The organism is Gammaproteobacteria bacterium (assembly GCA_013817245.1).
Lineage (GTDB): Bacteria > Pseudomonadota > Gammaproteobacteria > HTCC5015 > HTCC5015 > JACDDA01.
Genome location: JACDDA010000006.1, coordinates 1 through 57,671, shown reverse-complemented (window position 1 = coordinate 57,671; position 57,671 = coordinate 1). Strand labels below are relative to the sequence as shown.

At 43.4% G+C, this 57,671-nt stretch carries 52 protein-coding genes (1 of these 52 running past the window's edge); 20 read left to right on the top strand and 32 right to left on the bottom strand.

The window, feature by feature from the left end:
• The 10 genes from H0W44_08530 to H0W44_08485 form a co-directional block, all read right to left on the bottom strand.
• Positions 1-349 carry the 5' portion of a TatD family hydrolase gene (locus tag H0W44_08530; GenBank protein ID MBA3582478.1) on the bottom strand. Its footprint begins 437 nt before the window's first position, so only the first 349 of its 786 coding nucleotides appear in the window; its start codon is at positions 347-349; its stop codon lies beyond the left edge, outside the window.
• Between the two features lie 47 nt (positions 350-396).
• Entirely contained in the window at positions 397-783 is a 387-nt protein-coding gene (locus tag H0W44_08525; protein MBA3582477.1) for a CBS domain-containing protein, read from the bottom strand.
• Complete coding sequence (gene nqrM, locus H0W44_08520; protein MBA3582476.1) at positions 783-1,019, bottom strand: (Na+)-NQR maturation NqrM; 237 nt, start codon at positions 1,017-1,019, stop codon at positions 783-785. The genes H0W44_08525 and nqrM overlap by 1 nt, the downstream gene beginning before the upstream one ends.
• Before the next feature lie 29 nt (positions 1,020-1,048).
• On the bottom strand, positions 1,049-2,065 hold the full coding sequence (locus tag H0W44_08515) for an FAD:protein FMN transferase (protein MBA3582475.1): 1,017 nt from the start codon (positions 2,063-2,065) through the stop codon (positions 1,049-1,051).
• A 61-nt stretch (positions 2,066-2,126) separates the two neighbouring features.
• On the bottom strand, positions 2,127-3,347 hold the full coding sequence (locus H0W44_08510; protein ID MBA3582474.1) for an NADH:ubiquinone reductase (Na(+)-transporting) subunit F: 1,221 nt from the start codon (positions 3,345-3,347) through the stop codon (positions 2,127-2,129).
• Positions 3,348-3,395: 48 nt separating this feature from the next.
• Entirely contained in the window at positions 3,396-4,004 is a 609-nt protein-coding gene (gene nqrE / locus H0W44_08505) for an NADH:ubiquinone reductase (Na(+)-transporting) subunit E (GenBank protein ID MBA3582473.1), read from the bottom strand.
• Positions 4,005-4,667: an NADH:ubiquinone reductase (Na(+)-transporting) subunit D gene (locus H0W44_08500; GenBank protein MBA3582472.1), complete on the bottom strand. Its 663-nt coding sequence runs from the start codon at positions 4,665-4,667 to the stop codon at positions 4,005-4,007.
• Positions 4,664-5,488 (bottom strand): Na(+)-translocating NADH-quinone reductase subunit C, encoded by an 825-nt coding sequence (locus H0W44_08495; GenBank protein ID MBA3582471.1) that lies wholly within the window; start codon positions 5,486-5,488, stop codon positions 4,664-4,666. The genes H0W44_08500 and H0W44_08495 overlap by 4 nt, the downstream gene beginning before the upstream one ends.
• 21 nt (positions 5,489-5,509) lie before the next feature.
• Positions 5,510-6,781, bottom strand: a complete 1,272-nt coding sequence (locus H0W44_08490; protein MBA3582470.1) for an NADH:ubiquinone reductase (Na(+)-transporting) subunit B — start codon at positions 6,779-6,781, stop codon at positions 5,510-5,512.
• Between the two features lie 9 nt (positions 6,782-6,790).
• Positions 6,791-8,149 carry a Na(+)-translocating NADH-quinone reductase subunit A gene (locus tag H0W44_08485; protein MBA3582469.1) on the bottom strand — a complete coding sequence of 453 codons (1,359 nt, stop codon included), beginning with the start codon at positions 8,147-8,149 and terminating at the stop codon, positions 6,791-6,793.
• A 247-nt stretch (positions 8,150-8,396) separates the two neighbouring features.
• Here H0W44_08485 and H0W44_08480 point away from each other — a divergent pair, with 247 nt between their 5' ends.
• Together H0W44_08480 and H0W44_08475 are read left to right on the top strand one after the other, a co-directional pair.
• The gene (locus H0W44_08480) at positions 8,397-8,594 is read left to right on the top strand and encodes a DUF465 domain-containing protein (protein MBA3582468.1); all 198 of its coding nucleotides are present in this window, start codon (positions 8,397-8,399) and stop codon (positions 8,592-8,594) included.
• Positions 8,595-8,606: 12 nt separating this feature from the next.
• Positions 8,607-9,173 (top strand): DUF2889 domain-containing protein, encoded by a 567-nt coding sequence (locus H0W44_08475; protein ID MBA3582467.1) that lies wholly within the window; start codon positions 8,607-8,609, stop codon positions 9,171-9,173.
• Between the two features lie 17 nt (positions 9,174-9,190).
• On the opposite strand, the gene H0W44_08470 is transcribed toward H0W44_08475, so the two are convergent.
• Genes H0W44_08470 through H0W44_08445 form a run of 6 tightly spaced genes read right to left on the bottom strand, consistent with a single transcriptional unit; the run spans position 9,191 to position 16,266 of the window.
• Positions 9,191-10,957 (bottom strand): protein BatD, encoded by a 1,767-nt coding sequence (locus tag H0W44_08470; GenBank protein MBA3582466.1) that lies wholly within the window; start codon positions 10,955-10,957, stop codon positions 9,191-9,193.
• A complete protein-coding gene (locus tag H0W44_08465; GenBank protein ID MBA3582465.1) occupies positions 10,951-12,843 on the bottom strand; it encodes a VWA domain-containing protein in 1,893 nt (630 codons plus the stop codon). Before H0W44_08465 ends, H0W44_08470 begins: the two co-directional genes overlap by 7 nt.
• Before the next feature lie 8 nt (positions 12,844-12,851).
• Complete coding sequence (locus H0W44_08460) at positions 12,852-13,841, bottom strand: VWA domain-containing protein (GenBank protein MBA3582464.1); 990 nt, start codon at positions 13,839-13,841, stop codon at positions 12,852-12,854.
• Positions 13,828-14,358, bottom strand: coding sequence for a DUF4381 domain-containing protein (locus H0W44_08455; protein ID MBA3582463.1), 531 nt, complete (start codon positions 14,356-14,358; stop codon positions 13,828-13,830). The genes H0W44_08460 and H0W44_08455 overlap by 14 nt, the downstream gene beginning before the upstream one ends.
• A complete protein-coding gene (locus H0W44_08450) occupies positions 14,358-15,269 on the bottom strand; it encodes a DUF58 domain-containing protein (GenBank protein ID MBA3582462.1) in 912 nt (303 codons plus the stop codon). Before H0W44_08450 ends, H0W44_08455 begins: the two co-directional genes overlap by 1 nt.
• 34 nt (positions 15,270-15,303) lie before the next feature.
• Positions 15,304-16,266: a MoxR family ATPase gene (locus H0W44_08445; protein ID MBA3582461.1), complete on the bottom strand. Its 963-nt coding sequence runs from the start codon at positions 16,264-16,266 to the stop codon at positions 15,304-15,306.
• A 296-nt stretch (positions 16,267-16,562) separates the two neighbouring features.
• Here H0W44_08445 and H0W44_08440 point away from each other — a divergent pair, with 296 nt between their 5' ends.
• From H0W44_08440 to corA, 4 genes are read left to right on the top strand one after another with little or no spacing between them, the layout of a single operon-like run.
• A complete protein-coding gene (locus H0W44_08440) occupies positions 16,563-17,501 on the top strand; it encodes an ABC transporter ATP-binding protein (GenBank protein MBA3582460.1) in 939 nt (312 codons plus the stop codon).
• The gene (locus H0W44_08435) at positions 17,498-18,271 is read left to right on the top strand and encodes an ABC transporter permease (GenBank protein MBA3582459.1); all 774 of its coding nucleotides are present in this window, start codon (positions 17,498-17,500) and stop codon (positions 18,269-18,271) included. The genes H0W44_08440 and H0W44_08435 overlap by 4 nt, the downstream gene beginning before the upstream one ends.
• A 36-nt stretch (positions 18,272-18,307) precedes the next feature.
• Entirely contained in the window at positions 18,308-19,306 is a 999-nt protein-coding gene (locus H0W44_08430) for an adenosine kinase (GenBank protein MBA3582458.1), read from the top strand.
• Between the two features lie 49 nt (positions 19,307-19,355).
• The gene (gene corA, locus H0W44_08425) at positions 19,356-20,324 is read left to right on the top strand and encodes a magnesium/cobalt transporter CorA (GenBank protein ID MBA3582457.1); all 969 of its coding nucleotides are present in this window, start codon (positions 19,356-19,358) and stop codon (positions 20,322-20,324) included.
• A gap of 781 nt (positions 20,325-21,105) precedes the next feature.
• Here the strand turns inward: corA and H0W44_08420 are convergent.
• Genes H0W44_08420 through H0W44_08410 form a run of 3 tightly spaced genes read right to left on the bottom strand, consistent with a single transcriptional unit; the run spans position 21,106 to position 25,831 of the window.
• A complete protein-coding gene (locus H0W44_08420; protein ID MBA3582456.1) occupies positions 21,106-22,611 on the bottom strand; it encodes a SpoVR family protein in 1,506 nt (501 codons plus the stop codon).
• 1 nt (position 22,612) lies between these two features.
• Complete coding sequence (locus H0W44_08415) at positions 22,613-23,884, bottom strand: YeaH/YhbH family protein (protein MBA3582455.1); 1,272 nt, start codon at positions 23,882-23,884, stop codon at positions 22,613-22,615.
• A 24-nt stretch (positions 23,885-23,908) separates the two neighbouring features.
• Positions 23,909-25,831, bottom strand: a complete 1,923-nt coding sequence (locus H0W44_08410; protein ID MBA3582454.1) for a PrkA family serine protein kinase — start codon at positions 25,829-25,831, stop codon at positions 23,909-23,911.
• Positions 25,832-26,309: 478 nt separating this feature from the next.
• On the opposite strand from H0W44_08410, the gene H0W44_08405 reads away from it, so the two are divergent.
• The 6 genes from H0W44_08405 (at position 26,310) to H0W44_08380 (ending at position 35,111) form a co-directional block, all read left to right on the top strand.
• Entirely contained in the window at positions 26,310-26,972 is a 663-nt protein-coding gene (locus H0W44_08405; protein MBA3582453.1) for an OmpA family protein, read from the top strand.
• An 89-nt stretch (positions 26,973-27,061) separates the two neighbouring features.
• On the top strand, positions 27,062-27,610 hold the full coding sequence (locus H0W44_08400; GenBank protein MBA3582452.1) for a DUF502 domain-containing protein: 549 nt from the start codon (positions 27,062-27,064) through the stop codon (positions 27,608-27,610).
• A gap of 2 nt (positions 27,611-27,612) precedes the next feature.
• Positions 27,613-28,974 carry an NAD-dependent succinate-semialdehyde dehydrogenase gene (locus tag H0W44_08395; GenBank protein ID MBA3582451.1) on the top strand — a complete coding sequence of 454 codons (1,362 nt, stop codon included), beginning with the start codon at positions 27,613-27,615 and terminating at the stop codon, positions 28,972-28,974.
• Positions 28,975-29,097: 123 nt separating this feature from the next.
• A complete protein-coding gene (locus H0W44_08390) occupies positions 29,098-29,823 on the top strand; it encodes a TerC family protein (protein ID MBA3582450.1) in 726 nt (241 codons plus the stop codon).
• Positions 29,824-29,901: 78 nt separating this feature from the next.
• Positions 29,902-31,647: an outer membrane protein assembly factor gene (locus H0W44_08385; GenBank protein MBA3582449.1), complete on the top strand. Its 1,746-nt coding sequence runs from the start codon at positions 29,902-29,904 to the stop codon at positions 31,645-31,647.
• Positions 31,644-35,111, top strand: coding sequence for a translocation/assembly module TamB domain-containing protein (locus H0W44_08380; protein ID MBA3582448.1), 3,468 nt, complete (start codon positions 31,644-31,646; stop codon positions 35,109-35,111). The genes H0W44_08385 and H0W44_08380 overlap by 4 nt, the downstream gene beginning before the upstream one ends.
• Before the next feature lie 2 nt (positions 35,112-35,113).
• Here the strand turns inward: H0W44_08380 and H0W44_08375 are convergent, their stop codons facing one another.
• Positions 35,114-36,160, bottom strand: coding sequence for a succinylglutamate desuccinylase/aspartoacylase family protein (locus tag H0W44_08375; GenBank protein ID MBA3582447.1), 1,047 nt, complete (start codon positions 36,158-36,160; stop codon positions 35,114-35,116).
• A gap of 5 nt (positions 36,161-36,165) precedes the next feature.
• Entirely contained in the window at positions 36,166-37,071 is a 906-nt protein-coding gene (rimK, locus tag H0W44_08370; protein ID MBA3582446.1) for a 30S ribosomal protein S6--L-glutamate ligase, read from the bottom strand.
• A 482-nt stretch (positions 37,072-37,553) separates the two neighbouring features.
• Between rimK and H0W44_08365 the strand changes: the two genes are divergently transcribed.
• Complete coding sequence (locus H0W44_08365; GenBank protein ID MBA3582445.1) at positions 37,554-37,874, top strand: hypothetical protein; 321 nt, start codon at positions 37,554-37,556, stop codon at positions 37,872-37,874.
• Between the two features lie 230 nt (positions 37,875-38,104).
• Here the strand turns inward: H0W44_08365 and H0W44_08360 are convergent, their stop codons facing one another.
• The gene (locus H0W44_08360; protein ID MBA3582444.1) at positions 38,105-38,686 is read right to left on the bottom strand and encodes an ATP-dependent zinc protease; all 582 of its coding nucleotides are present in this window, start codon (positions 38,684-38,686) and stop codon (positions 38,105-38,107) included.
• A 56-nt stretch (positions 38,687-38,742) separates the two neighbouring features.
• Between H0W44_08360 and H0W44_08355 the strand changes: the two genes are divergently transcribed.
• Together H0W44_08355 and H0W44_08350 are read left to right on the top strand one after the other, a co-directional pair.
• A complete protein-coding gene (locus tag H0W44_08355; protein ID MBA3582443.1) occupies positions 38,743-39,933 on the top strand; it encodes a hypothetical protein in 1,191 nt (396 codons plus the stop codon).
• A complete protein-coding gene (locus H0W44_08350) occupies positions 39,890-40,384 on the top strand; it encodes a response regulator (protein MBA3582442.1) in 495 nt (164 codons plus the stop codon). Before H0W44_08355 ends, H0W44_08350 begins: the two co-directional genes overlap by 44 nt.
• A gap of 9 nt (positions 40,385-40,393) precedes the next feature.
• On the opposite strand, the gene sbcB is transcribed toward H0W44_08350, so the two are convergent.
• Positions 40,394-41,860 carry an exodeoxyribonuclease I gene (sbcB, locus tag H0W44_08345; protein MBA3582441.1) on the bottom strand — a complete coding sequence of 489 codons (1,467 nt, stop codon included), beginning with the start codon at positions 41,858-41,860 and terminating at the stop codon, positions 40,394-40,396.
• Positions 41,861-41,934: 74 nt separating this feature from the next.
• Between sbcB and H0W44_08340 the strand changes: the two genes are divergently transcribed.
• Together H0W44_08340 and H0W44_08335 are read left to right on the top strand one after the other, a co-directional pair.
• Positions 41,935-42,873, top strand: coding sequence for a rhodanese-related sulfurtransferase (locus tag H0W44_08340; GenBank protein MBA3582440.1), 939 nt, complete (start codon positions 41,935-41,937; stop codon positions 42,871-42,873).
• A 103-nt stretch (positions 42,874-42,976) separates the two neighbouring features.
• Complete coding sequence (locus H0W44_08335) at positions 42,977-43,216, top strand: flagellar biosynthesis protein FlgE (GenBank protein ID MBA3582439.1); 240 nt, start codon at positions 42,977-42,979, stop codon at positions 43,214-43,216.
• 15 nt (positions 43,217-43,231) lie between these two features.
• Here H0W44_08335 and H0W44_08330 read toward each other — a convergent pair whose 3' ends face one another.
• The 9 genes from H0W44_08330 to H0W44_08290 form a co-directional block, all read right to left on the bottom strand.
• Positions 43,232-43,960 (bottom strand): rhomboid family intramembrane serine protease, encoded by a 729-nt coding sequence (locus H0W44_08330; protein MBA3582438.1) that lies wholly within the window; start codon positions 43,958-43,960, stop codon positions 43,232-43,234.
• Positions 43,961-44,039: 79 nt separating this feature from the next.
• A complete protein-coding gene (locus tag H0W44_08325) occupies positions 44,040-44,285 on the bottom strand; it encodes a hypothetical protein (GenBank protein MBA3582437.1) in 246 nt (81 codons plus the stop codon).
• Positions 44,286-44,387: 102 nt separating this feature from the next.
• Positions 44,388-45,350 carry a hydrolase gene (locus H0W44_08320; GenBank protein MBA3582436.1) on the bottom strand — a complete coding sequence of 321 codons (963 nt, stop codon included), beginning with the start codon at positions 45,348-45,350 and terminating at the stop codon, positions 44,388-44,390.
• Between the two features lie 6 nt (positions 45,351-45,356).
• Positions 45,357-47,336 carry an acetate--CoA ligase gene (gene acs / locus H0W44_08315; protein MBA3582435.1) on the bottom strand — a complete coding sequence of 660 codons (1,980 nt, stop codon included), beginning with the start codon at positions 47,334-47,336 and terminating at the stop codon, positions 45,357-45,359.
• A 14-nt stretch (positions 47,337-47,350) separates the two neighbouring features.
• On the bottom strand, positions 47,351-48,403 hold the full coding sequence (gene rlmM, locus H0W44_08310; protein MBA3582434.1) for a 23S rRNA (cytidine(2498)-2'-O)-methyltransferase RlmM: 1,053 nt from the start codon (positions 48,401-48,403) through the stop codon (positions 47,351-47,353).
• Between the two features lie 10 nt (positions 48,404-48,413).
• A complete protein-coding gene (locus H0W44_08305; protein MBA3582433.1) occupies positions 48,414-49,040 on the bottom strand; it encodes a DUF4136 domain-containing protein in 627 nt (208 codons plus the stop codon).
• A 141-nt stretch (positions 49,041-49,181) separates the two neighbouring features.
• Positions 49,182-50,060, bottom strand: a complete 879-nt coding sequence (gene gluQRS, locus H0W44_08300) for a tRNA glutamyl-Q(34) synthetase GluQRS (GenBank protein ID MBA3582432.1) — start codon at positions 50,058-50,060, stop codon at positions 49,182-49,184.
• 87 nt (positions 50,061-50,147) lie between these two features.
• On the bottom strand, positions 50,148-50,915 hold the full coding sequence (dksA, locus tag H0W44_08295) for an RNA polymerase-binding protein DksA (GenBank protein ID MBA3582431.1): 768 nt from the start codon (positions 50,913-50,915) through the stop codon (positions 50,148-50,150).
• Between the two features lie 142 nt (positions 50,916-51,057).
• The gene (locus tag H0W44_08290) at positions 51,058-52,428 is read right to left on the bottom strand and encodes an exodeoxyribonuclease VII large subunit (protein ID MBA3582430.1); all 1,371 of its coding nucleotides are present in this window, start codon (positions 52,426-52,428) and stop codon (positions 51,058-51,060) included.
• Positions 52,429-52,564: 136 nt separating this feature from the next.
• Between H0W44_08290 and guaB the strand changes: the two genes are divergently transcribed.
• The 3 genes from guaB to H0W44_08275 all read left to right on the top strand — a co-directional run.
• Positions 52,565-54,031: an IMP dehydrogenase gene (guaB, locus tag H0W44_08285; GenBank protein MBA3582429.1), complete on the top strand. Its 1,467-nt coding sequence runs from the start codon at positions 52,565-52,567 to the stop codon at positions 54,029-54,031.
• 31 nt (positions 54,032-54,062) lie between these two features.
• Positions 54,063-55,640 carry a glutamine-hydrolyzing GMP synthase gene (guaA, locus tag H0W44_08280; GenBank protein ID MBA3582428.1) on the top strand — a complete coding sequence of 526 codons (1,578 nt, stop codon included), beginning with the start codon at positions 54,063-54,065 and terminating at the stop codon, positions 55,638-55,640.
• Between the two features lie 115 nt (positions 55,641-55,755).
• On the top strand, positions 55,756-57,671 hold a 1,916-nt coding region (locus H0W44_08275), incomplete at its 3' end, for an acyltransferase (protein MBA3582427.1).

The following is a 57,671-nucleotide window of genomic DNA, read 5'->3' as shown; positions in this document are numbered from 1 at the left end:
CTAATTGGGCTTCGAACGCATAACGTTGTTGATCGCGTGGTGAAAAATCGCGGTTGTAATCTAAGCCGCATTCACCTAATGCAACAACTTTAGGGTCTTTTGCTAATTCTTGTAATTGCGCGAGGGTAGTGCGTGAAAAATGTTGCGCTTCATGCGGATGTAAACCGGCGGTGGCAAATAAATCATCGTGTTGTTGAGCGAGCGCTAAAGCAGCTTGACTGCCGGGCAATGATGCGCCGGTGATAATAAATGCACTGACATGTTGGGCGCGTGCACGTGTTAATACTTCGTTTAAATCAACTTGAAATGATTCATGGGTTAAATTAGCGCCAATATCAATAAGTTGCATAGCGGTATCAGAAGCGGAGTGCATGTAGTTGCGGTCGATGGTAAACGTTAAAATTTATTTAAGGCTTTTAATACATCGCGGCGACTAATTTGGCCGACCAGTTTGCCCTGATCTAGTACCGGATAACGGCGATATTGTTTGTTATAAAACAAAGTTGCAATTTCAATGATCCCCGTATCCACATCAACTGTTTCCACCTGCGGTGACATATATTCTTTGACTAAGCCAGCTTTGTCGCCGTGATAACTGGCACCGAGCGCCACGCGCATACAATCTTTTTCTGACAAAATGCCGACAATGTTACCGGTGGCATCTAAGACGCAAGCACCGGAAATATTTTTGTCGATGAGCGTGCGCATCGCGGCCATGATTTCCATGTCGGGTGAAAAAGTTACTAATTGTGTTGCCATGTAGTCACGTACGGTAATGTCCATTAATTCCATTTGATGGGTACCTCACGAATAGAGTCGGAGTTAGTGGTTTGTTGCGCAAGTGCTTTGCGTCGACGTTCGCAAGGAGTTTCGCAAATATCACACGCACTTTCTAAACCTTCAATGGTATTTAATCCGCCACAACTGCCTTTGATGCGGCGATCACTGATAATGACACCAATGGCCATGCCTATCACAGCAAGCCCAATGATGACAAAACTGGCGAAAAATAAATTCATGTTGACCTAATAGTGTGGGTGTTAACTATTTAATGTGTTGCTAGATAGTGGTTATAAGTGCTGCTACGTTGTTCAATGAAGCCACCATCCTGCTTAATTATAAACAATGCTGCAAGTTTTTCTTGTTCGGCAACCGCTAAACCGGCTTTGGGGCCGAGCACCATCAGTGCCGTGGCCCAGCCGTCTGCCCAAGTGCAGCTTTCATGTAAGACAGTCACCGATGCTAAATTATGGTTAATGGGATAACCGGTAGCAGGATCGATGGTATGTGAATAACGGCGGCTTTCATATTCAAAATAAGTGCGATAGTCGCCCGAAGTATTCACCGCAGTACGGGTAACTGCAATGATAGTTTCAATTTCGCGAGTGAGCGCCAGCGGTTTTTCAATCGCAATTTGCCAGGCTTGTTGTTGCGGATTGCGACCAGCAACGCGCAATTCACCGCCTACTTCAACCATGTAATTGTGTATTTGCACTGTTTCTAAATGCGCCGCAATTTTATCGACTGCATAACCGGAGGCGATGCCGGATAAATCAAGATATAAAGTGGGCTCGATTTTACGTAGGGCCGGTGGATTATTTTGTAATAATAATTTTTGATAACCGATGCGTTTTTTTAAATTCTGAATTAAATGTTCGGCGGGTGGTTTAACAATTGTTTGCGCGGCACCAAAGCCCCATAAATTTACTAAGGGCCCGACGGTAATATCAAATGCGCCGTTGCTTTTAGCACTAATAGTTTTCGCGGTATGAATAATTTCAAATAAATCAGCTGGAATAGTTTGCCATTGTGTACTGTGACTGTTGTTAAATTTACTTAATACAGAGTCTTGGCGATAGGTCGACATTAAGAAATCAATTCTTTGTAGAATGGCCTCAATATCTTTTTGTAATGCCGCTTGATCGAGATTAGCGGGTGGTTGAGCAATCGTAATGTGATACGTGGTGCCCATGGTTGGGCCACTTAACACCAGCGGTTGTGTAGGTTGGCAAGCACTTAAGAGTAGAGTTACGCATGCAACATTCAGCCATAAAAAAATATTCACACAGTGCTGTTGTAAGCTACAAAAAAATGTTTTCAGTGTACGGCGTACACGATGCCTTGGTTTAGCCACCGAAATCATCAAGCATAATATTTTCGCGTTCAACACCTAAGTCTAACAACATGCGAATGCAGGCGGCGTTCATCACCGGTGGACCACACATGTAATATTCTGCGTCTTCCGGTGCCGAATGGTTTTTTAAATATTTTTCATATAAGACGTTATGAATAAAGCCTTTGTGCCCAGTCCAATGATCTTCTGGTAAGGCGTCCGATAACGCGACGTGCCAGGTGAAGTTAGGATTTTCTGCTGCCAGCATGTCAAAGTCTTCGACATAAAACATTTCTTTTTTGCTGCGTGCGCCATACCAGAAAGTAATTTTACGTTTGGTTTTGATGCGACGTAGTTGATCAAAAATATGCGAGCGCATTGGAGCCATGCCGGCACCGCCGCCGATGAAAATCATTTCTGCTTCGGTTTCACGCGCAAAGAAATCACCGAATGGCCCTGCGATGGTGACGTCTGCGCCAGGTTTTAAATCAAAAACATACGACGACATTTTGCCTGGTGGAATATCGTTGGTGCCGGGTGGTGGGGTAGCGATACGCACGTTTAACATGATGATGCCGTGTTCTTCCGGATAACTCGCCATTGAATAAGCTCGCATCACCGGTTCTTTGCATACCGATTCGTAGCGCCACATATTGAAGCGATCCCAGTCTTCACGAAAACGGGTTTTAACATTGAAGTCAGCAAATTTTACATGATGCGGCGGAGATTCAATTTGGATGTAACCACCGGCGCGGAAATTAACATGTTCGCCTGCGGGTAATTCCAAAACTAATTCTTTGATGAAGGTTGCAACATTGTCATTAGAACGAACTTTGCATTGCCATTTTTTGATGCCGAATACTTCTTCTGGCACTTGAATATCCATGTCTTGCTTAACGGTGATTTGGCAAGACAAACGATTACATTCACGCGCTTCGCGTTTGCTGATGTGATTGAGTTCGGTAGGTAAAATTGCACCGCCACCTTCAAACACTTTAACGCGACATTGACCGCAAGTGCCGCCACCGCCGCATGCAGAGGCCACGTATAAACCAGCATCAGCAAGTGCGCCCATCAGTTTGCCGCCGACCGGTGTTTCAATGGTTTTTTCGCCATTAATTTTAACTTTAACCGTGCCGGTAGAAACCAGCCGTGCTTTGGCGAGTAAAATCACACCGACTAAACCGATGATAATAATCGTGAAAAAACTAACGCCCAAACCGATGTCTAACATTTGAATTCCTTAAAAAACTCAATCATGTATGGCAAATACATAGACGATTTATAGTTGCACACCAGAGAATGACATGAATGCCATGGCCATTAAACCTGCGGTGATAAAAGTGATACCTAAACCTTGTAAACCAGAAGGGATGTCGCTGTATTTTAGTTTTTCGCGTATACCCGCTAAAGACACAATCGCCAATGCCCAACCTAAGCCGCTGCCAAAACCATACACTAAACTTTGATCAAAACTGTAATCACGTTCTACCATAAATAATGAACCGCCTAAGATTGCGCAATTAACACTAATCAACGGCAAGAAAATTCCTAAGGAGTTATAAAGTGCTGGGAAGAAACGATCTAAAATCATTTCTAAAATTTGTACTATGGCCGCGATCACGCCCATGTAACTGATTAAGCCAAGAAAACTTAAGTCTGTTTGGGATAATCCTGCCCAAGCTAATGCACCATCTTTTAATACAAATTGAAATAATAAATTATTTATCGGCACGGTAATTGATTGCACGACGACGACCGCAATTCCTAAGCCGATGGCAGTGCCAATTTTTTTCGAGACAGCTAAAAAGGTACACATGCCTAAAAAGAAAGATAAGGCCATGTTTTCGACAAACACGGCACGCAGTAACAAACTTAAATGCGCTTCCATTTATGCGTGCTCCTGCGATGTGTCATTGTGAATGCGATAATCTTGCGCTTCTACTTGTTCGGGTTTGTAAGTACGTAAACCCCAAATAAATAAACCAATAATAAAAAATGCGCTAGGTGGCAATAACATTAAACCAACAGGATGAAACCAACCACCAGCGGATGCGAGCGGCAAAATAGGATAGTTTAATAAACTACCCGAACCTAATAACTCGCGAACGACACCGACCGATAGCAAAATTAAGCTATAACCCAAACCATTACCAATGCCATCCCAAAAACTAAGAATGGGGCCATTTTTCATCGCGTAACCTTCTGCTCGACCTAACACAATGCAGTTAGTGATAATCAAACCGACGAAGACCGAAAGTTCTTTGCTCAGTGCGTAGGCATAAGCGCGTAAAAATTGATCTACCACAATAACCAGCGAGGCAATGATGGTGAGTTGCACAATAATACGGATACTGCTCGGAATATGATGGCGAATTAAGCTGATGAAAAAACTAGAGAAGGCGGTGACTAAGGTTAAGCCGATACTCATTGTAATAGCGGTATCTAATGAGCTGGTAACCGCTAATGCAGAACAAATGCCGAGTACTTGTAAAGTAATCGGATTATTTTTAACTAACGGTTCAAAAATAACTTTGTTTACAGAATCACTCATAAGATTTGCTCCTGCGTGTTAATAGCAGCGGTGGTGGGAATAGCTTGAGCATTTTTTAAGCGGTGCAGATAAGGTCCAAAACCTTGTTCGCCTAACCAAAATTTCACTAAATTGGAAACGCCCAAACTGGTGATGGTTGCGCCAGCAAGACCATCCACTTTGTGTGTTGCATCGGATGTTTGTGCATCAACTGTTCCTTTAATAACACGAATTGCGGGTTGGTTATTTGCATCAAAGGCTTGTTTGCCGCGCCATAAAGCTTTCCATGTGGGGTTATCCACTTCGCCACCTAAGCCCGGTGTTTCAGCATGTTCGTAAAAACTAATGCCATAAATAGTATGCAGATCAGCTTCGAGCGCGAGAAAGCCATGCAACGTTGACCATAAGCCGTAACCAGAAATGGGTAAGATGATATTGGTTAATTCACCTTGAGCATTGCGAATTAGATATACCACTGTTTGTGCAGGTGTATTTTTGATGTTGGCAATGTCTTGCGCTGGCGTTAAGTGAATATTATGAGCAGGATCTTTGGCTTGTTTGCGCGGATCAAACGTATTGGGATCTACAGTATCAACATATTCGCCGGTTTTTAGATCAACAACTTTTGCTTCGACGTATTCAGCAAACAGCGCATCAACACTTTTGCCTTGATTTAATAAATTCGCGACGGACAAAATATTTTTTTGTTTATCGAGTAATTTATTTTTTTGTTGTAATGGCTTGAGCAGTACCGCCGCACTGGCGACGACCACGGAGCAAACCAAACACAGAATTAGCGCAACGCCCAGTGTTCTAGCGGTGCTGTCATTTGAATTAGCCATGCAATGTCCTGTTTAGCAATATCACGCTTTAATAGTGGTACGTTGTTGGCGGCGGCGAATGTTAGCGCGCACCACAAAATGATCAATTGAAGGGGCAAATAAATTAGCGAATAAAATCGCGAGCATCATGCCTTCGGGATACGCAGGATTAATAACGCGTATCATGATGCACATAAAACCAATCAAGGCACCGAAAATCCAGCGACCTGTATTGGTCATTGCGGCACTGACCGGATCGGTTGCCATATAAATCATTCCGAACGCGTAACCGCCAATGACTAAATGCCAATACCACGGCATCGCAAACATCGGATTGCTTGCGCTGCCAATCCAATTAAAAAATAAAACTGTTGTGATCATGCCCAGCATGACGCCTAAAATAATTCGATACGACGCGATACCGGTATAAACCAAAAACGCGCCGCCAATTAAGCAGGCTAACGTAGACGTTTCGCCCATCGAGCCCGGAATAAAACCAATGAACGCATCCCACCACGTTATATGTTGTTGAACACCCGTCAGTCCTTGTAATTTGGCGATGCCTAATGCGGTGGCGCCGCTGAAACCATCTACTGCCACCCAAACTGCATCGCCAGATTGATAGGCCGGATATGCAAAATATAAAAATGCCCGGCCAGCCAGCGCGGGATTAAGAAAGTTTTTGCCGGTACCACCAAACACTTCTTTGGCTAACACCACACCAAAACTAATGCCCATCGCTACTTGCCATAACGGCGTAGTGGCCGGCAGCGTTAAGGCAAATAAAATCGACGTGACAAAAAAGCCTTCATTGATTTCATGACGACGTACGGTGGCGAATAAGACCTCCCAACATCCGCCGACGGCGAATGTCACTATATATATGGGTAAGAAATACAGCGCACCGTGAATAAAATTGTCGACGAAGCTTTGAGGGTTGTAGCCCACGCCAACACTGGCCAATAGACTCAAAATATCACCGCGCCAGCCACTGGCGTGTTCCAACCCCAGTTGTGCCATGGCGAGATTATTTTGTAGGCCCGTATTCCAGCACGCCATAAATGCACACGGCCATGCGGCTAGCCAGACAAAAGTCATAATCCGTTTTAAATCAATGGCATCGCGTGCATGGGGTGCTTGGCGCGTGACATCGGCTGGGGTGTATAAAAAAGTATCAATGGCTTCATAGAGTGGGTACCACTTATGCCATTTGCCACCTTTATCCACATGCGGATGAATACTATCCAGCAGCTTGCGCAATTTAGAGGGTTTGTTAGAAGGCTGGTTAGAAGAGTGGGATGAAGAAGAATGCATGGTCATCGGTTAGCCTTCTTGTTCTATTTGATTCAGATTAGCGCGTAACGCCACGCCATAATGATATTTTGATGAAGACACAAAGCTGCATAAGGCTAAATCTTCTTCATCCAATTCTAAGCAACCCAAGGCTTGCGCGGTGTCACTGTCTTGAACGACCAGCGCGCGGAGTAATTGCGTCGGTAAAATATCTAACGGCATCACTTTTTCATAATTACCAATCGGCACCATGGCCCGCGGGCTGCCATTGGTAGAGGTATTGAGCACAAAATTCGGTTTGCTCAAAAGTGCCACAAGGTGTGCGGCAAAAGCGCGGATTGCAGAAAAACGCCGGGGGCCGGGTTTGATCCAACCCAAAAACTCGCGTTCGCGACCTTCGGCTAAGGCACTGATTTGTAAATGAAAACGTCCTAAATACCCCGCCCAATTAACGGCCATCCGGCCACTTAGAATAGAGCCCGACACTAAACGGGTTTCGCCCAGATGCAACTGTTGCTGGGTTAATTCGTTGATATTGGCGCCTAATTGCGTGCGCAGTAAACGTGGTTTTTGCACTTGTGGGCCACCTAGGGCGACGATGCGTTCAGTCCACAAGTAACCCGTTGCAAATAATTTTCCGATCGCGATAACGTCTTGATAGTCCAAATGCCACACAGTACTGGTCGCACTGACCGGCGCTAAGAAATGAATATGGGTACCGACCAAACCGGCAGGATGCGGCCCTGCAAATTGCTCATTGACGATGCGTTCATGCTCAGGAACGGTTAACGGTGTCGTGCTGCTGCAAACATACACGGTGCCAGTAGTCAGTTTGCTGAGAATAGTTAAGCCATGAGTAAACGCTTCAGATTGTTCGGCAATGATGAGTTGCGGATCTGCTGCACCGGGATTGGTGTCGATAGCGGTCACAAAAATCGCATCCGCGTCGCTGCCGGGGAGAGGCGTTTTGCTATAAGGACGCGTGCGCAGCGCCGTCCATAAACCACTGTCTAATAATAAAGCTTCAACTTGTGGGCGCGTCAGCGTGTTGAGTTCCGCTGCAGAAAAGCGGGTAAATTCAATAGCATTAACACTTTGATGATCACATTCGATGATCACCGCTTGCAACACGCGCTGTGCCCCGCGCTGGATTTTTTTCACTATGCCACTGGCCGGTGCAGTGAATTTAATGGCCGGATATTTTTTATCGGTAAATAATACTTGCCCGAGTTTTACCTGTTCACCTTCTGAGACCAGCAACGTAGGTTTCATGCCGAGATAATCTGCACCTAAAACCGCAACACTATTGATAGTAGGGGCAGGATAGATACGCTGTTCTGGCATACCGCTCAGAGGCAAATCTAGACCGCGTTTAATTTTGATCGTCATAGTCGATAATGGCCAAGAAATAGGGACGCGAGCGTCTTGTTCACAGGGTTGAGCAACATCAATGCAGCACAACGACTGCCAATGCTTACCAAAGATATTTCACCGTGGCGATTGGCGAGCTGATTATAAAGAGATAACGTCGGATGTACCAAGAGAGCGTGAATAAAATCTCATCCGCAACGTTTAATAAGCAGCATTTGGGGATTACGCTGAATATCGTGTATGAAAACACTATACTATTGCCGCTATGATGGACTCTGACATTCGCGAACAGTTACAAAAGCTTCACATTGAGCATCAAGAGCTCGATGCTGTGATTGCACGCCTGGTAGAAAATATCAGCATGGATCATTTGCAGCTGCAACGTCTTAAAAAGAAAAAACTCTATCTTAAAGATACTATTGCGCGCTTAGAAAGTAAGCTCATTCCTGATTATCTTGCGTAACACACTATTCATATGCCCTTAACACCTCCCGTAGAACGCGAAGCCCTGCACACTCGTCGCGTCGAATGTCATGGTTATCGTCGGCATGATGGCTTATGGGATATCGAAGGTCATCTTGTTGATACTAAAACTTATCCTTTCCCGAATCGTTGGCGCGGTGATGTTGTGGCTGGCGAGCCCGTGCATGAAATGTGGTTGCGTGTCACCATTGACGATGAAATGTTAATTCATGATGCGCAAGCATCTACCGAGTTTTCACCGTTTGAGATGTGTGCGGACATTACACCCGCGTATCAACAATTGATTGGTGTACGCATAGGCCCCGGCTGGACGCGTATCATTAAAGAAAAACTCGGCGGTATCAAAGGTTGCACGCACTTAGGGGAATTATTACGACCGATTGCAACCGCTGCATATCAAACATTAGCCGCACGTAAACGTTATATGACAGAAGCGCAGCGGCAAGCGTGGGAAGATCCCGAACGTAGACCTATGGTTTTAAAAACCTGTCATGCGTATGCTGAAGATAGCGCGGTAGTAAAAACGTTTTATCCCTTGTTTTATAAGCCACCGGCTTAATTATTTTAAATAGCCTTCTATTTTTCTTTAGGTTGTTTTTGTTTAGATTGGCGCGGCTTCGCTAATTTATATAAATGGGGTTCGGTTTCTTTGGTTTTATTTAATTTTTCCTCGACCGCTGTGTTTTTTGCCCATTCTTCTAATGCTTGCCACAATGTCTTACCTTGCCATGACGCTTGTTGCGCACCAAAACGTGCGGCTTGTAATTCATCAAAAGCAGAATGCACCGCTGGATCTTGAAGCTGTGTTTGTAATTGTTCCAAATTCGTAATGTTCTCATGCGGCCAACGTGCGGCTGCCCATTGCAACAAACGATGATACGTTTGTTCCGCGTCATGACGAGTACACGCTTGTTGTAAACGACGCCACGCATCACGATCATTACCAGATTTAAAAACGTAGGGCGATGACGTGTCATTTTGTTGCGCGGTACTGCGACGAGCCCAATAAAATCGGTAAAACCCAATGATCGTGACAAGCCATAACACCGCAAAAGCAATGCTAGCAATTTTCCAACGTTGATCAGTATTTTTCACCGGTGTAGGCGTTGCTGCAATCGGAGTTGCATCATTGTTAATAGCATTAGCAGCGGCCGCTACCACAATAGTGCGTGCGGGTATTGTTGAAGTTTCGGTTTGTTTACTACTGCTGTTCCACCACGTGACGCTGATTGCAGGTAACGTAAATTCGCCGGCTGTTAATGGTACTAAGGCCAAACTTTCAGTGCGCGTACCGGTGACACCATTGTCACGATTTTTATTATTAAGTTTGGCTTGGTCTGGATACGTTTTGAAATCGTCAGACAACACGCTGGTTAAACTCGGTAATTGAGCGGCCATTAAACCGCGCGCGTTCAGCGTGATAGTGCGAGTGATGGGTTCGCCTACTTTAAAAATCGGTGGATCAATTGACCAATGTTCATCTAATGATATTTTTTCTGCGGGCAACCAAGGATTTTGGTTAGCAAGTGCTGCTAGCACATTTAATTTAATTGCATTGCTACTTAAGCGAATGGCTTGGGTGCTTTGGCCAAAAGGATCAAAATAAGCAGAACGTTGGCGCACCGCAACCATTTGTCCCGTTAACGTGACGGGTGGAATTTCAATCGTGCCGGTGCTTTGTGGAAATAAAACAAAACGACGCTCGGTAACTAAGTAACGCGTGTTGTTGCGTAATTGTTCGTATTCTTTGTCATTGCCTAAATATTGCACCAAGGTGTCATTGGCAATTGGATTTGTCAGTTGGCCGTTGATAGTAGTGGCGCGAAATACACGCAAGGTATAAAGCACCTGTTGTTGCACATAAGGATTTTTATTATCAACGCTGGCTTCTAAAAAAACATTACTGGCAGTGGTGACGTTATTGCTTTGAGCATTACTGTTAGGATCAACAAAGCCCGCATTGGGTGCGGCTTTTGAAGCGCCCGCTTGAATGTTTAATGTAATGCTAGGACTTTTATCATTACCAAATGTTATAGCAGGTACGGTAATGCTGCCCGTACGTCCGGCTAAAACGGTGAGATTGTACGTTTTAGTTTGGGTGGTTTCGCCGTTAATCCATTGAAAACTACTGGATTGACCAGTCGCTAAAATATCAAAATATTTTTTGAGTGGTGAAAAGTCAGGCTTGCCACTGGCTGCACCTTTAACTTCAAAAATTAATTGAAAGGCTTCACTGGCGTATAACTCGTCTCGATCCGCGCTGACGTTAATTTCAGCCGCTTGAGCGAGTGTTGCCAACAGTAAGATAAAGCCTAATAAATATTTAACTGTGTATCTCACCATTGCTGTGCTTCCGTTGTATCTTCATCACGTTGTTTATATTGATATAAAAATTTACGTCGTAACAAACCGCCTGGATCATCAGGCACACGTTGCAGCCATTGTTCCATATTTTTTTCTTGTTCGCTGTTAGATTCATCATTGCTACCCATAGCGTTGGGTTTTTTGTTAGTTTCTTGCTGCTGTGCTGGGCTCTGTTCAGCGGCAGAATTATCTTTTTCAGGCTTGGGTGGTTCATTAGCGCGCGGCATGTCTTGCGCATTAGCCGCATCTTGTTTGGCCTTTTCATTAGCATCTTTAGAGTTTTTGTTTTGCTGGTCTGATGAATCCGATTTTTGTTGATCAGTTTTATCTTTAGATTGATCTGGTGATTGATTGTTGGATTGATTTTGAGATTTATTACTGGATGAGTCAGATTGATCTTGCGATGATTCACCTTTATCACCGGATTGGTTTTGATCATCACTCTCTTGTGACTGATCTGATGAGTCAGAAGAAGGTGAGTCTGATTTGTTTTGTTCTTGATCTAATAGCGCAAAATTATATTTAGCGTCTGTGTGTTTGGGGTCATGTTGCAATGCTTTTTTGTAAGCGCTGCGCGCTTTTTCAAGCTCACCTAATTTTACCCAAGCATTGCCTTGGTTGTACCAGCTATCGGCAGTGTCGTGTTGCGACCACGCTTGTTGCGCTTGTTGGTAATCACCTGCGCGATAATAAGCGCTGCCTTGCCAATTTTTATCATTAAACGTTTTTGCTGCGTCTTGATATTGTTGTGCTTGATAAGCATTAAGCGCGCGTTGATCTTGATTGCGGAAAATATTTTTCCAATCAGACATTTCTGCCGCATAGCTGTCAGGTGTAGGCAATAACAAACATGCCAGCAAACATAAAGTTAAAGCGCCACGTCGAAATGCAAATAAAGCCAGCGGCAACACTAACCACAATAACCAGGGACCTTCATCACGCCAGCGATCGACTTGACGATCAATTTTTGTTGAATTTTTTTCATCAGGTAAACGCGCATCGCTTAATACGTGATTAAGATCGCTATCGTCTAGCGTCAGCGCGTGATAAGAACCATCACCTGCGCGAGCTAGAGATTTTAAATTGTCGCTGTTTAAACGCGCAACAATAATACCGCCATTGCGTTCTCTTAAAAAGCCACCGCCGATATCAGGAATAGGCGCACCATCTTCAGTGCCGATACCGAGTATAGACATACGATGTCCCGCTGCACGTACTGCGGCAATACTGTCATCGATATCGTGTTCAATGCCATCGGTGATAAGTAAGACTTGACCCTGTTGTATGCCGCTGTTGTGTAATAAGTTTATCGCTTGTTGAAGCGCAAGATCGGGTCGACTGCCTTGTGCCGGCATGATGCTTGGATCTAAAGTTTCTAAATGCGCCAAGATGGTAGCCGTATCCGTCGTCAGCGGTGTTACTGCATAACTTTGGGCGGCATACACTAACAAAGCCGTTTGACCTTCACGACGTTGACGCAATAAATCGGTGAGTTTCATTTTTGCGCGAATTAAACGTGAAGGTTTTACGTCTTGCGCCAGCATTGAACGTGATAAGTCTAATACGACGACCAAGGCTGCGCGATTTTGGTAAACCGGTTGCGGTAATTTCACCCACGCTGGACCTGCAAGTGCCGCAGAAATTACGAAGCTTGCAAATAACAACATATATAAAGGCCAGCGTTGATTATTGCTACTGTTGCCTTTTAATACATGTTTTTGTAATTCGGGCGACACCCATTCACGCCATAAGCTTTTGGGTAAATGATTGAACCACCACAAACAAATGATGATCCATAAAATAGGTATCGCAAGCAGCCACCATGGCTGTTGCCAATGCAAACTGTTTAATTGCGCTAAGTTCATTATGCTATTCATCGTTTTACCCAGCCGCTGATTAATTGTATGAACATAATTAATGCGCAACAGGTGAGGGCAAATAATAAAGGCCAGCGAAATAAAGTATCTTGAGGTCGATACACGGTTTTGTTTTGTGCGGCAGGTTCTAACTGATCGATAATGGCATAAATTTTTTCTAACTCCGCCGTATCGCGTGCGCGAAAATAACGGCCGCCCGTAGTGTTAGCAATGTCAGTCAAAGTTTTTTCATCTATATCAGTATTGGTTTTTTGTAATACCATGCCAAACAATGATTGACGCATAGCGCTATCGGAACCAATGCCCACACTATAAATAGTAACGCCTGCTTGTTGCGCAAGTTCAGCGGCTTTTTGTGGCGATAACATGCCGGCCGTGTTAGCGCCATCGGTCATTAAAATTAACACTTTATCTTTTACATCTGCGGCGCGTAAACGTTTTACGCCTAATCCAATAGCATCACCAATAGCGGTGCTGGGACCCGCTAAACCTAAAGCGGCTTCATCGAGTAGTTGGGTTACGGTGAGACGATCAAAAGTAAGCGGTGCTTGCAAATAAGCTTGTTCACCAAACAAAATTAAACCGATGCGATCACCTTCGCGACGTTTAATAAAATCGGCCGCCACTGCTTTGGCGGCGGCTAAGCGTGGCACGGTGCGATTACCTAAGACAAAATCTTCTTCAGACATGCTGTTAGATAAATCCACCGCTAACAAAAGATCACGACCCGTAATCGGCAATTCAATTTCGTCACCAATCCACATAGGGCGTGCTAAAGCACTTAACAAACCCAACCACGCCAGTGTTGCAAGAATTAATAACCAATTTGCACGCGCAGGTGTTTTAAGTAGTTGGTGGTTGGTGAGCGCATTAAAAAAGGGAACTTTTAACGCTTGCTCATTGCGCGCTTGGCTAGGTAATAAGTAATACGCTAATAAGGGTAATGGGGTTAAACAAAACACCCAAGGCCATTCAATCGTCAACATGACGTTGATCCTTGTTTATGTGTTTATTCGAGTGTTTGTTTGGGTTTTTTTTGTTTTTAGTTTTTTTATGCTGTGCGGTCGAGTCTACAAGTTGTTGCCATTGTTCACACAGTAATAAAAAGTGTTCTGCTTGCTCCTTGCGAATATTGGGTTGATACGCGAGTTGTAGAATATCCGCTTGCTTAAATAAATCAGCGCCACTCGCTGCATCTAAGGCTTTTGCAAAAGCTGTATTAGTTAATTGCGCAGCGGTAGCATTGCGAAGCATTAATTGCTGACGCAGCCAGGCGGATAGTTGTTGTACTAAACGGGTAGCATCTTGATGTTCAGCGTATTGCAGGCGTAAATCATTTAACGACAAAGCTTGTAAGCGATGACGGCGTTGCCACCATTTATAAATAAAATAGGCAATTAATAATGCGCACAAAATTAATAATACCCACCAAACAGGTGCGAGCGGCCAAAACGAAACATCAGTGGGTGTATGAATATCACGAATCGCTAAAGTTGAATTCATTAACGATAACCTTGCCAAAAAGGCCTTAACATTTGCGCAGCATCATCTTCGGTGCTGATTTGTAAAAAGCTCAAGCCTAATTGTTTGCTAAGCGCCGCAATATTTTGATAAGGCGCTAATACTTTTTCCGAGGCGCTGACAAATTCGGCTTGACGATTACCGTCAGTGACACGATAACGACCGGCGGGTAATTCGCCGCGTTCGATCGGATCTAATATTTGAATCGCGGTGACATCCGCATGTGCGCACAAACGCGCTAATAAAGGTTTGTGTTGTGCATTAAATTCATAAAAATCGCTGAGTAAATAAATACGACTGCCGGTAGGCGCGACATTTTGCAAGCGTCGTAGTGCATTGCTAATGTTATCGCCGTTAGAGTGGTGCATGTTGGTGATGGGTTCATTATCTAATGCAACTAAGCGATTTATAAATTGTAATACTGCGCTGCGTCCAGCACGCGGTTTTATTTCCATATGTTGATGATTATTAAATAGCAAAGCGCCTAAACGATCACCTTGAAAATGCGTAGCCCACGCTAACATTGCGGCTAATTCGGCAGCGGCAACTGATTTAAAACGGCGACGTGTTGCAAAGTGCATGTTGTCACGCAAATCTACCCACAACAGTATCGGTTGCTCGCGTTCTTCGCGAAACACTTTGGTGTGCGCCCGGCCACTGCGCGCCATCACTTTCCAATCGAGTGCGCGTACATCATCACCGGGTTGATACGGCCGCGATTCTTCAAACTCCATACCGCGACCTTTAATGCGTGACAGATACGCGCCATTTTGTGATGCGCTAGCGCGCAACGGTTGCCGATGCCAATAACGTACATGGTCAGCCGCTTGAATCAGCTGCGTCGCATGAATGCTGGTAATGCCATCCGTGTCTAATTGAATAGAAGTTTGCATAGGAGCTTGTATATTAATGGTCACGAAATAAAAATTAAGGCGCAGGTACGCGTTGTAACAATTGCGTAATAATAGTATCCGTGGTTTTGCCATCCGCTTCTGCTTCGAAGCTAATCCCGATGCGATGTCGTAAAACATCGGGTGCTAATTGTTGAATGTCATCCGGTGTAACGTAATCACGACCAGCTAACCACGCATGTGCACGTGCGCAACGATCTAAAGCAATCGTGCCACGTGGACTTGCGCCATATTGCAAACAGTTTGCTAAATCAGCACCGTAACTATCGGGAGTGCGAGTTGCTAACACCAGTTCTAATAAATAGTCTTCAACATTTTCTGCCATATGCACCGTCATGATGGCTTTGCGTGCGGCGAGTAAATTGGCCTGTGATAAACGTGGCTTAATGACACTGCTGATTTCGCTGACAGCTTCGCGGCGTGCTAACGCTAAAATAGCGCGTTCGGTGCTTGCTTCTGGATAACCAATGCGCACATGTAATAAAAAACGATCTAATTGAGCTTCCGGTAAAGGATACGTGCCTTCTTGTTCTAATGGATTTTGGGTTGCCATAACTAAAAATAATTTCGGTAATGGATACGTTTTAGCGCCGACGGTGATTTGGCGTTCGCCCATGGCTTCGAGTAAAGCGGATTGAACTTTTGCGGGTGCACGATTAATTTCATCCGCGAGTAATAAATTATGAAATAAAGGTCCTGCTTGAAATTGAAAGCTGCCATCTTGCGGGCGGTAAATATCGGTGCCGGTTAAATCGGCGGGTAACAAATCGGGGGTAAATTGCACACGGTGAAAATCGGCTTCAATGCCGGCGCTTAAGGTTTTGATGGCGCGTGTTTTTGCTAAACCGGGCGCACCTTCGACTAATAAATGGCCATCGGCTAAGACCGCGATCAGCAAACGATTAACTAATAGTTCTTGGCCTAAGATTTCGGAAGCGACAAATTGTTGCAAAGATTGAAACTGTTGATGCAAAGACATAAGACATTCCGTTGGTTATTAGTAGGCTGCGAAAGTGTAAAGGCTTTTCTGTCCCGAGGTAAGCGGGCAGGCCAGCATCGGCATAGATCAGCGTCGTTATAAATCAAGCGTCGTTATAGATATAATTTGGTTGGCAGAGTTCAAGATTGCCCGCCAGAATTTTTTTTTAGCGCCGCATAATAAAGATAGCCGTTACTAAAAGTGAGCTAGCGTAAATCATGGTCTGATCTTTTCAGTCGCCAGACACAGATCCTGCTCAAACCGCTATAATGCCAGCTTCGCAGGAGAATCACCCCATGACCTTGGCATTAAGTATCAGCGGTTTGAAAAAAACCTATGGCAATCAGTTTGAAGCACTAAAAGGCATCGACTTAGAAATTCCACAAGGTGATTTTTTTGCACTGCTGGGCCCTAATGGCGCGGGCAAATCCACCACCATCGGCATTATTACTTCATTAGTAAACAAAACCGCCGGCAAAGTTAGCGTGTTTGGTCATGATATTGACAGTGAACCATCACTAGCAAAAAAAATGATTGGGCTGGTGCCACAAGAATTTAATTTTAATATGTTTGAGAAGCCGATTGATATTGTGCTGAATCAAGCCGGTTATTACGGCTTATCGCGCTCTGTCGCTCGCGAACATGCGGAATATTATTTAAAAGAATTAAGTTTGTGGGATAAACGCAATGGCCCCGCCCGTTTTTTATCCGGTGGTATGAAGCGGCGTTTAATGATTGCGCGGGCTTTAGTGCATCAACCTAAATTATTAATTTTGGACGAGCCTACGGCGGGTGTTGATATTGAACTGCGGCGCAGCATGTGGGATTTTTTGACGCGCATTAATAAACAAGGCACCACTATTATTTTGACGACGCATTATTTAGAAGAAGCAGAAAATTTATGCCGCAATGTCGCCATTATTGATCACGGCCTGTTGGTAGAAAATACTAGCGTGAGGAATTTATTAGGTAAATTAAATGCAGAAACATTTGTGTTGTATACCCGTGAAGCGATAACCCAACTGCCGTCTATTGCAGGGTTTGTGTTACAGCAAGTCGATGAAACCACTTTAGAAGTCGAAATTAACAAACAACAAGATTTAAACACGGTATTTGCGGCGCTATCAGTCGCCGGTATTCATATCGCGAGCATGCGCAATAAAACCAATCGACTTGAAGAATTATTTCTACGATTAACCAGCGATACAAAACCTAAAATGAGCTTGGCATCATGAATCCACAAGAACAATTTGTTGCATTCCAGACAATCTTTTATAAAGAAATAAAACGGTTTCTGCGTATCTGGTCGCAAACTATTTTGCCGCCTGTTATTACCACGGTGTTATATTTTTTAATTTTTGGCACTTTGATCGGTGGACGCATTGGCGAAATCGAAGGTTTTAGTTACATGCAATACATCGTGCCTGGTTTAATTATGATGTCAGTGATTACTAATTCTTATTCGAATGTCGTTTCGTCATTTTATGGCGCTAAGTTTGCCAAAGCGATTGAAGAAATGCTGGTGTCGCCTATGCCTAATTACATCATCGTGGCGGGTTATGTAGCGGGCGGTGTTGCGCGTGGTCTGTGTGTGGGATTTGTCGTGACCGTGGTGGCTTTGTTTTTCACAGATTTACATCTTGAGCATATCGTATTAACCATGAGCATTGTTTTGCTGACTTCCATTTTGTTTTCACTGGCGGGTTTATTAAATGGTTTATTCGCAAATAGTTTTGATGAAGTAAATATTATTCCGACCTTTGTATTGACCCCGCTCACTTACTTGGGCGGCGTTTTTTATTCAGTCAATATGCTGCCGGATTTTTGGCGCAATGTGTCTTTTGCTAATCCGATTTTATATATGGTGAATGGCTTTCGTTACGGCATTCTGGGCGTTTCGGATATCGATCCTGCATTGTCCTTAGTCATTATCAGCATCGTTGTAGTAGGTTTTTTCTGTTTGGCCATGTGGTGTTTGAATCGTGGTAAAGGCATTCGTCACTAAGTTTAATTATAGTTTTCATATTGTTAGGATAAAAAAATGAGTCGTTATGATGTATATGGTTTAGGTAATGCATTGGTCGATGTGGAGTATCAAGTTACCGAAATTCAACTACAGGCATTAGGTGTTGAAAAAGGCGTGATGACACTGGTTGAGCAAGCGCAACAACAACATATTATTACGCAGCTGACCGGCAAAGAACTTAAAAAAGGCAGTGGGGGTTCCGCCGCAAATTCAATTATTGCCGTCAGCCAGTTTGGCGGCAGTGCATATTATTCTTGTCGTGTTGCCAATGATGCACTGGGACATTTTTATGTAAAAGATTTGCAAGACGCGGGTGTAGTAACCAATATTGATTCAGCAAAACAAAACGAAGGTGTCACTGGCACTTGTTTGGTTTTTGTAACGCCCGATGCGGATCGTACTATGTATACTTTCTTAGGAGCTTCTGCAGAGTTTTCAATTGCACAATTAGCGCCGGCTGCGATTCGTGACGCGCAATATCTATATATAGAAGGTTATCTGGTGACAGGTGACAGCACGCGTAACGCGGCGATCGAAGCGCGTAGCATTGCGCGAGCAGCACAAGTTAAAACCGCGTTTTCTTTATCTGATCCCAACATGGTGAAATTTTTCAAAGCAGGTCTGCTCGATATGATGGGCGGCCCAGTGGATTTATTGTTTGCCAACGAAGCAGAAGCTTTAGGCATGGCTGACAGCGTCGATATTAATCAAGCGATCGTGCATTTAAAAACGCTCGCTAAACAATTTGTGATTACGCGCGGTAAAGAGGGCGCCGTCATTTACGATGGCCAACAATTGCTTGCGATTGCACCGCACACCGTTAAAGCGGTTGATACTGTAGGTGCGGGCGATATGTTTGCAGGCGCGTATTTATATGGTGTAACACAAGGCATGAGCGTGCAACAAGCGGGCGATTTAGCAGTGCGTGCCTCTGCACAATTAGTCACTCATTTTGGACCGCGCATGCCAAGCAGTGAAGTGCAAAAAATCTTGCAAGCGTTTAACACCCATTAAAATTTAAATCGCAGTCGACAAATTACCGACGGATCATAAGGAAACGAATATGTTAGTCAACTGCGTTGCTTATCGTGATGGATTTAAATTGGCGGATATTTCGCCTGAAGAAATTAGCGATTATTTAGATCAACCGAATACCTTTGTTTGGGTTGCTTTAGCCGATGCAACGGACACTGAATTGTTGCAAATGCAGGAAGAATTCGACTTGCACGAATTGGCGGTAGAAGATGCGCGGCATGGACATCAACGTGCAAAAATTGAAGAGTACGGTGATTCTGTTTTCGCGGTAATGCAAACCGTAGAAGTAGAAGAAAGCGGTGAATTATATGTTGGCGAAGTTGATGTTTTTGTCGGCTTAAATTATGTGCTCTCCATTCGTAGTCGTACCCATAGAGGTTTTAGCGATGTGCGCGCACGCTGCGAACGCGAACCTCATTTGTTGAAATTTGGTGCCGGCTTTGTATTCTATGTATTAATGGATACTGTAGTGGATCGGTATTTCCCCGTGCTGGATGGTTTAGAAGAAGAACTTGATAGCATTGAAGCTGATATTTTTAATAGTGGTAATGCACGTACCAATATTGAAGCGTTATACGCCTTAAAACAAAAGCTCACGATTTTAAAACACGCGACCTTTCCGTTGATGGAAGCTGCTGGAAAATTATACGGTGGACGTGTGCCACAAGTGTGTATGGATACACAAGAATATTTCCGTGATATTTACGATCATTTATATCGTATCAATCAATCTATCGACGGTATTCGCGATATGTTGCTCACTGCGATTCAAGTCAACCTTTCATTAATCGCATTAGGTGAAAGTGAAGTTAATAAAAAATTAGCTGCATGGGCAGCGATTATTGGTGTTCCGACGATGATTGCAGGTATCTATGGCATGAACTTTAATCACATGCCGGAATTGGAGTGGTATTGGGGTTATCCTTTGGTAATGGGTATCATGATATCCATTGATGTGTATTTATTTTGGCGGTTTAAGAAAGTGGGGTGGTTGTAAGTTGGATTGAATGTAATGATATCCAATATGCTTGGTATTAGAACAGAAGCGTTTCGCTCGTCGCTGCGCGACTACAGCGAGTAACTTTTGATTGGCATGGATGGCATGAATGCAGATTTTGCAGGAGCAAAAATCTGCCTGTCGTAACAAAAAGTCACCAAAAAATACTTGCCCGAATGTTGTGCACTTGAATGGAATGCGATTCCATTCAAGCATTCCCTCGTCGTGTTTAAGGGTTAACGCGTCGCCTCAACGCAACATCCTGTTGCGATCGGCTCACATGAACATCCCTGTTCATGTGTCGCTACCCCTTAAACACAGCTCGGCACACCATAACGGGCATTATCCCTTCGTTTAGGATCCGCCAAACTTAAAACGTTTTCTAAGATTGATGTGCTTCAAAAACAGAACAAAGTAAATACCCCTCATGGCTCGCCGAGCATTTGAGCGGTTGTCGGGAAAAACAAACAGGATGTTTGTTTTAGTCACGCCGCGACAGGGATGTCGCGTCGTGACGACCCGCAACAACAGATCAAACGCGACGGGAACTGCGCGTAATATTTACGCGCAGCGAGCCATGGGGAGGCGCTTCTTTGGTTACTTTCTTGTCGCGACAAGAAAGTAACCGCCCGCCGGTGCGCAACCGGCTAATAAAATGCTTTTATAGAAAATATATTTTATCGCGTGGACTCACGTGCCTACCCTACGAAAAATGCGCGCAGCTATAATTGAAACGCTTATGAACTTATAGAACACGAAATAAAATGTGCCCAGCACGTTTTTATAAAGATTCACCCACATTAAACGTCGCCGTTATTTCATTTTTATCATTAGTAGATTCCAATCGTACGGGAAATCCCCACAAGCGATGCACGTGTTTTAACACTTCTTCGGTGGAGTCGCTGAGTGGTCGGCGGTTGTGTTGGGTGTGACGTAAGGTGAGTGAGCGATCACCTTTTACATTGACGTTGTAAACTTGAATATCCGGTTCTTGGCTGCCGAGATTGTATTGTTCTACTAAGGCTTGACGAACGTGTACATATCCTTGGTCGTTGTGAATCGCGGAGATGTGGTATTCCTCTTGTTCGTCGTCATCTAAGACGCAGAATAATTTTAATTCGCGAATTAAGCGCGGTGATAGATATTGTGCGATGAAGCTTTCGTCTTTGAAGTTACGCATGGCAAAGTCGAGTGTGCTATTCCAATCTTTGCCGGCAATATTCGGAAACCATTTGTAATCTTCGGCTTCGGGTTTTTCACAGATACGACGAATGTCGGTCATCATGCCGTAACCTAAGGCATAGGGATTGATGCCGTTAAAGTAGGGACTATTAAATGCGGGTTGAGCAATTACACCGGTATGTGATTGTAAAAATTCGAGCATGAAGCCATCGCTGACTTTGCCTGCGTCGTACAAATTATTGAGTAGTGTGTAATGCCAAAAACAGGCCCAGCCTTCGTTCATAACTTGGGTTTGACGTTGTGGATAAAAGTATTGGGCGATTTTACGCGTGATGCGCACGATTTCGCGTTGCCATGGTTCTAGCAGCGGCGCATTTTTCTCAATGAAATATAAAATATTTTCTTGTGGCTCTGAAGGAAAATGCGTAGCTGTTTGTACGCCAGCCGTTTTGTCTAGTTTAGGAATCGTGCGCCACAGTTCATTCACTTGCGTTTGTAAATAAGCTTCACGTTCTTTTTGACGCAGCACTTCTTTTTGAGTTGAAAGTTTGGGTGGGCGTTTGTAACGATCCACTCCATAGTTCATTAGGGCATGACAAGAATCTAAAAATAATTCGACGGTTTGTTGGCCGTGCCGTTGTTCGCATTCGGTGATGTAATTTTTGGCGAATAATAAATAATCGACAATCGCGTCGGCATTTGTCCAGGTTTGGAATAAATAATTATTTTTAAAAAAAGAGTTATGGCCATACGCAGCATGCGCAATCGTTAAGGCTTGCATGGTCATGCTGTTTTCTTCCATCAAGTACACGATACATGGATCGGAGTTGATGACGATTTCATAAGCCAAGCCCATTTGGCCGCGCTTATAGTGATGTTCGGTGTTTAAGAATTTTTTGCCAAACGACCAGTGATTGTAACCGACGGGCATACCAACGGAAGCATAAGCATCCATCATTTGTTCGGCGCTAATGACTTCTATTTGATTAGGGTAAGTGCTTAAACCATATTCTTTGGCAATCGACCCAATTTCTTGGTCGTAACGTTCGATTAATTCAAACGTCCATTCTGAACTTGTTGAAATTAAATTACGCGGCGTTGACATGTTAAGCGGCCTCGCGACGTTTAAATAACTCGCGAAATACTGGATAAATATCAGCAGGGTCTTCAATGCGACGCATGCAAAAGTGTTCTTGCTGCTGGCTTAAGGTTTCATATTCTTGCCAAAGTTTTTGGCCATCGCGTCCGGTGATTTCGATATACGCGTAATATTGCGTAAAGGGTAAAATTTTCTTGGCTAAGATTTCACGGCAATTACCGGAGTCGTCGTCCCAATTGTCGCCATCAGAGGCTTGTGCCGCATAAATATTCCATTCACTAGTAGAGTAACGTTCTTGCATGATTTTTTGCATTAATTCTAAGGCGCTGGATACAACCGTGCCGCCGCTTTCGCGAGAATAAAAAAATTCGTTTTCATCGACTTCGGTAGCTGTCGTGTGGTGACGAATAAATACTACGTCGATGTGTTCGTAATTACGATTTAAAAAAAGATAGAGCAAACTAAAAAAGCGTTTGGCCATGTCTTTGCGTGCTTGCGTCATTGAGCCGGAGACGTCCATCAGACAAAACATGACGGCTTGAGTAATAGGTTTAGGTTGACGAATGCGATTGTTGTAACGCAAATCAAATTCATCAATAAACGGAATACGTGCGAGTTTACGTTGCAAAATGGCTTTTTCCGTTTCCAGTTTGTCGCGTTGCGCAGCGTGTATTGGATTATACGCATCCAAACTTTCTAGCTCCACTTCAATTTCTTCAAGTCGACGTTTGTAAGGACCGCGCACGGCGATGCGCCGTGCTAACGCGCCGCGCATAGTGCGATTAATATTAATATTGGATGGTACGCCGTATTTGGTGTAGCCCGCGCGCACCGATTTATAGTCCATGATTTGTGCGAGTTGGGTTTTAATTAAATCGGGCAGGGCGAGATCTTCAAAAAAGAATTCTAAAAATTCATCACGGCTTAATTCAAAAACAAACGAATCTTCGCCTTCACCTTGATTGCTGGCTTGTCCCTGCCCTTGACCTTCGCCTTGACCACCTTGTGGTTTAGGGAGTGTGTCGCCGGTGATAAATTCTTTATTGCCGGGTTGCACAATTTCACGTCGGCCACCTTTGCCGTGATGAAAAATGGGTTCGCTAATGTCTTTGTTAGGGATATCAATTTTTTCACCACGTTCAATATCGGTGATGCTGCGTTCATTTAAAGCTTTATCTACCGCTTTTTTAATTTGACCGCGAAAGCGTTTGATAAAGCGTTGGCGATTAACGACACTTTTATTTTTGCCGTTGAGGCGACGATCTATGATCTGAGTCATACGCCTATCCTAGATTAGCAGAGCTTAAGAGGCTTTGCGGACGCGTAAATACCATTCACAAAGCAGTCTTACTTGTTTGTCGGTATAACCTTTTTGCACCATACGATTAACAAAATCTTCGTGCTTACGCTTGTCATCTGTAGTTGACTTGGCATTAAAAGAAATAACAGGCAGTAAATCTTCTGTATTAGAAAACATTTTCTTTTCTATTACTTCGCGAAGTTTTTCGTAGCTAGTCCAGTTAGGGTTTTTGCCATTGTTATGGGAGCGTGCACGTAATACAAAGTTAACAATCTCATTGCGAAAATCTTTTGGGTTGCTGATTTTGGCGGGCTTTTCGATTTTTTCTAATTCATCATTTAAAGCGGAGCGATCAAATACTTCGCCAGTATCTTGATCTCGGTATTCTTCGTCTTGAATCCAATAATCCGCATAAGTGACGTAACGATCAAAAATGTTTTGGCCATATTCAGAATAAGACTCTAGATACGCTGTTTGAATTTCTTTGCCGATAAATTCTGCATAATGCGGCGCTAGAATGCCTTTGATATGCGAAATGTAACGTTCTTGAATATCCGCTTGAAATTGTTCTTGTTCAATTTGTTGTTCTAACACATGTAATAAATGCACAGGATTGGCGGCAATTTCTTGATGATCGTAGTTGAATACGCGTGACAATATTTTAAATGCGAATCGGGTCGATAAACCTGACATGCCTTCATCAGGGCCGGCATAGTCACGATACTCTTGATAAGACTTGGCTTTCGGATCAACATCTTTTAACGATTCGCCATCATAGACGCGCATTTTTGATTCAATGCTAGAATTTTCTGCTTCTTTTAACCGCGATAACACGGAAAACTGCGCCATCATTTTTAAGGTGTCCGGCGCACATGCGGCTTTTGATAGGCTGCTGTGTTGTAATAATTTTTCATAAATTTTTATTTCATCTGACACACGCAAGCAATAAGGCACTTTGACGACGCTAATACGATCTAAAAAAGCTTCATTATTGCGATTGTGTTTAAAAGCTTGCCATTCGGATTCATTCGAGTGCGCCAAAATAATGCCGTCGAAAGGAATTGCGGATAATCCTTCCGTACCCATGTAGTTGCCTTCTTGGGTTGCGGTTAATAAAGGATGCAATACTTTAATTGGTGCTTTGAACATTTCCACAAATTCGAGTAAACCTTGATTAGCTTTGCAAAGACCGCCAGAAAAAGAATAAGAGTCCGGATCATTTTGCGAAAATTCTTCTAGCTTGCGAATATCAATTTTTCCAACCAATGAGGAGATATCTTGATTGTTTTCATCGCCGGGTTCGGTTTTGGCAATCGCCACTTGTTCGAGCACCGATGGCTTTAATTTAACGACGCGGAATTGAGTGATGTCGCCATTAAATTCATGTAAACGTTTAATCGCCCATGGTGAAATTAAACCCGTTAAGTAACGCCGCGAAATACCATAGTCCTCTTCTAATAAGTCAGCATCTTCTAGTGGCGAAAATAAATTTAAGGGTGATTCATTAATTGGTGAGCCTTTGATGGCATAAATAGGATGTTTTTCCATTAAGCGTTTTAATGTTTCTGCTAAAGACGATTTGCCGCCACCTACTGGGCCTAACAAATAAATAATTTGTTTCTTTTCTTCTAAGCCTTGCGCAGCATGCCGAAAATGCGACACGATATTTTCAATGGTTTCTTCCATGCCATAAAATTCGCGAAATGCAGGATAAATTTTAATTATTTTATTGGCGAAAATACGACTCAAGCGAGTGTCATGACGAGTATCCACTAATTCGGGATTACCAATCGCCATTAACATGCGTTCGGCGGGGCTGGCGTAAACACTGTGGTCGGCTTTACACAATGCGAGATATTCTTGAATGCTATATTCGTCTTCGCGTGCGGCTGCGAAGCGAGCTTGATATTGTTTGAAAATGGACATAACGCGACTCCTTATCATCTTACGTGTGCAGACAGCAGGTCGACACATGCGTATTGTCTTTACCTAATATATGCAAGAGTAAATGCAAGCCCTGTGCCATGGAATTTTTGACAGCAGCAATCGCTTGCAGGGAATTAGATGCATAACAAAAGTAATTAGTTGACGATTTGGTCCGCGATAGTCGGATGAACACTCGCATCGGTCATGCATTAACACCCATACTTTATATAGTGCACATTTACAGGATAGGGCGATGAGCTGTCTGAAAATGCAAAAATGGTCAAGATTTGCCCTTAAGGCAACGATTTGCCGCTTTAAATCTGCGATTGACGGGAATTTTACTAGCGAAACACTGCCCAATGCGCTGCGCTGCCCTATAATGAGCCGCGTTGCTATGACCACTTCGGAGTGTTGCTCTAAAGTTTTGGTGGCGAAACGAATCTTATTTAATTGTAAATTTTAATTGGGAGTTTTCTCTATGTCTAAATACGCTATTGTTGCTGTTACTGCTCTGTTCGCGGCGGGTTGCGCCACTGTTAATCCTTATACTGGAGAATCACAAACCTCAAAAGCGGCTAGTGGCGCTATGATTGGCGCGGCCACTGGCGCGATTTTAGGTGCAGCTACTGCAGATAATAAAAAGCAACGTAAAGATCGTTTATTAAAAGGCGCAGCGATTGGCGGTGCAACAGGTGGTGGTGTAGGTTATTACATGGATGTGCAAGAAAGTAAATTACGTCAAAAATTACAAAATACCGGTGTTAGCGTTACTCGTAACGGCGACACTTTGATTTTGAATATGCCTGGTAATGTGACGTTTGATAGTAATCAATCGAATTTAAAAGCGGATGTTGTACCAGTATTAGCTTCTGTTGTAGAAGTATTGAAAGAATACAACAAGACCTTGATTGTAGTGACGGGTCATACTGATAACACCGGTGGTGATCAATACAATCAATTATTGTCTGAATCACGTGCGCGTGCAGTAGGCGATCAATTGGTACGTACCGGCGTTGACGTGCAACGTGTATTAGCGAGCGGTTTTGGTAAAACTCATCCGATTGCTAGTAATGATACGGCTGAAGGTCGTGCACAAAATCGTCGTGTAGAGTTAACGTTAGAGCCTATCGCTGCGAAGTAATATTTCTATTACGGTTCTGCATCAAGAGCCGGTTATTTAACCGGCTCTTTTTTTTATAATTTTTTAATTAAGCGAGAGTATTTTGTATTATGCGTAAAACATTTTTACGTGGCCTCATCACAGTCTTGCCGATCTCGCTTACCGTTGTGGTGATTGCGTGGTTACTAACGGCAGCTGAGAATTTTTTGGGCGGTATGATTCGCTGGCTGCTGCCGGTTAATTGGTATGTGCCCGGTATGGGCGTGGTATTAGCGATAGCGTTAATATTTATGGTCGGTCTAACCATCAACGCTTATTTGGTTAAAATTTTGGTAGGTTGGGGCGAAAGTTTGATTGAGCGAATTCCGTTAGTAAAATCAGTGTATAGCGCCGCGCAAGATTTTATTAAATTTATCTATAATGATTCGAAAAAAAATTTACAACAAGTCGTCTTAGTAAAAATAACCGACGATATAAAAATTATGGGTTTCATTACCAAGCAATCCGTATTGTTAAACAACCACGATTATATTGCGGTCTATACGCCGATGAGTTATCAGATTGGTGGTTATACTTTATATACGACGGCGGATCGTATTGAAGCGTTGGATATTCCGATGGATAAAGCGATGCGCATGGTTCTGACTGCGAATATTTGATTATGACAATGGTATCGATAAATCCTTTTACGGGTGAAACCTTAGCGCGTTTTGCGGCGTGGTCAGTTGCTGAGATTGAACACGCGCTGCAACAGATCCCTCTGGCTCGCGCCGCGTGGGCGCAGCACAGTTTAGAGCAGCGTGTTGCTATTTTGCGCAAGGCATCCAGTATTTTAATCAGCCGGCGCGATGAATATGCGGCGTTAATTAGTCAAGAAATGGGCAAGTTGATGAGTGAGGCGCAGGCGGAAATTGAAAAATGCGCGTTGGTTTGTGATTATTATGTCGAGCATGCAGCAACATTTTTAGCACCGGAATCTATCAGTACACGCGCCACTCATAGTTATGTAAGTTATCAACCGCTGGGGACTGTTTTAGGCATCATGCCGTGGAATTTTCCGTTCTGGCAATTATTTCGTTTTGCTGCGCCCGCATTAGCTGCAGGTAATACCGTTATTTTAAAACATGCTTCGAATGTGCCGCAGTGTGCTTTAGCAATTGCGGATGTTTTTAAACAAGCCGGTTTGCCAGAACATGTGTTTATTAGCGCGTTGATTGCCAGTAAAGACATACCGCGTTTAATTGAAGATGCGCGTGTGCATGCGGTAACTTTAACGGGTAGCGAAGCAGCTGGCCGCCAAGTCGCGCAATTAGCCGGCGCCCATTTAAAAAAATCGGTATTAGAATTAGGTGGATCGGATCCTTTTATTGTATTGGCTGATGCTGATCTTGAGATGGCGAGCACTATTGCCATTGCGGCGCGTTTTAATAATGCGGGTCAGAGTTGTATTGCTGCTAAACGTTTTATTGTAGTGAACGACATTGCTGAAAAATTTGTGCAGTTGTTTGCGGATAAAGCGCAGCGTTTACGCGCAGGTGATCCTCGTGATGTACAAACCAGCTTAGCGCCGATGGCGCGTCCGGATTTGGTTGATGAGTTACATGCGCAAGTAGAAGATGCTTTGCAAAAAGGTGCGCGGGCGGTATTGGGTTGCGTAAAAACTAATAACAGTTGTTTTTATCCTGCCTCAATCCTAGATGGCGTGATGCCTACCATGCGTGCTTATCGTGAAGAGTTATTTGGTCCGGTTGCGAGTATTATACGTGTGACTGATGAAGCTGCCGCATTACGCATCGCCAATGACTCTAGTTATGGTTTAGGGGCGAGTGTTTGGACGCGAGATGTGGCGCGCGGTGAAAAATTAGCGTTACAGTTAGAAAGTGGTAATGCTTATGTCAATGCGATGGTAAAAAGTGATCCGCATTTGCCTTTTGGTGGCATCAAAGCATCGGGTTATGGTCGTGAATTATCTGTGCAAGGCATCCGTGAATTCGTCAACATAAAAACGGTATGGGTGCAATAGCCAGAATCCGTGGTATTTTTTTATAATAAGCTTGCATTTTGTGCTTGGTTTAAGCACCCTCAGCAGCGCTTGTTATAGTGAATAAAAGCACTGTTTTGCCGACCTAATCTTTGAGGATATTCAATGGAACTTTTATTACAGCCAGAGGTATGGATTGCCTTTGCTACGTTGACGTTATTGGAGATCGTGCTCGGCATTGATAACATTATTTTTGTCGCTATTTTAGTTAACAAATTACCCGTTGAGCGTCGTAAAGTAGCGCGGATCGCCGGTTTAGGTTTAGCCATGGGCTTGCGCGTTGGCTTATTGCTGGCATTAACGTGGTTGATGGCGATTAATGAACCTTTGTTTTTTGTATTAGGTGAAGATTTTAATTTGCGAGATCTGGTTTTAATTTTTGGTGGCTTATTTTTATTGACTAAAAGCACCTTAGAGATTCATGAAGAATTAGAAGGCACTAAAACTGACGCCAATCCTAAATTTAAACCAGTGAAAAGTTTTTTTTGGATTATGGTGCAAATTGCCGTCATCGATTTAGTCTTTTCATTAGATTCTATTATTACCGCGATTGCCTTGGCTAATGATATTGAAGTGATGGTGGCCGCAGTTATTATTGCGGTCTTAGTTATGATGGCGGCTTCAGGGCCGATCAGTCACTTCATCGATCGTCATCCAACTGTGCGTATGTTAGCCCTAAGCTTTTTGCTCTTAATAGGCATGATGCTGATGGTAGAAGGCTTTGGTATTCACGTTCCTAAAGGCTATATTTATTTCGCTATGGCTTTCTCTATGTTGGTTGAAGCACTGAATTCGCGGATTCATGCCCGTAATAATAGACAAAAAGAATAGCGCATTTTTTTACCGATAAACCATGACTTGATGAAGTCATGGTTCTGAGGAGTAGTATTCTTGTCTAGGTTGTGCGGATTGTTTCGATTCAGTGTTACGCTCCTCACTCTGTTGTGGTTTGGTTCAGCGTTAGCTGCAGTGCAGCCAGAATTAGATATTGATGGCGCAGATGCTAAATTAGAAGAAAATATTCGCACTTATCTTAACGTAGAAGATCGTAGTTGCGAGCGCAATCAAGGTCGGCAACGTTTATGGTTTGCGGAACTGAATACACAACTGCGCAATGCAGCTGAAGCCTTAGGATATTACCGCGCAAGTTTTACTCCTACCGTTATTAATAATAATAAATGCTGGGAACTGACCATCGACGTTATTCCAGGCGAGCAAATGAAAATTGCTGTGCTCGATATACAATTGTGGCGCATTGCTGACAGCGAAAAATTAATTGATCCGGAATTTGATGCCTTATTAAAAAACTTCCCCTTGCATGTAGGTGATCCAGTTAATCATGCAAATTATGAATTTGTGAAATCCGAATTGCTCACTTTATCTGCGCAGCGGGGCTATCTCAACGCACGGTTTGTAAAAAACGAATTACGCATCGACATTGAAAAAAATCAAGCTAGCATAACCATTGTTTATGAGGCGGGTGCACGAGCTTATTTTGGTGATATTACATTAGAGATTCAAAATAATTTTTTGGATGAAGACTTTGTTCGACGTTTTATTAAATTTAAAAAAGGTGATTATTTTGAAGCAGAAAAATTAATCGATCTGCGCCGCAATCTAAGCAATGCTCGGTATTTTAATACGATGAATGTTACGGCACCTACTGAACAAGTGGTTGATCAATTTATCCCGGTTAACATTAAGCTTTCACCTCGTGCGCGGAATAATTATTCCGTAGGCGCCGGCATTGCTACCGATACAGGCGTGCGTGGCAAACTTGGTTATGATAGGTATTGGTTAAATAAACAAGGTCATCAGTTTTCGAGTGAATTATTATTGTCGAAAGTATTAAGTGAAATTAATGGTGTTTACAAAATTCCGTTAGAAGATCCATCCGATGATATTTTTAATATAAAAGCTGGGTTTCAAACTCAAAATACCGATACGGAAGAGCATCAAACTTATTCTTTGGGGGTAGATTGGACCAATCGCCGACATGACACATTATTAGTGACGCGCTCAATTAGTTTTCAGCGAGAAACTTATATTGTGGCAGATCAAGAAGAACGCAATGTGGATTTGCTGATGCCAGGTATTAATTGGACATGGAGTGAATCATTAAGCTCTTTGTATCCCAAGCGGGGGCATTATTTTTCTTTAGATGTACGCGGCGCGCATGAAGATTTTTTATCTGATGTAAGCTTTTTTGAAGTGCGGCCAAATGCGCGAATAATTCGGCCACTTTTGGCGGGGCGTATATTGGGCCGTTTAACTTTAGGTGCAATTAGTATTGAAGATGTAAATGCATTGCCCGCATCCATTCGTTTTTATGCGGGTGGTGACTCGAGTGTGCGCGGTTACGCATATCAAAGTTTAGGCCCCTTAAATGATGAGGGCGAAATAATAGGTGGGAAAAATTTAGCGACTGCCAGTTTAGAATATGATTGGCGTTTTGTAGAAACCTGGGGCGTGGCCGTGTTTACTGATGCGGGTAATGCTTTTAATGAAGAATTAGTTGATGTTAAAAAAAGTGTCGGTGTTGGCGTACGTTGGTATACCGTAATCGCGCCAGTACGTCTGGATATTGCTTTTCCTTATGATGACCCATCCGCCAGTGATTATCGTATCCACTTAAGTTTAGGTGTGGATTTATGAAATGGCTGCGGCGTTTAGCCATAACCTTGGTAATACTCTGCATTTTATTGTTAATTTGTGTAGGTTTTTTGCGCTCTGAATCAGGCACGCGTTTTTTTGTTTACGTCATGAATTCAACCTTAGCTCCAAATTTAATAATTATTCCAGAAAGCGGCAAGTTATTTGAAGATGGTTTAGTTTTTAAAGAAATAAGTTATACCTCAGATACTTTTAAAATCGCTTTTTATGATGGCTTAATTGCTTTAAAGCTGGCAGATTTACGCGCTCGCGTATTAACCGCTTCTACGATCGTAGCTAAGCGCATGACTTATACAGAAACGCTTAAAGACGATTCTCCTGATTCACCTATTGATGTGCGTTTTCCTTTTAAAATGAGCATACAACAGGCGCAATTAAAGCTAATGGAATTTCATCTGCTTAACACCCAGTTTGAATTTTCGGATGTTGATCTTGCGGTTACTGCGCAGAATAATTATTTAGATATTGAAAAATTAAATGTCGTCTTTGACGGTTGGCAATTAGTTGCTACTGCACGTTTGCTGCTAAAAGATCATTTGCCATTGCAAGGTGTTCTGCATTGGCAAGGTCCAATCCAAGACTACACTTTGGGCGGTGTCGTTGCAGTGCAAGGCGACGTCGCTCGTTTGAAAGTTGATCAGACCTGGCAACAACCGATTATGGGCCATACCACGGGTTGGTTAACCACCGGCGCATTTGAAACGCCGTTATTACAAACTGCATTAAATACGCGTTGGCCGGCATTCAAGTGGCAAGATATAAATATTGGATCAGGTCATTTGCATTTACGAGGCACGTGGCCGACTTATGAGTTATCCAGCAAAACCGCCATTCAATATGCTGCTTATCCGCTTATTAATTTAAATTTACGACATGCAATTGTAGATGCGAATAAATTAAGCCAAGTTGATTTGCGTGCTGACATTAATGATGGTTGGTTGGATTTGCAAGGTGAATGGAATTGGCAGCAGCACGCCATTACATCGCGTTATCGATTTGTGAAATTAACACCTGCTATGTTTAATAAAGACTGGCAAGGGCAATTATCAGGTGGTGGTCGCGTGCATTGGCGTGGCACTACTTGGCAAAAAGCTGAATGGGGAGTTGAGCTGGTTAATTGGGTCGGTACTTGGCGAGGCCATGCTTTTTTTGCTGACGGGCAAGTGTATTGGCGGCAAGGTGCATTACATAGTCCGGGTTTTAGAATGAATGATGGTGTTAATGATATTAATATCAATGCAGCATTTACTCCATCGCAATGGCAGGCGGATAGTTATGCAATTTGGCATATTAATGCACCGGCTTTAGAAAATTTTTGGCCAAGCTTGGCGGGCAGTATCATTGGCCACGGTTATTGGAAAGGTCGTTGGCCGGCGTTTGATGTGCAAGCCGATGTGCAAATTAAAAATTTTCGTTATGAACAGTTTTATATAGATGAAGGTTATATAAAAATTGATCCGCGCTTTTCTGAAACTGAGCCGCATTATAAAAATCAAGCTGTCATATCTCTTAAAAAGCTGCACATACAAGATTTTGTTGTGGATTCGCTCAATATTGATTGGATCGGTCAATGGAATGATTGGCGGGGACATCTTATTGCACAAAAAGAAAATATTAATACAGAGGTTACATTTAGCGCTAAACAAGTGCAGGACAGTGATTGGTCGGGGCGTATCTTAGCGTGGAATATTAGCGTGCCGCTGTTGGGGTCGTGGCAGCTAAGCGAGGAAGTTGATTGGCAATGGCTAGATGATACCTTGATGCCGATTAGTTTACCTTGGGCTTCGCAAACTGCAACGTCGCGTGTCAATCTGCAAGGTAATTTAAAAAATGCAGAGTTTAGCGGTGAGGTACAAAACTTTGCAGTGCATCGTGTGTTAGCAGATTGGTTGTCATCGCGATTACAAGTAGAAGGTAATGCGAGTGCTGTATTTCGCGGCAATATAAAAAATGCGCAACCCATGTTTTCGGGTGAGATTGATGTAGCAGATGGCTTAGTACTTTTTAATCCGGAAAACAAAAAAGACGTATATCGCTATCCTTGGCAACGTGGTCATTGGCAATTTAAGCACGACTCACAACTCAGTGAATTTCAAGGACAGTTAAACATTCCCGGTATTTGGGAAGGCGACATGTTAGGGCAAGTGCAAAAGTGTTGTGATGACAACAGTCCAGTCAATGCACGCATTAAAATAAAATCTAATGATGTTGCATGGTTAGAAGGTTTGGATGCGCAAATTGATGCAATAGCGGGACAATTAAATATTGATTTAAGTGTAGTCGGCACACTGAGTAAGCCGACCTTATTAGGCGGTGCTTATTGGCATAAAGGACGTTTTGGTTTAGCTTCTATGGGTGTTGTGTTAGAAGACATTGAATTGCAGTTGGAGCATAAAGGCAATGGGCGGCTGCATATGGAAATGGTTTTTAAAAGCGATGGTTATGGTCATTTGCGCGGCGATCTAATTGCAAATGATTGGCAAGACTGGCGTTTGAATGCTGCCTTGTCTGGGAAAAATTTAAAAGTATTTGATACCGAACAATTAAAATTATGGGCTTCACCGGAATTACAAGTTGATTGGCGTAGTCAGGGCATTACTCATCAAGTGAATTTGCAAGGCAAAGTTGATATTCCGCGCGCTAAGATTGAACCGCGTGAGCTGCCTAAAAAAGCGATTCGTCGCAGTGCGGATGAAGTGATTGTTAATCAATCAGTCAGTACAAAATCTCAAGATAATATTGCGCTCACGAGTGATTTGGAAATTACCTTGGGTGAAGAAATTCAATTCCTTGGTTTTGGTGTGTTGGCGAATTTAGAAGGTCAGATGAATATTTATGATCAGCCGGGTAAAAAAACACGTGCAAGTGGCGAGATTCGTTTAAAGGAAGGTCAATATCAAGCCTATGGTCAAAAACTGACGATTGAACAAGGGCGTTTTATTTTTCAAGGTCCTTTGGATAATCCGGGTTTAGATGTGACAGCAACGCGCACAGTGGATGATTATCGCGTCGGTTTGGTAGTGACCGGAACGTTGCGTGATCCTAAAAGTCGAGTTTTTTCTGAGCCGGCCGTGTCTGATAGTGAGGCGTTGAGTTTGTTGGTATTAGGTAAACCTTTAAGCACTGCAACGGAAACGGATACAAATAGTATGTGGGCAGCGGTGGCATCATTGGGTTTATTACAAAGTGAAAATTTACGTGAAGGCATGAGTGATACTTTTAAAATCGATCATTTGTCCGTAGACACGGACGAAAATCGAAAAGAGTCCGCATTACTAATTGGTAAATACATCACGCCAGCGCTGTATGTGCAATACAGTGTGGGTTTGTTTGATCAGTTAGCCTCTTGGGGTGTGCATTACACGCTCGATAAAAATTGGCGTATTGAAGTAGAAACAGGTTATCGCAGCAGTTTAGATTTATTGTATCAAATTGAACGTGATTAATATCAGCCCGTTGCAGGTGGTTCGGCGATTGAAGGTATTTCCATTGTTTGTGACGATGCATTGTTAAATTGATTGGACTCAGCTTCTTCAAGATGCGCGATATGAAAGATTGCATCCCCCTCATTTACTAAAGGTAAATTAGTTCGACCAATAATGAGTCCTTCACGATCGCAGCGTACGGGACAATCGGTGTTTGAAAATAAATCCGTAGGGTTGGCGATGATACCTAATTCGGTACCGCTTTCTACTTTTAAACCTAAAGCCGCAACATTTCGCATAATGCCACTTTGTTGTGCGCGTTCCCAATGACTAGAACGTGCAATGAAAGGTTCTATTATTTTGGTTGGTATATTGTTCGTGGGTAACATGTTCAGTGCGCGCATGACCGATAAAATCCCTTCTACACCCAGGCAAATTCCCGCTTCATCAAAACGTAATGCTTCGCCGGATTCATAAAGTAAAGTAGGAATGCCTAGTTCACGCGCTGCTTGGCGTAAAGAACCATCACGCAAAGTAGATTTAATAACCACCGGCGCACCAAACGCGCAGGCTAAACGTTTGGTTTCTGGGTCATCTATGTTGGCGCGAATTTGCGGTAGATTGACGCGGTGATGTGCACCCGTGTGAATATCAATACCGTGAGTACATTTGCTAACAATTTCTTGCATAAAGATATGGGCTAAACGTGAAGCCAAAGAACCGTGTGATGAACCGGGGAAAGAACGATTTAAATCACGATGGTCGGGCAAATAACGCGAACGTTGAATGATGCCAAAAATATTCACAATCGGTACTGCGACAACCGTGCCCACTAATTGTTGCATGGCTTCATGGCGCATGATGCGACGAATAATTTCTACACCATGAAGTTCATCGCCATGAATCGCGGCGCTAATAAACAAGCGCGGCCCTGCGTGTTTACCATTGATGACATGTACTGCTAAACCTAATGGGGTTTGCGATGTGTAAAAATTGGGTATCGGTAATTCGACAATGCCTTGAGTATGTGCGGAAAATTGTTTGCCATTAATCGTGATGTCATGACTCATCTAACTTAGCCTTTGCCGCGTGTACGCGTGTTATTTGGTTTGGCATGTTGTTCAATAAATTCAATGATCATGCCGGCGATATCTTTATTGGTCGCTTGTTCAATGCCCCGTAAGCCCGGCGATGAATTCACTTCCATGATTAAGGGGCCACGTGATGAACGTAACATATCGACACCACACACATTCAAACCCATAATTTTTGCAGCTTCTACCGCGACGGCGCGTTCTTGCGCAGTCAATTTAACGAGTTGCGCGCTGCCACCGCGATGTAAATTCGAACGAAACTCACCGGCGGCAGCTTGACGTTGCATCGCAGCGATTACTTTTCCGCCTACGACGAGACAGCGAATATCCGCACCATCGGCTTCGTGAATAAATTCCTGGACTAAAATATTGGCATCTAATCCCATAAATGCTTGAATCACGCTTTCAGCAGCATTATGTGTTTCGGCTAATACCACACCAATGCCTTGCGTACCTTCGAGTAATTTAATGACTAAGGGCGCGCCACCGACTTCACGAATTAAACCCGGGATATCATCGGGTGAATGCGCAAAAGCGGTAGCCGGAATGCCTACGCCTTTGCGAGCGAGTAATTGCAAAGAGCGTAATTTGTCGCGCGCGCGCGTAATCGCCACGGATTCATTAACGCAATAAACGCCCATCATTTCAAATTGACGCACTACAGCCGTACCATAAAAAGTAACCGATGCACCAATGCGTGGAATCACCGCGTCATAATCACGCAGCTCTTCATTTTTATAATGAATCGTCGGATCATCGGAAGTAATGTCCATGAAACAACGTAAATGATCAATAACGCGAATTTCATGCCCTCGTTGTTGGGCTGCTTCAACTAAACGCCGCGTCGAATAGAGGCGGCTGTTACGAGAGAGAATAGCGATACGCATATAAATCCTGACAAGGTGAGCGGGTGATAATAAATATCAACTGAGCTGAGGGTGTTGATACGGAGCTAGTATAACCGCGCGGCTGCAGTCAGTAAAAATTGATGCTAAGTCGTTTTTCTGAGAAGTGTTGCATGATAGAAATATGACATTGGTAATACCCGTATTTTAGTTTCTGGATATCGGCAGGGCAGGCGCCACTGTAATAAGCCGGTGTAATAATGGGTCTGGGTCGCAGGCTAGACTGCTTATGTTCGTAGAGTGGGCTATCTTTATTCTTAAGTATTTGTCGGGTGTTTTTATGAGATTTATTAAGAATATGACAGTAATGGAACTATTTGCGAGCCCCGGAACTTCAGGGTAATCCACGGCAATGCCGAGGTTCGTCGGATTGTAAAGAATTTGATTTACAGTGGCCCGTGAGTCGCATATAAAGCGCCTTTATGGGCAACAGTTCCCATCTGCTTACGGAGAGAATTTGATCCATGATAAACGACAGTATTGATGAACCTACTTTTGATGATGCGGTAGTTGAGGTACGTCCTCCTAATCAAGCCTTAGAAAAAGTCTTTGATAATGTGTTTGAAACCGTTTTACGCGTCGCTAGTGTAGAAGGCGGCGGCGTGAAGCGCAGTTTGAATACGGAAGGCTTGAAAGAAAATATCGATCATTTAAAAGGAGACGCTTGTTATCGTCGTCGTCTTATTGAATTACTTAAAGAACAAAAGAATTTGGAAGCTAACATTGGTGAGAATTTTGAAGATTTTAGTGGGTTTGAGGATTTGGAAAATACTGAGACGCACTAATACCTGTTTTGCTTGATAGGCTGGAATGCCTAAAGTAGATAGTAATGAAAACAGCAGGGTGAGAGGTTTTATTGTGCCCCCGTTTATTGGCGCAGGCGGAGGACTATGAAGCAGTTTATGAAGCCTGTCGTCAACAAACCGCGCTTAACCTGGTCATCACACCCACCGCTGTTAAAGCTCAATAAACTCTGCCCGCGTAGCGGGTTTTTTTATGTCTAGCGTTAGGTGAACTACAACGCTAACGGTGGTTTGCCTGCAATATAAGATCGAGATACATCAATTAAATAACGCCCACTAAATGCCGTCCGCCCCAGCAACATACGAAACCGCATGCTCGCGCGGCTGGTCAGTGTAATGTCGATTGGATAGCTGTGATTGCCGATGACGATAGGCGTTTGTATGACCCAGCGTAGTTCACGATGTCCACCGGAATCAGTGACTTCGCGTTGATCCACAATTAATGCTTCGCAGGTTTGAATAATGTCTATTTTGCGTGGATTGGGCTGCAAATGAAAACGCACTTTGCGCACATTATTTTGCTCGAAAGGCGTAATTTCAAACGCGTGTAATGCGGAGGTGCGCGCGCCACTGTCTAATTTTGCTTTGATACGGGTAATACCGAGTTCGGGCAGGGCAACCCATTCGCGCCAACCTAAACAAATTAAAGTGTCTGTAGTCAATGGAGGATTTTCGCAGTGAATAAGAATGACATCGACTATAACCTTACAGCACAGGAATGAGAACGTAAAAATACCACTATAAGAACTTAGTAAGGCTTGTATTACAGTGGGGAACTCTGTTAAAAATACCATGCCATTGAGAATGAAACGATTTCGCAATAATAATATTTTAGAGGGAGCTAGCGAGTATGGATTATCTTCTCAATCATGACTTTATGCCGCATGGTCATTGTTTCTTGTGGCGCCCCGACTTGTTATGGCTGCATGTCTTATCAGATATATTTATTGCTCTCGCTTATTACACCATTCCTGTTGCTTTAATTTATTTAGTTAAGAAACGCACTGATTTGCGTTTTAATCTTTTGTTTGTATTGTTCGCCGTATTTATTTTTGCGTGTGGTACTACGCATCTGGTGGGTGTACTTAATGTTTGGCATGGCTATTATTATTTAGAAGGTTGGTTAAAAGCAATCACCGCATGTGTGTCGATTGTTACAGCGCTGATATTGTGGCCGCTCATGCCGAAATTGTTAGCCATACCTAGCCAAGCCACCCTCGAACAAAAAAATAACGAACTATTAAATGCGCAAGCGAGCTTGCAGCAACTTAATAACGAGCTTGAACAACGTATTTCAGAAAGAACCGCAGCGTTACAACGAGTGAACGTTGATTTAGAGCGATTTGCGCACTTAGCTTCGCATGATTTACGAGGACCATTACGTGGAATGAATACGTATGCGCAGATTTTGTTGGAAGATTATGGTTCACAGTTAGATGAGCCCGGATTAAAGAAGCTCACTGTATTAGTGGAACTGACACATAAATTAGACGAGATGATTGCTTCTTTACTAGAATATTCTCGCATATCTGCTAATAAGACAGAGCTTGCAGAGGTAAATGTTAAAGCAGTATTGGATGAAGTGTTAGCATTGCTGTGTATTGAATTAGAAGGTACGCAGCTCATTAGCAAAGTCAGCACAGACGTAACGTTAAAAACGGATCCCGTGTATTTAGCTGAAGTGTTGCGTAATCTGGTAGGTAACGCGATTAAATATAATGATAAATTAGATAAACGTATTGAAATTGGGCTGTTAAGTGTCGAGCAGTTAATCAAGAAAAGCGGCATTATTCCGGCAGGTGTGAGAACTACTTGCAAAATTGTTTATGTTAAAGATAATGGTATCGGTATCAAGTCAGAACATTTAACCGTCATATTTGAAATGTTCAAACGTTTATCGGCAAGCAACGTGGATCAACAAGGGAGTGGAATCGGTCTGGCAATGGTGAAACGCATGATCGAGCAACACGGTGGTTACATTTGGGTGGAGTCAACTTATGGAAAAGGCAGCACATTTTATTTCACGCATGCAGGAAATTAAAAACGTGAGCGCATTAATTGAAGCTCGTTCGGTAATGGTGGTTGATGATAGTGTCGAAGATCATGAAGCCTTTGTACGTGCATTTCGGCGTGTGGGTGCAAAAAATGAAATATCGCCCTTCCTAGACTGTGAAAAAGCATTAGAGTCATTAGGGCACAGCAAGAGTAATCCAGTAGAGCATGAACGATTACCCGCGTTGATATTTGTTGATCTGAATATGCCTGGTACAGATGGCCGCGAATTTCTGCGTCGGGTTAAAACAGATGAACGTTTAAAATGCATTCCGGTGATTGTATTAACTACGTCAGTGGACGATCGAGATGTTAATTATTGCTATTCGGCCGGTGCAAATGCCTTCATTCGTAAACCCGTTAGCCTGATGGATTTTTATGATATGTTGGATAAAACCTGTCGTTTTTGGTTTGATGCTGCTAATTTACCTAAATGTTAAAGAATCAAATTAGTCGATTCCTTTAATGCCTAGTTGTTGTGGATAGGTTTGTAGTGCCTTCAAAATAGTTTGAGCGCGTGAATCTTTGTCATATTGAATCTGTAACTCAGCTAAGGTTTTCTGGTAAGCCTCTAGCGCTGATAGGCCATCGCCATTTTTTTTATCCAATAATTTTTCTGCGCAATATTGTTGCCACCGTTGTTGCTCTTCGGTATTTAAAGTATCTGGATAATTACGCGCGCGATATCTGAAAAATAATTCGAATAAACGCGCATCTTCAAATGCGGGTGTCAGTCCAGCGAGCTTTTCGGGAGCAAGGCTGCGAATTTTTTGCATGCGGGCTCGATCTTCATTACTGAAAAACCCTCCGCGATATAACATTAGTTCTGGGTCAGGCGTGTCAGATTTTTCGTCATCTGAAAAATTATTTTCAAATACTAAGGGTAATATTTGAGCTAAATCTCGGCGCGTCAATAAACTTTTTAAATGTTTTTCAGCAGTTTCGATAGTTAATTGAATTCTTGTCGCGCTGCTTTCATTCCATGTGGTCAGTGGTGCCAGCGCGGGGCTTTTATTCAGATGGATAAGTTTTAAATGAATACGTTCCATGTTTTCTGGTAATTCATTCTGTTTAGTAAATACGCACTGCTTAATTTCGTCTATGTCGAGTTCTAATAATGCATCGGGCGCATAACGTAAATCATAAGCGATCACCGCATTACGATTTTGCGCGTGCGTGGCTAACGGGACAAATAAACTCGTGCAAGCAAATTGTGCGGGAATCATCCCGCTGGTATGTAATAGTATCTGTGCTTGTTGTGGATTTAAAATTTTGCTGACTTCTTGACGTTGTCGTAAGCGAAATAAATAATCAAATAAACGCGGTTGTTGCTGTTTAATTAAACGCGCTAAGCCAATGGTTGCATAGACATCCGAAAGCGCATCATGCGCAGCGGTGTGACTAATATTATTAGCGTTAGTTAAATCTTGTAATTTAAAACTGGGTGCGCCATCGGGATGCTGTGGCCATTCAATACCTTCCGGACGTAAGGCGTAACACATACGCGCCATGTCTAATAAATCCCAACGTGAATTACCGTGTTGCCATTCGCGTGCGTAGGGATCAATAAAATTTCGATAAAACAAATGACGTGTGACTTCATCGTCAAAGCGAATGCTGTTGTAACCCAAGGCGCACGTGCCTGGTTGATTTAATTGGCCATGAATATGATCGGCGAAGCGCTTTTCTGCCACACCTTTTTCCAAGGCCATTTGCGGTGTAATGCCCGTTAAAAGACACGCTTCTGCTTGCGGCAAGCGATCTGGTGTGGGTTTACAGTACCAGGTATGAGGTTCATCAATAATATTAAAATCTAAATCAGTGCGCACGCCAGCAAATTGCGCAGGTTGATCGCGAGCCGGTGAAATGCCAAATGTTTCGTAGTCATGCCAATAAAAACTGGGAGGAGTGGACACGGCGAAATCATCCTGTATGCGTTATAATTGCTGCATTATACGGTCTAGTTACTTTTAACCCTATCCTGCTGCCTATGAAAATTGTTGTTGTCGCATTATATAAGTTTGTCCAATTACCTGATTATGTCGAGCTGCGTGCAGCCATTTTGAAAATATGCCTGCAGCATAATATCAAAGGCACTTTGTTATTAGCAGAAGAAGGTATCAATGGAACGATTGCGGGCTTTCGCGAAGATATAGATCAGGTTTTAAAGTATTTGCGTAATGACGCACGTTTGGTCGATTTAGAACCTAAAGAGTCTTTGCACGACATCCCGCCTTTTCATCGCATGAAAGTTAAACTTAAACGCGAAATTGTCACGATGGGCGTGGAAGATATTCGCCCTGGCGAAATGGTGGGCGCGTATGTTGAAGCCGCGGATTGGAATCAGCTTATTAGTCAGCCGGATGTAACATTAATTGATACTCGCAATCGTTATGAAATTAGCATCGGCCAATTTAAAAATGCAGTAGATCCGGAAACCACTAATTTTCGTGAATTTCCCGAATACGTTGCGACGCATTTAGATCCTAATAAACATACTAAAGTCGCCATGTACTGCACCGGAGGAATTCGTTGTGAAAAAGCCACGGCGTATTTACTAAAACAAGGTTTTAAAGAGGTTTATCATCTTAAAGGCGGCATTTTAAAATACTTGGAAGACGTTCCGGCCGCAGAAAGTTTGTGGCAAGGCGAATGTTTTGTGTTTGATCAGCGTGTTGCAGTGGGTCATGATTTAGAAATGGGTTCTTATGATCAGTGTCATGCGTGCCGTCATCCGATCGATGAACAAGATAAACAATCTGTACATTATCGTCCGGGTATTTCTTGTCCACATTGTTATGCGACTTTTACAGAAGAACAAAAAGCCAGTGCCGCTGAACGTTATCGACAAGTGCAATTGGCGCAGCAGCGCGGTGACGCACATCTGGGTGTACCGCAACAACCCGATAAAACACGCAGATCTAATTAATATTTCTTCTATTAGTGTCTAAAGTTTTTATAGATAGAGCCGCTAAGTAACTCATAAGCGTTTTCAGTGTCGCAACGGACTAGCATGAGAACTAGGAGTGAACGTGGAAATCAGTGGTTTACAAAATGCAGGTTTACAGGGGATCCGTGAGGGTCTGCGCGGTTTACGTGATACCGCCGAAGCGGTAGCGCGTACGGGTACTACCGATCAGCAAAGTAGTGCCGCCGATAGCGCAGTGCATTTAGTGGATTTGAAAATGCATGAATTACAAGTCGCGGTGTCCGCCAAAGCCGTGCAAGCAGAAAATAATGCGATAGGTTCTATCTTAGATATTTTTGCTTAAAGACATGTTGCGCGCTTAACGTCGACGCGCAGGATTAAAAAATCGTACCTTGCGATGTTTAAATAGCGGAATTAATAACATGCCCGCCACAAACCCGCCAATGTGAGCGGCCCACGCAACACCCCCTTCAGTATTAGGCGGCGCGGTACTCAACCAGGCTTCTAACCAAGAATTAATCAATTGAAATACAAACCAAAACATCAACACTAAGCCCGCTGCTATGCGGGTGGTATGAATAAAAATACCTAATGGAATAGCGACTAATACTTGTGAGCGTGGATAGAGTAATAAATAAGCACCCAAAACGCCGGAGATGGCACCGCTAGCACCAATCATAGGTAATAGTGATTGTGGGTTAAACCATACTTGAGTCAGTGCGGCTAGTGCACCGCAGAGTAAATAAAAAATAATGAAACGGCCGTGTCCCATGGCATCTTCGATGTTGTTGCCGAAAATAAATAAAAACCACATATTGCCGATTAAATGTAACCAACCGCCATGCAAAAATTGCGATGTGAACAGCGTAAGCCACGCTGGGAAAAAATAATTTTCGGTGGGAAACCAAGTGGAATGCATAAAATCATGCAACACATGAGCAGGTTTTACGCCGAGCGCCATGATAATGGCTTGGCTATGTTGTGCAGCAGATAATTGCCACAAAAACGCGGCGATACAACTAATAATAATTAACCACGTTATCCAGGGACGGCGTCGTGTGGGATTGTCATCGTGCAACGGAATCATTAGCGGTCTTCGAAAACAAAGGATGGCGCACTATAAACTAAGCATTGTGCTCTGTGTGTAGTCGGTAAGCGTTAAAACATTATTCGTTATTGATGACCACATCATCCAGTGTCAGCACGGTAAACAAGGCCATAAGAAATAAGGTTGATAATTGTAGTGCGAGCGGCATAGTGATAGTGAGCAGGCCACCGATCGTCCACATGTAACGGAGCGCGTCCTTACGCCGTTGCTGCTTGCGGCGCTTTTCCATGAGTAGCAGCAGTTTATCCTTAGTGCTTTCCGTCACATGCCCGTGGTCGTTCCTTTGTGTTTTTTTGGTGCGCATGTCACATTCCTTGTGCATTTGACGATCGGTAGAACCTGCACAGTAATTAGCGGTCGTCGGCGCGAAAAGTTGAGCGTAATAAAGATTTTATTTGTTGAATAATCAAGCTATGGATAAAGGTAAAGTATTTTGCAGATGGTGCAAGATGCGCGTTTCTAACCAATAACCCTGATGTTGACGAAAACCCACATGACCGCCGTGGTCGCTTAATTCTAGTTGTACGCAGGCGGGTAATTCCGCTGCGGTGGGGATGCAATCGTGAGTCATGAAAGGATCGTCCAGCGCATGCAAAATTAAAGTAGGCGTTTGAATATTGGGGATATAAGCACGTGAACTCGATTGTGCATAATAATCATGCACGTCACGAAAACCATGCAAAGGTGCGGTGACTAAATTATCAAATTCCCAAAAATCTCGACAACGCAACGCAGCTTTATGATCAATGGGTAAAGCCACGGTTTTTAATTTGAGCCGCAAACTTTTTTTCATGCCGCGTAATAAATAATCACGATAAAATTTTGAAAATCCACGATTCAAACGATTAGCGCAACTAGCTAATTCAAAGGGTACCGAAATTGCAATAGCAGTTTGCAAACCACTCACTGCCTGTTCGCCTAATAATTTCAGCAAAACATTCCCGCCTAAAGAATAACCAATCGCGGCTAATGGTGCTTGTGGAAAACGGTGTTGTAATTGTTGAATCACATAACGTGGATCGGTAGTCTCGCCGGAATGATAACTGCGCGGTAAGCGATTCGCTTCACCGGAGCAACTGCGAAAATGCATCAATACACCGCGATAACCGTGTTGTTGTAAAGTTTGTAAAATGCTGCTGGCATATTTTGAATCAATCGAACCTGCCAGGCCATGCAAAACTAATACGACGGGTGTGTCTGCAGTGGCATTGGCGACATCAGTAAAATCTAAATCTAAAAAATCGCCATCATTTAATTCCCAGCGTTCGCGATGAGTGCTGAGGACAGGGCGTGCGCGAATTTTGCTAGCCCATAATGTTTGTGCGTGACCGTTGGTTAGCCACCAGGGTGCTTTAAAAAAAACTGACATACCTATTTAATCGTGGTCAATCGTGGTTAATTGTTCAAGAATAGCGGGGTTTTCTAATGTTGATATATCTTGGGTAATGGGCTCGTCGCGTGCAATGGTGCGGAGTAAACGCCGCATGATTTTCCCAGAACGAGTTTTGGGTAAATTATCCGCAAAACGAATAACCTCGGGTTTAGCCAGCGCACCAATTTGTTCAGTAACCCATTGTTGCAAATCTTTTTCTAATGCCAAACGTGCAGCACCTTTTGGTCTACCGTTACGCGGAACAACAAAAGCAAAAATGGCTTCGCCTTTAATATCGTGTGGGAAACTCACCACGGCGGCTTCGGAAATTTCTGCATGTGCAACTAATGCAGATTCTATTTCCATCGTGCCTAAGCGATGACCGGATACATTCACCACATCATCAATCCGTCCCATGATCCAAAAATCGCCATCAGCATCACAACGCGCGCTATCACCCGCAACATAATATTGTTGCGAAAATTTATTCCAATAGGTATCGATATAACGTTGTGAGTCGCCCCATATATTTCGCAACATGCCCGGCCATGGTTTAGTGATAACAAGATAACCACCTTGATTTGCGTGAGTAATTCTTTCACCGTGATCATCGACTACAGCTGCAAAAATACCGGGCAATGCTTGTGTGCAAGAACCAGGCTTAGTAGTCGTCACACCCGGGACAGGCGCTAACATATGTGCGCCGGTTTCTGTTTGCCACCATGTATCTACAATCGGACAACGCTCATGACCAATGATGTTGTGATACCACATCCATGCTTCCGGATTAATCGGTTCACCGACACTGCCGAGTAAACGTAACTTTGATAAATCATATTGCGCAGGAATGTCATCACCCAATTTCATTAATGCACGCAAGGCGGTGGGCGCAGTATAAAAAATACTCACGTGATGATCTTGGCAAATTTTCCAAAAACGACCGGCATCTGGAATAGTGGGTGCACCTTCATACATAACAATCGTTGCACCCGCTGCCAGTGGACCATACGTGACATAACTATGACCCGTAATCCAGCCGACATCGGCAGTACACCAAAAAATATCGGTATCTTTTAAATCAAATACCCATAGATTAGTTAATAAAGACCACAGTAAATAACCGGCGCTACTGTGTTGAATGCCTTTAGGTTTGCCGGTTGAACCTGAGGTGTAAAGTAAAAATAAGGGATGCTCACTATCAACCCACACGGGTGCGCATTCCGTTGCAGCGGATTGCATCAATGTATGCCACCAATGATGATGTTGGTGATCACGCTGCGCGTGCATGGAAACGTTGTTATGCGTACGTTGCAATACCACGACATTTTCAATAGTCGCGCAGCCCGCGGCTAACGCTTTGTCCGTCGTTTCTTTTAAAGGAATAATTTTGCCGCCGCGATGGCCGCCATCAGCCGTAATTAATAATTTTGCGCCGGCATTTTCAATACGATCTTTAAGTGACTCGGCAGAAAATCCGCCGAATACTACTGAATGAATCGCGCCAATACGCGCACAAGCCTGCATAGCAATAACAGCTTCTGGCACCATCGGCATATAAATGACAACGCGATCGCCCAGCTGTATGCCTAATGAGATTAAAACATTCGCAAATTGACTGACTTCACGATGTAGTTCGCGATAAGTGAGTTTGCGTATATCGCCAGGCTCACCTTCAAAAATAATCGCGGTTTTATCGCCGCGTGTTTTTAAATGACGATCCAAACAATTGGCGCTGACATTGATTTTGCCACCTGTAAACCATTCATAAAATGGCGCACGACTATCATCTAAAACGCGGGTGTAGGGTGTTTGCCAATCTAAATGACGAGTAGCAAGTTGATCCCAAAAACCAATAAAATCAGTTTCAGCTTGCTGTTTCAATGCGGCAACATCAGTATTTTTTAAAGTTGCGTGTTGACTAAAGTTTTTTGCGGGCGGGAAACGTCGATTTTCTATTAAAACAGAATCTAGATGATCAGCCATATTGTTCCCTTGTGTTAATAACGGGCGTAGACGGTGACTTCTTCACGATCGTGATACAGCTGTTTGTAATTTATCTCTAAACGTAAACGCGCCGTCCGAGTAATGCGATGAATTCGTTCGAGTGCATCTTGCAATGCAAGGTAACGTTTTTTCATCGGTAATTTTAAATTAAAGATAGCTTCTTGACACCATTGATTAACAAACCATTGTGCCATCAACTCTGCCACGCGATTAGGTTGTTCAACCATGTCGCAGACTAACCAATGCACAGGTTTTTCGGGTTGAAAACGAAATGCATCGTGACGTATATGAATAACTTTACCGCTTTCTAATAACGCGGCTTGCAAAGGGCCGTTATCAACCGCGATCACATGCATGCCCAGTTGCGTTAATTGCCATGACCAACCGCCTGGCGCAGCACCTAAATCAACAGCACGATGTTTTGCACTCAAACGGCGTGTGCGTTCTTTATCCGGTATAAATAAATGCCAGGCTTCTTCAAGTTTTAAGGCGGATCGACTAGGCGCGGCATGAGCTAAACGTAAACGCGGAATGCCCATCGGCCATTCACTGCTATTGTCGCGCAAACTCACACCTATCCAAGCGCTGGTGCCATTAATAAGCACTACGTGTAAACGATACAGCGCATTGCTTTGCCAGTTAGCGGTTTTTTGCAATGCACCTAAAATAGGACCGTTGAGTTTGCGAGCGAGTGTGGATAATTCTTTGCCATCATTCGTGTCAAACGTTTCTACAAACACTTCATTAACGGCGGGCAATTGTTCTGCAATCGCTAAGATGCTGCTGACGCGATCTGTGACTAATAATTCAGTGGCTTGATGCAAGCCTACAAACCATTGACGCGTAAAACATACTTTAGTGAAAGGTAATTTTTCTAATAGCGTGATGCCATCAGCTGCACTATTGATGATGAATAATACATAGGCTTGGTTGTCACTGGTTTTGGCGTAACCATTAATATTATGACCCGCAGCAAGTTCAGTGATTTCTGCCGCGCATTCTTTTTCGAAGCCTGCGCGGCAGTGTAGAAATAAATGATGATTCAAGGGAGTTAACTTATTTGGTTTTAGGTTGAGGTGGAAATGGCGTTAAAATAGTATTCACTACATCGTTAATAATTGCATCAGCTCTGTTTTGCACATCGCCATATAATTTTTTTGAAACAGCACCGCTCCAAATAGGTTCTTTGCTTTGCGCGTCAAATATATCAATGGTTAAAGTACCTTCGCGATAACTGTAAGCATCTACAATATTATTCCCCCAAAAACCATAACCGCTACCGCTACGATTACGAGAACTACGTGCGCCATAAAAAAACCCGTTAGGATAAGTATCGATCTGAATTTTATCGCGTGAGCCCACAGTAAACGACACTATTATGGCAGGATTGGCTTCCGTGTTAGTTTTGGCATAACCCTTCGCTATTAATTTTTCTTCGATACTATTTTGAATTTTTTTGAGCAACATCGGGCTCATGGTAGTGGTAGAGTCGGTAGCCACGCTATAAGGCTTATCTGAAGCCCATGCAAAACTTTTATATTGATCAAAGGCAATGTTGTCGTCATATAACACAACTGGCTTTAATGCGTGTGTGCAGGCATTTAAAAACAATAAGCTGCCGAATATTAATGCGAATTTTAATAAAGGCGATAATAAACGATGCATTAGGCGTATGGGTTTCATGAGGACAATATCCTTGTTGATCAAATGTTATTTAAATAATAATCGCAAAAAATACTGCTGCAAATAACGGTAAAAAATTACAAGCCAACTATAGATCTATTATCTGTTGCGTAGACGCTAGGCGCAAGTCAATTATTTGAATTAGTATTTAATAGGCATCATTTGTGTGCGTTGCGGCACAGTCGCTATGCGCCAAGATTTAATAGCATTTTCTAAGATGCTTTTGGGTGTATTAAATTCTATTGTAGGTTGGCCTAAAAAAACCAACGCAGCTAATAATTGTTGCAAAATATGTTTATTGTTAAGTGCCGCCGCATGATTTTGTTTGCTCAATTTTTGACCTTGCTCATCGAGTGCAATCGGCACATGTGCGTAGTGTGGTGTGTTATAGCCTAAACATTGCTGTAAATAAATTTGTCGTGGAGTTGAATCTAATAAATCATAACCGCGTACAACATGACTAATATGTTGCGCGGCATCATCAACGACCACGGCTAAGTGATAACTGTAATAACCATCGCGGCGCAATAAATTAAAATCACCGATCTCACTTTCTAAACATTGCGCATAAGCGTCTTGAATTGCATCGCTACAATAAATAGCGGTATTGTGCGTGCGCAAACGTATCGCCATTTCGCGGGCTGGATGTTGGGCTTGGGTGCGACATGTGCCCGAGTAAATAGGGCCATAACGTCCCATTTTACAATGGTCATGTAACTCTTGACGTGAACAACTACAGGGATAGCTGTGTGCGGCTAATTGATTTAATGCATTACGATAAACATCTAGTCGTTGGCTTTGATAAATGACGGTTCCATCCCAGTGCAAACCAAACCTTTCTAAGGTGCGTAAAATATCATCGGCCGCGCCGCGCATAACCCGTGGCGTGTCTATATCTTCGATCCGCACTAACCATTGTCCGCCTTGTGCTTTAGCGTCTAAATAACTCGCTACGGCGGTAATCAAAGAACCAAAATGAAGAGGGCCGCTGGGAGTAGGAGCAAAACGTCCGATGTACATACGTTGCGCCGAGGAATGAGTTAAATGCAGCAGGGAAAGAACTAAGATGCATCATGCGCTTTAAAACGCATGATGCAGGTTTAAGATTTAAGCGCGTGTTTGTTTTTCTTTCATTTCGTCTAACGTTTTGCAATCAATACACATGCTTGCGGTTGGTCGTGCTTCCAAACGACGTATACCGATTTCGATGCCGCAGGCGTTGCAATAACCATATTCTTCACTATTGATGGCGGTTATAGACTCTTCAATTTTTTTAATTAATTTACGTTCACGATCACGTGCGCGTAATTCCAAACTAAATTCTTCTTCTTGAGTAGCGCGATCATTGGGATCCGGAAAATTCATCGCGTCATCTTTCATGTGACCCACTGTGCGATCTACTTCTTCCATTAAGCTACGTTGCCAATTCAATAAAATTTGACGGAAATGTTCGTACTGAGTTTTGTTCATATAGTCTTCACCCTTTTTGATTTCATAAGGAGTGAAGTCGATTAATTGTGAAACATCGTTAGAGCCATTCGCACGTGCGCCGGTTTTGCGCTTAACGGAACTAGTAGCAGATGGTTTCTTTTCAACAGTTTTGGTGGTCGCGATAGTGTCTTTGCTCACGCTAGGTTTCTTTTGGGTTGCAATGGGAGTGGGCGCTATTTTAATAGGCGCGACTTTTTGTGCCACCGGCTTAGCGACGGGTTTTGCCGTTTTCGCAGTGGGCTTGGCTGTAATTTTAGCGGGCGTTTTTTTGCTCACAGGTTTGGCGGCCGCTTTAGGCGCTGCCACTTTTTTAGTAACCGCAGTTTTTTTCACGGGGGTCGTTTTGGCGGTGGTTTTTTTCACCGGTTTCTTTTTGGCTGCCATGTCCTAACCCTGTCCAGATTTGCAAAAAAGGGTGGCTATTAGAGCGCAATCATCGGTTGGGTTCAATAGCCTAGTGGTCTTGGCGCGGTCGTTTCGCATAATTAACTAGTGTGCTATGCGTGGGCTAGACGCGGTCTTGTATTTAATCGCTGTTTTTTTCCACACGCACTTGCAGTTCACCACGGGCTAAACGAATGCGCAGCTGTTGTTGTGCATGCGTTTGTTGTGCGTCTTGCACCGTACGATTTTGTAACGGATCCGTCACAATCGCATAACCTCGTTCCAGTGTTTTTAAAGGACTGATGCTGTTTAAACTGCGATTTAACAAAGCGAGTTGTTGCTGTTGCTGCTGTAAATAGTGACGTATGCGAAATTGTAAACGTTCATAACTGTTAGCGAGTCGCAAGCGATGTTGTTGTAAACGGTTGGCGGGCGCTTGTTGTTGCAGGCGATTGTGTAAATGCTGTACCTGCAGCTGTGCGCGTTGCATGATTTGCAGGCGTACCCGTTGGAGTCGTTGCTGTAGATCATCCATGCGTTGTTGATGTCGAGCTAAGCGTTGTTCGGGATGTTGCACGCCTAAACGACGTTGCAAATACTGCAATTCCCGTTGCTGATCATATAGTTGCGTATCTAAGGCCTCGGCTAAGCGTAAACGCAGATTGCGTAAATCCCGTAACCATACCGCGCTATTCGGGCTCACCAATTCAGCAGCAGCTGAGGGCGTGGCAGCGCGTAAATCCGCCACAAAATCCGCAATCGTAAAATCGGTTTCATGCCCCACGCCACTTACCACCGGAATCGGGCAGGCGGCGAGGGTGCGGGCGACTACTTCGGTGTTAAACGCCTGCAAGTCTTCTAATGAGCCACCGCCGCGGACTAATAATAAAACCTCGCATTCATCGCGAGAGGCGGCAATAGTTAAGGCGCGGGCGATACTGCCTGGCGCTTCTGCGCCTTGCACAACCACCGGATAGATGATGACTTCCAGCAACGGACAGCGGCGTTTTAAGACGCTTAATACGTCACGAATGGCCGCGCCGGTGGGCGAGGTGATAACTCCCACGCAACGCGGGCTAACGGGAATTTCCAGTTTGTTATCGGGGTTGAATAAACCTTCGGTCGCCAGTTGTTGTTTTAAGCGTTCAAAGGCGTGTTGCAAATCGCCTTCGCCAGCGGTTTCCATGTGTTCGGCCACCAGCTGATATTCCCCGCGCGGTTCATACAAACCTACGCGCGCCCGAATTCGCACGCGTTGGCCATTTTCCGGCACATGGCGGCAATACATATTGCGGTTGCGAAACATCGCCGCTTTGACCTGCGCGTCGGCGTCTTTTAGCGAAAAATACCAATGACCGGAGCCAGGCCGCGCCAAATTGGAAATTTCACCTTCCACCCACACCAGCGGCAAAGCCTGGGTCAACAGCTGATTCACCGCTTGATTTAGCTCGGAAACGCTATAAACGGTGTCGCGTGGGGCGTTGCCAAATGTGTTGGAGGATATTTCGTTCATGAGAGTGTGGTTTTCCAGCTGTGACCGCGTCAGGATAAATTCGCAGGCGCTAGTATATGCGCTGGCCAAGTCACTAGGCCAACCGATATAATCGCGCGCTTACTTTCCGCGCCATCACCCACTGAGGCTGATCAATATGACGCAAGGCTTGGAAGAAGCACTCACGTTCGATGACGTATTATTACAACCCGCGCGTTCCGATGTGTTACCTAAAGAAGTCGACTTACGCTGTCAATTAACGCGCGATATTCGCCTCAACATTCCTTTGATATCCGCTGCCATGGATACGGTTACTGAAGCACGCTTGGCGATTGCCTTAGCGAGTGAAGGTGGTATTGGGGTTATTCATAAAAACATGTCGGTAGAAAAACAAGCTGCCGAAGTGTTGCGCACTAAAAAATATGAAAGCGGCGTGATCAAAGATCCCATTACTGTGACTCCCGAAACCACCATTCGTGAAGTCTTAGCGATTACTCGCGAGCATGGTATTTCTGGCGTACCGGTGGCGCGTAATGGCCAGCTCGAAGGCATTGTCACTAATCGCGATTTACGTTTTGAATCCAAACTCGATGCACCTGTCAGCAGTGTGATGACTAAAAAAGATCGTTTGATCACGGTGCGTGAAGGCGCACCGCAAACGGAAATCATCGCTTTGTTGCATCAACACCGCATCGAAAAAATTCTCGTAGTCACAGAAGCGTTTGCATTACGCGGCATGATCACCGTTAAAGATATTCAAAAAGCCGAAGATTATCCCAACGCTGCGAAAGATAGTTATGGTCGCTTATTGGTGGGCGCAGCAGTGGGTGTGGGTGTTGGTACTGAAGAACGTGTTGAAGCATTAGTGAATGCGGGTGTTGACGTGATTGTTGTTGATACCGCACATGGTCATTCCACTGGCGTATTAGAACGTGTGCAGTGGGTGAAAAAACATTATCCGAATGTACAAGTGATTGGCGGCAACATCGCCACCGCAGAAGCAGCATTAGATTTAGTGAAGTACGGCGCAGATGCAGTGAAAGTCGGCATTGGTCCCGGTTCTATTTGCACTACCCGTATTGTTGCGGGCGTAGGCGTGCCACAAATTTCTGCCATTCAACATGTTGCGAAAGCGTTAAAAGGCAGCGGCGTACCTTTAATCTCTGATGGCGGCATTCGTTTTTCAGGTGATATTGCCAAAGCGATTGCAGCAGGTGCAAACACCATCATGTTAGGTTCCATGTTTGCGGGCACCGAAGAAGCACCCGGTGAAATTGAATTATTCCAAGGCCGTTCTTATAAATCGTATCGCGGCATGGGTTCTTTAGGTGCAATGCAACAAGGTTCTAGCGATCGTTATTTTCAAGAAGGCCAAACCGAATTAGATAAATTAGTGCCCGAAGGTATTGAAGGCCGCGTCGCGTATAAAGGCCCATTAAAATCAATTGTGCATCAATTACTCGGTGGCTTGCGTTCCAGCATGGGTTATGTGGGTTGTGCAAACATTGAAGAAATGCGTAACAAACCGAAGTTTGTAAAAATCACCTCGGCGGGTATGCGTGAATCACATGTGCACGATGTGGCGATTGTTAAAGAAGCGCCAAACTATCGTGTGGAATCTTAATCACTGCGCTGTTGCTGGATAAAAAAATAAAATGAGTCGTGATATTCATGCCCAGAAAATTCTCATTCTGGATTTCGGTTCGCAATACACCCAGCTTATCGCACGGCGTGTGCGCGAAGTTGGCGTGTATTCAGAAATTTATGCGTTTGATTGCAGCAGCGATGCTATCAAAGCCTTTAAACCTAACGGCATTATTTTATCGGGTGGCCCCGAATCCGTTAATTTAAACGCAGAATTTCGCGCACCAAATATCGTGTTTGAATTAGGCGTGCCCGTGTTAGGTATTTGTTACGGCATGCAAACCATGGCCGCACAATTAGGCGGTCAAGTATCAGCGTCAGGTCAACGCGAATTTGGATATGCCGAAGTAAAAATTAATGAACACTCACGCTTGTTGCACAGCATCGAAGATAAAACGCACGCAGATGGCAGCGCAACCTTAGATGTGTGGATGAGTCACGGTGACAAAGTCACCAAGCTCCCCGAAAATTTTAAAATTATTGCGAGCACCAGCAGCGCACCGATTGCCGGCATGGCCGATGAAGGCCGTGGTTTTTACGGTTTACAATTTCATCCTGAAGTTACGCACACCTTGCAAGGTCAACGCATCATCGAACGCTTCGTGCGCGAAATTTGTTTTTGTTCCGCGCAATGGACCGCCAGTAATATTATTGATGCGAATATCGAAAGCGTGCGCGCACAAGTCGGCAAAGATCCCGTGATACTGGGTTTATCCGGTGGCGTAGATTCATCTGTGGTCGCGGCCTTATTACACAAAGCCATTGGCGACCAACTCACCTGTGTATTTGTTGATAATGGCTTATTGCGTTTAAACGAAGGCGATCAAGTGATGGCCACGTTTGCTAAACACATGGGCATCCGCGTTATTCGCGTCGACGCAGAACAACGTTTCTTAGATGGCTTAAAAGGTGTTAGCGATCCTGAAGCAAAACGCAAAGTCATCGGCACATTGTTTATCAGAATTTTTGAAGAAGAATCGCGCAAAATACAAAATGCCCAGTGGTTAGCACAAGGCACTATTTATCCAGACGTGATCGAATCTGCTGGTTCAAAAACTGGCAAAGCGCACGTCATCAAATCGCATCATAACGTCGGCGGCCTGCCTGCTGATATGAAATTAAAACTCATCGAACCGTTACGCGAATTATTTAAAGACGAAGTACGCAAAGTGGGTTTAGAACTTGGCTTACCTTATGAAATGGTCTATCGCCACCCATTCCCCGGGCCTGGTCTCGGCGTGCGCATCTTGGGCGAAGTAAAAAAAGAATACGCCGATGTATTGCGCAAAGCGGATGATATTTTTATCAGCATCCTGCGCGAAACCGGCTGGTACGAAAAAGTCTCACAAGCCTTCACTGTATTTTTGCCCGTAAAATCAGTCGGCGTCATGGGCGATGGCCGCAAATATGATTACGTCGTCAGTTTACGTGCAGTACAAACTGTAGATTTCATGACAGCACATTGGGCGCATCTGCCGTATGAATTATTAGATGAAGCCTCGCGTCGTATCATCAATGAAGTCGATGGCATTTCACGTGTGGTGTATGACATATCGGGCAAACCACCCGCGACGATTGAGTGGGAGTAAAAGTGGAAAATTGTTTTTATTAATAATTATTGGTTTTGTATGATGAATTAGATTTTGTTTAAGAAAAAAGAGAGGGTGTAATGTTTAAATCCATAAATTTTAGGTTGGTTTTTTAATGTCGTATTCTTTGACTTACAGCTCTCCAAAATATCGTTCTGATATAGATGGTTTAAGGGCAGTCGCGATTCTTTCAGTTGTTGCTTTCCACGCTTTTCCTGATTGGGTTAAGGGCGGTTTTACAGGCGTTGATATTTTTTTTGTTATATCGGGATATCTAATTTCAACAATTATTTTCGAAAATTTAGACAAGGGAATGTTCAGTTTCCTAGAGTTTTATACGCGACGCATCAAGCGTATTTTTCCTTCTCTTATAATGATATTAATTGCAAGTTATGCTATTGGGTGGTTTATATTAATTGCTGAAGAATATAAACAGCTAGGCAAGCATGTTGCTGCTGGCGCGAGTTTTGTTTCTAATGTTGTCTTGTGGAATGAAGCTAATTATTTTGATAACTCTGCTGAAACGAAACCACTATTGCATTTGTGGAGCTTGGCAATTGAAGAGCAGTTTTATATTGTATGGCCCTTGTTGTTGTGGATTGCATGGAAAAGTAAATTTAGCCTTTTAATTACCTCAATAATTTTTGCGTGCCTATCATTTTATCTTAATCTTCAGGGTGTGAATGAGAATAGTATAGCGACTTTTTATTTTCCGCAGACTCGGTTTTGGGAATTGTTATGCGGTAGTTTATTGGCGTGGTTTAATATTTATAAAAAAGTTAGTTTTAGTTCGGTTGAAATGAACGAGCTGTTTTCCTCTATTGCATCTGAGAAAGAAGGGTTCTATAAAAAAATTCTTTCTAATTCATTTTCTTTTCTTGGTGTGTTTTTGCTTTTTTGCGGATTTTTTTTCATCAATAAAAATTTAAATTTTCCTGGCGCTTGGGCTGTTATACCTGTGCTGGGGGCGGTATTTATTATTTTTGCAGGGCCCCAAGCTTGGTTTAATAGTACGGTGTTATCCAATCGATTGATGGTTTGGTTTGGGCTAATAAGTTTCCCCTTGTATTTATGGCATTGGCCATTACTGTCTTTTGTTAGGATTGTGGAGGGGGAGACTCCTAGCCGGGCGCTTCGTATTAGCACGGTAATTTTATCCATAGTTTTGGCTTGGTTGACATATAGGTTTATTGAAATGCCTATGCGTTTAAATAAGAACAATAAAACCAAGATAGTTTTGCTCTTGATGTTAATGATTGTTTTAGGATGTCTTGGTTATTATACATATAATAAAGGAGGCTTGGCTTTTAGGTACGAGCCAAATAAATCCAATATTGTTATGGATGAGCAAGCTATTAAGGTCGAGCGCGCTAAGTATTGGGCAGGAAGCTTGGAAAAGAATTTTGAAGATGCTTCAATTAAAGTTCTAGTTTATGGAGATAGTCAGGGGTTCGATATATATAAATCTATACGAAATGACAATAGGATTGGTGTGAAAATTTATCAAACCGATCCTCGTTGCACGGCTTTTAATGTTGCAAAGAGCGAGCACTCAGAAAGCGCCAAATATTGCAAAAATGCATTTGATAAGCTAATGATTTCGCGGGACTTAAAGAACGCCGATATTCTTGTATACTCGTCATATTGGATGAAGGATTTGGCATCGCTAAACGAGCTTCAAAACTATAGAAAAAATTTAGCAGAAATTAAAGCTGTAAATCCAAATATTAAAATTATTTTTTTCGGCCCTAAGCCTATTTTAGGCTCAGACTGGGTGTCAATTAATGTTATAACGAAAGAATATAAGTCTTTTGTTGGCATGAATTCTTTTCTTGATAATATCAAATTGATAAGGTCTGTTGATGTAAAGCACCTTAAGCTTTTGTCGCAAGATTTAGATGTTATTTATGTTGATGTGAATGAAGTTTTTTGTTTGGATGGCTGTCAGTTTTATGTTGATGGAGATTTTATGTATTTTGATCAAAATCACTGGACCGAACTTGGCGCAAGACTTTTCTGGGAAAAGCTAAA

Bases quoted from the DNA above. Each gene is read 5' to 3' on its own strand.
- H0W44_08525 (MBA3582477.1), bottom strand. From the start codon at position 783: ATGGACATTACCGTACGTGACTACATGGCAACACAATTAGTAACTTTT.
- H0W44_08410 (MBA3582454.1), bottom strand. From the start codon at position 25,831: ATGTCCATTTTCAAACAATATCAAGCTCGCTTCGCAGCCGCACGCGAA.
- nqrE (MBA3582473.1), bottom strand. From the start codon at position 4,004: ATGGAAGCGCATTTAAGTTTGTTACTGCGTGCCGTGTTTGTCGAAAAC.
- H0W44_08350 (MBA3582442.1), top strand. From the start codon at position 39,890: ATGGAAAAGGCAGCACATTTTATTTCACGCATGCAGGAAATTAAAAAC.
- dksA (MBA3582431.1), bottom strand. From the start codon at position 50,915: ATGGCAGCCAAAAAGAAACCGGTGAAAAAAACCACCGCCAAAACGACC.
- H0W44_08390 (MBA3582450.1), top strand. From the start codon at position 29,098: ATGGAACTTTTATTACAGCCAGAGGTATGGATTGCCTTTGCTACGTTG.
- H0W44_08475 (MBA3582467.1), top strand. From the start codon at position 8,607: ATGCCCTTAACACCTCCCGTAGAACGCGAAGCCCTGCACACTCGTCGC.
- H0W44_08460 (MBA3582464.1), bottom strand. From the start codon at position 13,841: ATGTTGACGATTGAATGGCCTTGGGTGTTTTGTTTAACCCCATTACCC.
- H0W44_08405 (MBA3582453.1), top strand. From the start codon at position 26,310: ATGTCTAAATACGCTATTGTTGCTGTTACTGCTCTGTTCGCGGCGGGT.
- H0W44_08480 (MBA3582468.1), top strand. From the start codon at position 8,397: ATGATGGACTCTGACATTCGCGAACAGTTACAAAAGCTTCACATTGAG.
- H0W44_08445 (MBA3582461.1), bottom strand. From the start codon at position 16,266: ATGTCTTTGCATCAACAGTTTCAATCTTTGCAACAATTTGTCGCTTCC.
- H0W44_08400 (MBA3582452.1), top strand. From the start codon at position 27,062: ATGCGTAAAACATTTTTACGTGGCCTCATCACAGTCTTGCCGATCTCG.
- H0W44_08395 (MBA3582451.1), top strand. From the start codon at position 27,613: ATGACAATGGTATCGATAAATCCTTTTACGGGTGAAACCTTAGCGCGT.
- H0W44_08325 (MBA3582437.1), bottom strand. From the start codon at position 44,285: ATGCGCACCAAAAAAACACAAAGGAACGACCACGGGCATGTGACGGAA.
- H0W44_08500 (MBA3582472.1), bottom strand. From the start codon at position 4,667: ATGAGTGATTCTGTAAACAAAGTTATTTTTGAACCGTTAGTTAAAAAT.
- H0W44_08355 (MBA3582443.1), top strand. From the start codon at position 38,743: ATGGATTATCTTCTCAATCATGACTTTATGCCGCATGGTCATTGTTTC.
- H0W44_08420 (MBA3582456.1), bottom strand. From the start codon at position 22,611: ATGTCAACGCCGCGTAATTTAATTTCAACAAGTTCAGAATGGACGTTT.
- H0W44_08320 (MBA3582436.1), bottom strand. From the start codon at position 45,350: ATGTCAGTTTTTTTTAAAGCACCCTGGTGGCTAACCAACGGTCACGCA.
- H0W44_08465 (MBA3582465.1), bottom strand. From the start codon at position 12,843: ATGAACTTAGCGCAATTAAACAGTTTGCATTGGCAACAGCCATGGTGG.
- H0W44_08490 (MBA3582470.1), bottom strand. From the start codon at position 6,781: ATGCATTCTTCTTCATCCCACTCTTCTAACCAGCCTTCTAACAAACCC.
- corA (MBA3582457.1), top strand. From the start codon at position 19,356: ATGTTAGTCAACTGCGTTGCTTATCGTGATGGATTTAAATTGGCGGAT.
- acs (MBA3582435.1), bottom strand. From the start codon at position 47,336: ATGGCTGATCATCTAGATTCTGTTTTAATAGAAAATCGACGTTTCCCG.
- rimK (MBA3582446.1), bottom strand. From the start codon at position 37,071: ATGCGTATCGCTATTCTCTCTCGTAACAGCCGCCTCTATTCGACGCGG.
- H0W44_08440 (MBA3582460.1), top strand. From the start codon at position 16,563: ATGACCTTGGCATTAAGTATCAGCGGTTTGAAAAAAACCTATGGCAAT.
- H0W44_08510 (MBA3582474.1), bottom strand. From the start codon at position 3,347: ATGTTAGACATCGGTTTGGGCGTTAGTTTTTTCACGATTATTATCATC.
- H0W44_08360 (MBA3582444.1), bottom strand. From the start codon at position 38,686: ATGGTATTTTTAACAGAGTTCCCCACTGTAATACAAGCCTTACTAAGT.
- H0W44_08330 (MBA3582438.1), bottom strand. From the start codon at position 43,960: ATGATTCCGTTGCACGATGACAATCCCACACGACGCCGTCCCTGGATA.
- nqrM (MBA3582476.1), bottom strand. From the start codon at position 1,019: ATGAATTTATTTTTCGCCAGTTTTGTCATCATTGGGCTTGCTGTGATA.
- H0W44_08485 (MBA3582469.1), bottom strand. From the start codon at position 8,149: ATGACGATCAAAATTAAACGCGGTCTAGATTTGCCTCTGAGCGGTATG.
- H0W44_08415 (MBA3582455.1), bottom strand. From the start codon at position 23,884: ATGACTCAGATCATAGATCGTCGCCTCAACGGCAAAAATAAAAGTGTC.
- guaA (MBA3582428.1), top strand. From the start codon at position 54,063: ATGAGTCGTGATATTCATGCCCAGAAAATTCTCATTCTGGATTTCGGT.
- guaB (MBA3582429.1), top strand. From the start codon at position 52,565: ATGACGCAAGGCTTGGAAGAAGCACTCACGTTCGATGACGTATTATTA.
- H0W44_08450 (MBA3582462.1), bottom strand. From the start codon at position 15,269: ATGCAAACTTCTATTCAATTAGACACGGATGGCATTACCAGCATTCAT.
- H0W44_08435 (MBA3582459.1), top strand. From the start codon at position 17,498: ATGAATCCACAAGAACAATTTGTTGCATTCCAGACAATCTTTTATAAA.
- H0W44_08290 (MBA3582430.1), bottom strand. From the start codon at position 52,428: ATGAACGAAATATCCTCCAACACATTTGGCAACGCCCCACGCGACACC.
- H0W44_08455 (MBA3582463.1), bottom strand. From the start codon at position 14,358: ATGAATTCAACTTTAGCGATTCGTGATATTCATACACCCACTGATGTT.
- H0W44_08380 (MBA3582448.1), top strand. From the start codon at position 31,644: ATGAAATGGCTGCGGCGTTTAGCCATAACCTTGGTAATACTCTGCATT.
- H0W44_08470 (MBA3582466.1), bottom strand. From the start codon at position 10,957: ATGGTGAGATACACAGTTAAATATTTATTAGGCTTTATCTTACTGTTG.
- H0W44_08495 (MBA3582471.1), bottom strand. From the start codon at position 5,488: ATGGCTAATTCAAATGACAGCACCGCTAGAACACTGGGCGTTGCGCTA.
- gluQRS (MBA3582432.1), bottom strand. From the start codon at position 50,060: ATGTACATCGGACGTTTTGCTCCTACTCCCAGCGGCCCTCTTCATTTT.
- H0W44_08375 (MBA3582447.1), bottom strand. From the start codon at position 36,160: ATGAGTCATGACATCACGATTAATGGCAAACAATTTTCCGCACATACT.
- H0W44_08305 (MBA3582433.1), bottom strand. From the start codon at position 49,040: ATGAAACCCATACGCCTAATGCATCGTTTATTATCGCCTTTATTAAAA.
- H0W44_08340 (MBA3582440.1), top strand. From the start codon at position 41,935: ATGAAAATTGTTGTTGTCGCATTATATAAGTTTGTCCAATTACCTGAT.
- H0W44_08365 (MBA3582445.1), top strand. From the start codon at position 37,554: ATGATAAACGACAGTATTGATGAACCTACTTTTGATGATGCGGTAGTT.
- H0W44_08430 (MBA3582458.1), top strand. From the start codon at position 18,308: ATGAGTCGTTATGATGTATATGGTTTAGGTAATGCATTGGTCGATGTG.